Here is a 54272-nt window from a genome sequence, read left to right as displayed (position 1 = left end):
CACGCTGGCGCCGGGCATCGTCGCCTTCGACCTCGCGCGCGCCGTGCAGGGGCTGGGCTCGGCGGCCGCTTTCGCGGCGGGCACGGCGGCGCTGGCGCAGCTGTTCGACGGGCCGGCGCGCCTGCGGGCGTTCAGCCTCATCGGCACGTCATTCGGCGTGGGGCTGTCGTGCGGATCGATCCTGTCGGGCTGGCTGGCCGACACCGTCGGCTGGCACGCCGTGATGCTGAGCCCCGGCGCCGTGAGCCTCGTCGCGCTGTGCCTGGCGGCGCCGCGCATGCGCGAGTCGCGCAACCCGCAGGCGATGGGGCTCGATGTGCCCGGCACGCTCAGCTTCACGACCGCGCTGAGCCTGCTCACGCTGGGCGTGCTGCAGGCCCCCGACAGCGGTTGGCGCAGCCCGTGGGTGCTCGCGGCGCTGGCTGGTGCACTGGCCATGGGTGCGGCCTTCATCGCCATCGAGCGGCGCGTGGCGCATCCGATGCTCGACCTGTCGCTCTTCCGCTTCCCACGCTTCGTCGGCGTGCAACTACTGGCCGCGGCACCGGCCTACGGTTTTGTCGTGCTGCTGGTGCTGCTGCCGATCCGCTTCATCGGGCTCGAAGGGCGCAACGCGCTGGAGGCGGGCGGTTTCATGTTCGCGCTGTCGGGGCCGATCCTCGTCGTGCCGACGCTCGCGGCATGGCTCGCGCACCGGTTTTCGGCGGGCGTGATCTCGGCCGTGGGGCTGCTGGTGTGCGCGGCGGGGCTCGTGTGGCTGAGCCGCTGCGCGCCGGGCACGCCCTTGCACGGCCTCGTGGGTCCGCTGCTGCTGATCGGCGCGGGCATCGGCCTGCCCTGGGGACTGATGGACGGCCTGGCCGTGAGCGTGGTGCCGCGCGAACGGGCGGGCATGGCGTCGGGCATCTTCAACACCGTGCGGGTCGCGGGGGAGGGCATTGCGCTGGCACTGGTGGGGGCGGGGCTCACGGCGCTGGTGGCGCTGCAGCTGGGGGTGTCGTCGTCTTCGTCCGTGGCGGTGTCGCAGGCGGCGCAGCGCGTGGCGACGGGCGATCTGGCGCAGGCGCTGGCTTTGTTGCCGGGCATGGACCGCGCAGCGCTGCTGCTGGCGTATGGCGCGGCGTTCGGGACGCTGCTGTGCGTGCTGGCTGGGGTGACGGTGTTGACGGCGGTGGTGGTGTTTGTGTTCTTGCGCGGAGAGACGCATGCCGACGCTGGCGCCGCGGCGTTGGAGTCATCGGCCTGTTGAGGGGACTGTCTTGCTCCTTCCCCTCCCGGGGGGAAGGCCGGGATGGGGGCTCGCGGCCTTCGCAAGGCTGCCGGTATTCGATACGCCGCTGGCCCCCACCCCGCCCTCCCCCGGAAAGGGAGGGCGAAAGTCATCAGGGTCAGGAAGCCGCCGCTTCAGCTTCAAAGAGACCGCGCAGCCACTGCGTGAACACCCGCACCCGCGACGACAGCTGCCGGTTCTGCGGATACAGCACCGAGACCGGCATCGGCGGCGGCGCGAAGTCGGGCAGCACCGCCTGCAGGCGCCCGTCCGCCAGCTCGGCCGCCACGCGGTAGCGCGGCACCTGCACCAGCCCGAGGCCGGCGACGGCGGCGCCCGTGTACAGGTCGGCGCCGGTCACCGACACGGTGGCGGCCAGCTGCACGGGCCGGAGTTGGCCGTCAACCGTGAACTCGAGGGGCAGCGCCTTGCCCGTGCTGCTCGACACGTAGTGCACCGCGCGGTGCGAGGCCAGCGTCGCGAGGTCGGTCGGGTGGCCGTGCGCCGCCAGGTAGGCGGGGCTCGCGACCGTTACCTGCGGCAGCAGCGCCACGCGCTGCGCGACCATCGATGAGTCCTGCAGCGGGCCGGCGCGCAGCACGCAGTCGACGCCTTCGCGCACCAGATCGACCAGCCGGTCGTCCTCGGCGATGTGCAGTTGCAGCTGCGGGTGGCGAGCCAGAAAACCGGGCAGCGCCGGCACCACGAAGTGCCGCGCCAGCGTTCCCTGCAGGTTCACGCGCAGCAGGCCCTTGGGCGCCGCGTGGGTGAACGCGCCCTCGGCCTCTTCCACGTCCGCCAGCAGCCGCACGCAGCGCTGGTAGTGGGCCTCGCCGTCCTGCGTGAGGCGCACGGTGCGCGTGGTGCGTTCGAGCAGCCGCGCGCCCAGGCGCGATTCGAGCCGCTGGATCAGCGTGGTGAGGGTGGCGCGCGGAATCTGCAGGTCGTCCGAGGCCTGCGTGAAGCTCTGGCGCTCGGCGATGCGCACGAAGGCCTGCATTTCCTGGAAGCGGTCCATGGCGTCAGCCTTCGTGCCTATTGTTTAAGTAAATGGAATTTTATTGACGATTTGGCGCTGATTATCTTTTGAGTGGAATGGCCGACCATTCGCTACATCCACTCACCACCCCAAGGAATCGCGCCATGAACACCGCCACTTCTTTTTCGCTTCCCGCCCGCGTAGCTATCGTCACCGGCGCATCGCGCGGCATCGGCGCCGCCGTTGCACGTCGGCTCGCCGCCGACGGTTTTGCCATCGCCGTCAACTACGCCTCGGGCGCCGCGCCGGCCGAAGCGCTGGTGGCCGAACTGAAGGCCACCGGCGCCCGCGCCCTCGCGGTGCAGGCCGACGTGGCGAACGCCGACGCGGTGCGTGCCATGTTCGACACCGTCGAGGCGCAGCTCGGCCCGGTCGATGTGCTGGTCAACAACGCCGGCGTGCTCCAGACCGCACCGCTGGCCGCGCACAGCGACGCGCTCTACGACCAGACCTTCGACATCAACGTGCGCGGCACCTTCAACACCTTGCGCGAGGCCGCCACCCGCCTCGCCGAGGGCGGGCGCATCGTCAACTTCTCGAGCACCACGCTCGCGCTGCACATGCCCGGCTACGCGATCTACAACGCCACCAAGGCGGCGGTCGAGGCCTTCACGCACGTCTTCGCCAAGGAGCTGCGCGGCCGACGCATCACGGTGAACGCCGTGGCGCCGGGCCCGGTCGCCACCTCGCTGTTCCTGGACGGCAAGACCGACGAACAGATCCAGGCCTTCGCCCAGATGCCGCCACTGCAGCGCCTGGGGCAGCCGGAAGACATCGCCTCGGTGGTGTCGTTCCTGGCGGGGCCGGATGCGGGGTGGGTCAACGGGCAGGTGCTGCGGGCCAACGGCGGCGTGGCCTGAGCGGCGGCCTCCCACGACATCCACGGAGCACGCACCATGCACCCGCCTTCATCCCCCGCGGAAACCCCGCGCTTCTTCAGCCTCGCCTACACGGCGTTCACGGCCGCCGCGGCCGTGGTGGCTGCCGCCGCCTCGGCGATGGCGCTCGTGCTCGAACTGCCCGTGTGGGCGATGTTCGTCGGCTGGGTGGCGTTCTACACCCGCGGCGCCACCGCACGCGACGGCGTGTTCAACCTCGTCTGCGTGAGCCTGGGCCTGCTGATCGGCAAGGGGGCGGCCCTGGCCATCGCCGCGCTGGCCCCGATCGCGGGCGCCGCGGCGCTGCCGGTGGTGGTGCTGTTCGTCGCGCTTCTGGTCGTGTCGATGCGCAGCGTGCCGCGACTGAACAACCTGCTGTGCTACTTCCTCGGGCTGATCGCGTTCTTCGCGGTCCACCAGCCGCCTTCGCTGTCGCTGTTCGCCACGCTGGCCGGCGCGGCGGCACTCGGATCGACGGCGGCTTGGCTGGCTCACCTGCTGCAGCGCCGCGTGCACTGACCACCGGACGCTCCGATCTTTCCTTCCTTCCCTCTCACCTTCATTCAAGGCGTTCCATCATGCAATCCGTCATCCTCGTCACTGGCGCCGGCTCAGGCATTGGCAAGCTCAGCGCGCAGGCGCTCGCCGAAGCGGGCCACATCGTCTATGCCTCCATGCGCGACATCGCAGGCCGCAACAAGGAGCGCGCGGCCGAGCTGCGTGCCCTGGCCGCGGCCCGAGGGCTTCAGCTGCATCCGCTCGAACTCGATGTGCTGTCGCAGGCCTCCGCCGATGCCGCCGCGGCGACCATCGTCCAGGCACACGGCCGCCTCGATGTGGTGATGCAGAACGCGGGCCATCTCGTGGTCGGGCCGACCGAGGCCTTCACGCCGGAAGACATCGCCAAAGTGTTCGACACCAACGTGCTTGGTGCCCAGCGCGTGAACCGCGCGGTGCTGCCGTACCTGCGCCAACAAGAGTCGGGGCTGATGCTGTGGATCAGCAGCACGACGACCAAGGGCGGCTTTCCGCCGTTCATGGGCCCGTACGGCGCGGCCAAGGCGGCCATGGATTCGCTGGCGGTGACGCTGGGCTACGAGATCGCGCGCTTCGGCATCGAGACCTCGATCGTCGTGCCGGGCGCGTTCACCCGGGGCACCGCTCACTTCCCAAGCGCGGGCAAGCCCTCCGATGCGACTGTCGCCGCCGCCTACAGCCGCTACGACGGCGTGATGGACCGCATCGGCGAGCGCCTGTCCGCCCTCACGCCCGAGCACGCCGATCCGCAGGCAGTGGCCGACGACATCGTGCGCATCGTGGGCCTGCCCAGCGGCACGCGGCCGATGCGTTCGCTGATCGACTTCGTGGGCGACGGTGCGGCCGAGGTCTTCGAGGTGTCGGAGCGCGTGCGCATCGACTTCGCCCGGCGCATCGGCATGGGCGACCTGCTCGAGGCGAAGGTCTGTCGCTGAGCGGGGCGCTGTCAAGAAAAGCGGTGGATCTTCCTGTCCAATAGCGGCATGGAACATTCACCGAACGACGTGACAGAGCGTCTGAACGACCTCGAGATCAAGTCGAGCTATGCCGAAGACCTGCTCGAGCAGCTGAACATGACGATCTACCGGCAGCAGCAGCAGATCGACAGCCTGATCCTGCAGGTCGCGCAGCTCCGGCTGCAAAGTCAGAACGCAGGGCAGGACGGGGGCGCGCGCAACCTGCGCGACGAACTCCCGCCTCACTACTGAGGAAGATCGTTCAGCCGTGCGCGTGCCAGAGCACGGCAAAGAAATGGCAGGTGCTGCCGGCCAGCACAAACAGGTGCCACACCGAATGCGCGTAGCGCACCTTGTTGTCGAACAGGAACACCACGGCCCCGGCCGTGTAGAACAGCCCGCCGGCCACGAGCCAGGCCAGCCCGGCCGATGACATGCGCTCGTACAGCGGCACCGCCGCCATCAGCGCCATCCAGCCCATCGCCACGTACAGGCCGGTGGACCACAGCGGGTGCTGCAGGCGGTTGAACAGCTTGGCGCTCACGCCCAGCACGGCGGCGGCGGTGATGGCGCCGAACAGCGTCCAGCCCCAGGGCCCGCGCAGCACGCCGAACAGAAAGGGCATGTAGCTGCCCGCAATGAACAGGTAGATGGCGGCGTGGTCGAGCCGGTTGAACCAGGCCTTGGCGCGGCCGATGGGCAGCGCGTGGTACAGCGTGGAGATCAGGTACAGCACGATGGCCGTGCCCGCGAACAGCGACGCACCCACCACCGCCGCTGCCTGGCCCTTCTGGGCGGCGCTGTAGACCAGGATCGGCAGCGAGGCGATGGCGAGCAACAGGCCCAGGCCGTGGCTCAGGGCGTTGAAGAGCTCTTCCATCGCGGTCTGGTCGCGCGCGGCGGACGCCGGCGTTTTCTTCAGCTCGGTGGAAAAGGCGGGCTGCAATTGCAGCGGCGGGCTATTCGTCATCAGGAACAGAGCCTCCAGGATCGGGTTTGGTTCCGCAAAATGCGCGAAACCGGCAGATCATGTTACTTGACCTGCTGTTTGTCGAGTTTGCGCGCCAATGTGCGCCGATGCATGCCAAGCCGGCGCGCGGTTTCCGAGATATTGAAGCCGGTTTCGGCCAGCATTTCGTGGATGCGCTCCCACTCCAGCGTCTTGATCGATGTCGAGCGGTTGGTCAGTTCGACCTCGGTGGTGCCGGCGGCGCGGCCGAAGGCGGCCTCGATGTCGTCGGTGTTCGAGGGCTTGGCCAGGTAGTGGCAGGCGCCGAGCTTGATGGCCTCGACGGCGGTGGCAATGCTCGCGAAGCCGGTGAGCACCACGATCAGCATCTCGGCGTCGTGCCGGTGCAGGATCTGCACGCAGGCCAGGCCCGAGGCCTCGCCGTTGAGCTTCAGGTCGACCACCGCGTAGCCGGGCGAGGGGCCGTCGCCTTCCTCGAGCACCGCTTCGACCTCCTCGAGGTTGCGCGCATGCAGCACGACGTAGCCGCGCCGCTCGAAGGACCGCGCGAGCGTGCGCGCGAAGGCCTCGTCGTCCTCGACGATGAGCAGCTGGCGGACCTCGGCGGTGGGGTCGGGTGTGGGGGTCATGGGCTGCTCGGGGCTGGGGGGGCGGCGTTGTCCGCGGTGGTTGGGGCTTCCTCGTCTTCTTCGAGCACGATGGCTGCCAGCGGCAGCGTGATGGTCACGATGGCGCCGCCCTCGGGGCGGTTGCGCACGGAGACGCGCCCGCCCAGGGTGCGCGCCACGTTCACGACCAGGAACAGGCCCAGCCCGCCGCCGGGTCGGCCCTTGCTCGACTGGTAGGGCTTGCCGAACTCCGCGAGGATGGCCGGCATGAAGCCGGGGCCCGCGTCGGTGACGGTGATGGTGAGCGCGTCGGCGTCGTGCGTGGCTTCCAGGCGCAGCCAGTGCGGCGAGGCCTCGAGCGCGTTGTCGAGCACGTTGCACACCATCTGCTTGATCGCCGAGTCGGAGACCATGGGCAGGTCTTGCCCGAACAGGTTCTCGTAGTCGAACTCCTCGACCGGGCGCGTGGTGCGCCATTCTTCGACGAGGTCGTCCAGGAAGGTGCGCACGGTGGTCTCTTCGGAGGACTCGCCGCGCGTCTCGCCGGCCGACAGCAGGATGCCGCTCACGATGCTCTTGCAGCGCTGGATCTGCACTTCCATCTCGGCCACTTCCTGCAGCAGCTCTGGGTCGGAGCTGAAGTGCGGCAGTCGGCGCCAGTCGCCCAGGATCACGGCCAGCGTGGCCAGCGGCGTGCCCAGCTCGTGCGCCGCGCCCGAGGCCAGCAGGCCCATGCGCACGATGTGTTCTTCTTCCGACGCGCGCTGGCGCAGGTCGGCCAGCCGCGCGTCGCGCACGCGCAGGTTGCGGCTGATGCGGGTGATGAAGACCACCAGCAGCGCCGCATTGAGCGCAAAGCACACCAGCATGCCCTGCACGTAGGGGCTCCACAGGCCGCGGTCGTGGTCCAGCGGCAGCGGCAGCGGGCGCGAGAACAGCGCCAGGCCCGCGAAGCACAGGCCGGTGATGACCACGATGGTCCAGGTCGACCAGGCCTTGAGCAGCACCGCGCCCAGGATCACCTGCAGCAGGTACAAAAAGACGAAGGGGTTGGTCGCGCCGCCGCTGAGGTACAGCTGGGCCGTGAGCGTGGCCACGTCGACCAGCAGCGCCACGAACAGCTCTTCGTTGGTCACGCGGCCATGGATGCGCAGGCGCAGCAGGCTCACCATGTTGAACAGCGCCAGGCAGGTGAGCACCTGCAGCATGTGGTTCAGCGGCAGGCGGATGCCGAAGCCGTAGTGCACCACGAGGATGGTGGCCACCTGCCCGACCACGGCGAACCAGCGCAGCTGGATCAGCTGCTGCATGTTCTGGTGGCCGATGGCGTTGTCCAGGCTCGCGACGCCCGCGCGCGGGGCGTGCAGCTCGCCGGCGACCGCGACGAGCTTGTCAGTCGCGGCGGGCATCGGCGGGGTCGGGGCGTGCGGCGTCGGCATGCGGTGCATTTTCGCCGCTACCGTCTTGCGATGCCCGTCGGCGCCGGTCGTCGCGCCACACAAACCAATAGGCGCCGAGCACCATCAGCGCCAGCCCGTACCAGGTGAGGGCGTAGACGAGATGGCTGTTGGGAAAGGCGATGACCGTCAGGCCGCCCGCCGGCCACGTGGGCGCGGCCTGTGCGGGCGCGGGCCCGGCCTCGGCATCGACGAAGTAGGGCGCCACGTCGGCCAGGCCGCGCGCGGCGGCAATCGCCTGCACGTCGCGCGAGAACCAGCGGTCGGCCGCGGGGTCGTTCGTGCGCAGGAAGCCGCCCTTGGGTTCGGTCAGGCGCAGCAGGCCGGCCACGGTGGTGTCGCCCTGGGGCTCGGGGGCGGTGCGCGCCGCGCGCTCGCGCGCCTCGGGCGGCACGAAGCCGCGGTTGACTAGCACGACGCTGCCGTCGGCGGTGCGCAGCGGGGTCAGCACCCAGAAGCCGGCACCGAGCCGGGTGCTGGCCTGCACCAGCGCTTCCTTGTCATGGAGGAACGTGCCGCGAAGGCGCACGTGCCGGTATTCGTCGTTGGCCGCGTTGACCGTGGGCCATTCGGGTCGCGCCGGCGCGTCGGCGGCCGGGGCGTGCACGCGCTGGTCGACGCGGGCGATGAGATCGAGCTTCCAGGCCCTGCGCTCGACCTGCCAGGTGCCGAGCGCAAGAAAGCCGGCAAAGGCGAGGACGGCGCAGACCGCCAGCGCCGCACGCGTGACAACCGAGCGCGGGCGGGCGGTCGATGCCATCAGGGCATGTTCTTCATGTCGTGGACCATGGCCGGCATCATGTTGGTGTTCATGTGATACATGACCCACAGCGAGCCGGCCAGCGTGATGACCACGAGCACCAGCGTGAAGATCAGCGCCAGCATGTTCCAGCCGCCTTCCGACTTCGCGTCCATGTGCAGGAAGTACACCATGTGGACCACGATCTGCACCACGGCGAAGCCGAGGATGACGAGGGCGGTGGTGCTCGGGTTGGCGATCACCTTGCCCATCACGAGCCAGAACGGGATCGCGGTCAGGATCACGGCCAGCACGAAGCCGGTCATGTAGCCCTTGAAGGTGCTGTGGCTGACCGGGCCGTCGTCGTGGTGGTCGCCGTGGCCGTGGCTGTCGTGCGCGCCGTGGCCGTGCGCGTCGGTGTGTGCGGGGGCGCTCATGCCATCGATCCCATGAGGTAGACGAAAGTGAAGACGCCGATCCACACGACGTCCAGGAAGTGCCAGAACATCGACAGGCACATCAGGCGGCGGCGGTTGGCGGGGGTGAAGCCGTGCTTGGGCAGCTGGAACATCAGCACGACGAGCCAGATGATGCCGAAGCTCACGTGCAGGCCGTGCGTGCCGACCAGTGCGAAGAACGACGACAGGAAGGCGCTGCGCTGCGGGCCGGCGCCTTCGTGCAGCAGGTGCGCGAACTCGTACAGCTCCAGGCCGATGAAGCCCAGGCCCAGCAGGCCGGTGATGCCCAGCCACAGCAGCACGCCGCCCATGCGCTTGCGCTGCATCTCGAGCATCGCGAAGCCGTAGGTGATCGACGACAGCAGCAGCAGCGACGTGTTCATCGCCACCAGCGGCAGGTCGAACAGGTCGGCGCCCGAGGGGCCGGCCGCGTAGCTGCGGCCCAGCACGCCGTACACCGCGAACAGGCAGGCAAAGATGAGGCAGTCGCTCATCAGGTAGAGCCAGAAGCCCAGCAGCGTGCCGTTCTCGGGGTGGTGGTCCTCGTTGCGCACGTGGAACAACTCGAACACCGGCGGCTTGCCCGTCAGGTCGCTGTGGGCGTGCACGTGCACGCCCGGGGGAGTGGAGAGAGCGGTGGTATCAGACATGGGCGGTGGCCAGCAGGCGCGTGCGCGCTTCTTCGGTGCGAACGACGTCTTCCGCAGGGATGTAGTAGTCGCGCTTGTAGTTGAAGGTGTGGACGATGATCGCGACCAGCATGGCCACGAAGCTGATGCCGGCCAGGAGCCACATCTGCCAGATCAGCGCAAAGCCGCACACCGCGCTCAGCGCCGCGATGATGAAGCCGGCGGCCGTGTTCTTGGGCATGTGCACGGGGCTGAAGCCGTCCAGCGGACGCTGGTAGCCGCGGGCCTTCATGTCGGTCCAGGCGTCGTTGTCGTGCACGCGCGGCGTGAACGCGAAGTTGTAGGCCGGCGGCGGCGACGAGGTCGACCACTCGAGCGTGCGGCCGTTCCACGGGTCGCCCGTGGTGTCGCGCAGCGACTCGCGGCGGATGAAGCTCACCACCAGCTGGATCAGGAACGAGGCGATGCCCAGTGCGATGAGCACGGCACCGACGGCGGCAACCTGGAACCAGATCTGCAGCGACATGTCCTGGAAGTGGCTCATGCGGCGCGTGACGCCCATCAGGCCCAGGATGTACAACGGCATGAAGGCCATCCAGAAGCCGACGATCCAGAACCAGAACGAGCACTTGCCCCAGAACGGGTCCAGCTTGTAGCCGAAGGCCTTCGGGAACCAGTAGGTGATGCCCGCCAGCATGCCGAACAGCACGCCGCCGATGATCACGTTGTGGAAGTGGGCAATGAGGAACAGGCTGTTGTGCAGCACGAAGTCGGCCGGGGGCACGGCCAGCAGCACGCCGGTCATGCCGCCGATCACGAAGGTGATCATGAAGCCGATGGTCCACATCATGGGCAGCTCGAAACGGATGCGGCCGCGGTACATGGTGAAGAGCCAGTTGAAGATCTTCGCGCCCGTGGGGATCGAGATGATCATCGTCGTGATGCCGAAGAACGAGTTCACGCTGGCGCCGGAGCCCATGGTGAAGAAGTGGTGCAGCCACACGAGGTACGACAGGATGGTGATCACGACCGTGGCGTACACCATCGAGGCGTAGCCGAACAGGCGCTTGCCCGAGAAGGTGGAGACCACTTCCGAGAAGATGCCGAAGGCCGGCAGGATCAGGATGTACACCTCGGGGTGGCCCCAGATCCAGATCAGATTCACGTACATCATGGCGTTGCCGCCGAGGTCGTTCGTGAAGAAGTTGGTGCCGACGTAACGGTCGAGCGACAGCAGGGCCAGCACGGCCGTGAGCACCGGGAAGGCGGCCACGATCAGCACGTTGGTGCACAGGGCGGTCCACGTGAAGACGGGCATCTTCATCATGGTCATGCCGGGCGCGCGCATCTTCACGATGGTGGCCAGCAGGTTCACGCCCGAGAGCAATGTGCCCACCCCCGCAATCTGCAAGGACCAGATGTAGTAATCGACCCCCACGTCAGGACTGAACAGGATGCCCGACAGCGGCGGGTACGCCAGCCAGCCGGTCTTGGCGAACTCGCCCACGAACAGCGAGGCCATCACGAGGCCGGCGCCGAAGGTGGTCATCCAGAAGCTGAAGTTGTTCAGGAACGGAAAGGCCACGTCGCGCGCGCCGATCTGCAGCGGCACCACGAAGTTCATGAGGCCCGTGACCAGCGGCATCGCCACGAAGAAGATCATGATCACGCCGTGGGCGGTGAAGATCTGGTCGTAGTGGTGCGGCGGCAGAAAACCCGCGTTGTCGCCGAAGGCGACGGCCTGCTGGGCCCGCATCATCAGTGCGTCGGCGAAGCCGCGCAGCAGCATCACCAGGCCCAGGATGATGTACATGATGCCGATCTTCTTGTGGTCGATGCTGGTGATCCAGTCATTCCACAAGGTGCCCCACAGCTTGAAGTAGGTCACGGCGCCCAGCAGCGCCAGGCCGCCCAGGATCACGGCCGCGAAGGTCACGAGCAAAATCGGCTCGTGAAGGGGAATCGCCTCCCAGGAGAGGCGGCCGAAGACGAGCTTCGTCAGGTCTAGGTTCTGCAGCATCTTCTTAGTCTTCGGTGGTGCACATCGCGGTGACGTACTTGCGCTTGGGCGTGTCGAGGGAGTCGGCCTGCCAGGCCTGCTTGGTGGCGATGTTGAATGCGCCCGGCTTGCCCATGCCGCCGTCGGCGTCGATGGCCATCATTTCCTTCATGCACATCTTGTTGCGGTCGACGCACAGGTTCAGGATGGCGTCGTACAGGGCGGGATCGACCGTGGCGTAGTGCCGCACGGGCTCGCGCTCGCTCGGCACTTCGAGCTTCTTGTATTGCTCGCGGGTCAGTTCGCCCTCTTTGCCGGTCTTGACCTTGGCCACCCACTGGTCGAAGCCGTCATGGCTCAGGCCGTGGAACTTGAAGCGCATGCCCGAGAAGCCCGCGCCGCTGTAGTTGGCGGAGAAGCCTTCGAACTCACCCGGCTTGTTGATCACCGCATGCAGCTTGGTCTCCATGCCCGGCATGGCATAGATCTGGCCGGCCAGCGCGGGGATGAAGAAGGAGTTCATGACCGACGAGGCCGTGATCTTGAAGCTGATCGGGCGGTCCACCGGGGCGGCCAGCTCGTTCACCGTGGCAATGCCCTGCTCGGGGTAGATGAAGAGCCACTTCCAGTCCAGCGCCACCACCTCGACCACCAGGGGCTTGGTTTCGGCGGGAATCGGGCGTTGCGCGTCCAGGCGGCTCAGCGGGCGGTACGGGTCCAGCGTGTGGGTGCTGATCCAGGTGATCGCGCCCAGCGCGATGATGATCAGGAGCGGCGCGGCCCAGATCGCCAGCTCGAGCTGCGTGGAGTGGTCCCAGTCGGGGCTGTAGGTGGCCTCCTTGTTCGACTGGCGATAGCGCCAGGCAAAGAAGATGGTCAGCGCGATCACCGGGATGATGATGATCAGCATCAGCACCGTCGAGACGATGATGAGACGCCCCTGCTGGTTGGCGATGTCGCCGGAGGGGTTCAACAGCACTGTGTTGCAGCCCGCCAGGAAAATGGCGGAGAGCAGCAGGAGCGCTCGGCGAAGGGTCTTGAGGATGTGCATGCCGGGAGAGGAGAGTGCGAAGGCCGCGCAAAAATGACCCTGCAATCTACGCCGCCCAAGGGATTTCGCCTATTGGACGTTTTGTCCTATGGCGGTAAACGCAAATCGATGAGACGCTACAGGGTGTCCAGAATTCCCCCCTGTGTCGCGCCCTGGCGTGACACCCGAATTACAGCCAGCCAGCCAGCAAGATGACGACGTCCAGCATCAGTCCACAAGGCGCCCAGCCCGTGCCGCACCCGACCGAAGGCGGCGCCCGCGCCGCAGACGCCGACCATTCGCGCATCGCCCCGGGCGAGATCGCGGTCGGCGTGGTCATCGGCCGCGCCTCCGAGTATTTCGACTTCTTCGTCTACGGCATCGCCTCGGTGCTGGTGTTCCCGGCGGTGTTCTTTCCGTTCGAGCAGCGCCTGGAAGGCGTGCTCTGGGCCTTCGTGATCTTCTCGTTCGCCTTCATCGCGCGCCCCTTCGGCACCGTGATCTCGATGGCGATCCAGCGGCGCTTCGGGCGCGAGACCAAGCTGACGATTGCGCTGTTCCTGCTGGGCACCTCGACCGCCGGCATCGCGTTCCTGCCGGGCTACGCGAGCATCGGCTTCACGGCCATCGTGCTGCTGTCGATCTTCCGTTTTGCCCAGGGCCTGGCACTGGGCGGCTCGTGGGACGGCCTGCCGTCGCTGCTGGCGCTGAACGCACCGCCCAACAAGCGCGGTTGGTACGCCATGCTGGGCCAGCTGGGCGCACCGCTGGGCTTCTTCGTGGCCAGCGCGCTGTTCGCGTACCTGTATTCGAGCCTGCCGCTGGCCGACTTCCTTGATTGGGGCTGGCGCTACACCTTCTACGTGGCCTTCGCCATCAACGTGGTCGCGCTGTTCGCGCGCCTGCGCCTCGTGGCCACCGACGAGTACGCGCGCCTGCTCGAAGAGCGCGAGCTGCAGCCCACCAGCGTGGTCGAGCTGACGCGTTCGCAGGGCGCCAACCTGCTGATCGGCGCGTTCGCCGCACTGGCCAGCTACGCGCTGTTCCACCTGATCACGGTGTTCCCGCTGTCGTGGATTTCGCTGTATTCCGACCAGTCGATCACCGAGTTCCTCATCGTGCAGATGGTCGGCGCGGTGTTCGGCGCCATCGGCATCGTGGCCTCGGGCCTGATCGCCGACCGCATCGGCCGTCGCTTCACGCTCGGCGGCCTGGCCGCCATGATCGCCGTGTTCAGCGGTTTTGCGCCCACGCTGCTCGACGGCGGACGCATCGGCCAGGACATCTTCATCGTGCTGGGCTTTGCGCTGCTGGGCCTGTCGTACGGCCAGGCGGCCGGCGCCGTGACCTCCAACTTCGCGCCCAAGTACCGCTACGTGGGCGCGGCCCTCACGGCCGACCTGGCCTGGCTCATCGGCGCGGCCTTTGCCCCGCTGGTCGCCCTGGGCCTGTCGGCGCACTTCGGCCTGGCCTTCGTGAGCATCTACCTGCTGTCGGGTGCGCTGGGCACGCTGGCGGCGCTGGGGCTGAACCGGGCGCTGGCGCGGGACTGAGCGGCAGCGTTGCCGTTTCTCGAACCAAGGGGCCGATCAGTCTGTGTAAATAGTCAGCGCTGAGTCCGCGAGAAGTGCCCTTCAGGCGTTTGTCTGAGGGGCATTTTTCATTGGAGGCTGACCAATGGGACATAGACACGGACAGGCGCGGGGACAGGCGACGTTGTTCCCACTGATGCTCGATGAGCTGGTGGGCCAGGACGCACTGGTTCGGGTGGTGGACGCCTGGGTGCAGGCGCTGGATCTGAAGGCGCTGGGCTTTGCCAAGGCGCAGGCGCAGCGACTGGGAACACCGCCCTACGACCCGGGCGATCTGCTGCGGCTGTACATCTGGGGCTACCTGAGCGCGATCCGTTCCTCGCGGGCCCTGGAGCGCGAGTGCCACCGCAACGTGGAGTGCATGTGGCTGCTGGGGCGCCTAGCCCCGGATCACAAGACCATCGCCGAGTTCAGGCGCCAGAACACGGCGGCCCTGGTGGCCAGTTGTGCGGCCTTCGTGCAGTTCGCGCGGGCCAGCCGGGTGATCCGTGGATCGACAGTGGCCATTGATGGCTCCAAGGTGCAGGCAGTGGCCTCGCGCAAGGCGGTGGTGGGCCAGCGTGAGCTGGCCGCACAGGCACAGCGCAACGCGCAGGAGATCGCGGCTTATCTGCGGTTGCTGGACAGCCGGGACGGCGAGGATGACCAGGGCGGTGATGGGCCCGGCGATGGTCCTGGTACGCCCGATGAAGTGCGCGCGGCCTTGGAACGACTGAAGGCCCAGGGCGAGCCATCGCCAACCAAGCCCAGCAACTCCTGCGCAGCGACGCGAGCACCGTCGTGTGCGGTGAGCCCGAAGCACGCCCGATGCGTAGCCTGAACAGCCAGCCGGGCTACAACCTGCAAACGGCGGTGGAGACGCAAAGCCACCTGATCGTGGCGCATGAGGTGGTCTGCGAGGTGAACGATCAGCGCCAGTTGCAGCCCATGGCCGAGGCGGCCAGCCGGTGCTGCAGCAGCCCTGCTCGGTGGTGGCCGATGCGGGCTATGCCAATGGGGAGCACATTGCAGCCTTGGACGCCCAGGGCATCACCAGCTACGTGGCGGGCGAGCGTTCGGTGAACCACCAGGGCGGCGGCAGCCTGTACCAGCGCAGCGCCTTCGTCTATGACCCGGCCAGCGACAGCTTCACCTGCCCGGCGGGCAGTGCCCTAAAGCGCAAGCAGCTCTCGCGCAAGGACAAGATGGTGGTCTATGCAGCACAGCCGAGCGATTGCGCGGGCTGTGCCCAGAAACTCAAATGCACCACGGCGCGCCAGCGCTTCGTCTCGCGCCACCTGTACGAAGAGGCGCTCGAAGCCAATGCAAGCAGGCTGGCCGCTCAGCCCTGGATGATGGGGCTCAGGCGCCAGACGGTGGAACACCCCTTTGCCAGTATCAAACACCTCATTCTGGGCAATGCCCGGTTGCTGATGAGGCATACCAGTGGAGCGCGCGCGGAGTTCAGCTTGGCGGTGATGGCCTACAACCTCAAGCGGGTGTTCAACATGAAGGGAGCGCCCTGGATGCACCAGGCGCTCAGGGGCTGAGGCCCTTGGGCGTTTGCTCGCCCCAATGAAAAATGCCCCGCTCTCGCGGGGCATCTCGATCAAGCGGCCTGCTGACTATTTACACAGCCTGCGATGGCCCCTTTTTTCATGGCCGCTGCGCGGCTCGCTTAGGATTCGCCTCGATGTTCACCGCCGCCATTTTTGACATGGATGGGCTGCTGATCGATTCCGAGCGCCCCATCATGGCCGCCTGGATCGCCGCGGCCCGCACGCTCGATGTCGAGCTTTCGCACGCCCAGTACCTGCAATGCGTGGGGCTGGCCATGGGCGAGTCCAAGCAGATCCTTGCGGCGCTGCTCGGCGGCGTCGCCGCCTACCAGCACGCGGCGGCGCAAGTGACCGCCGCGCTGCAGCTGGAACGCCTGGCAGGTGACGTCCGGCCGCTCTTTCCCATCAAGCCCGGCGCGGCCGAGTTGCTCACCGCCTTGCGCGGACGCGGCACGCGCTGCGCGGTCGCTTCGTCGTCCACGCGCGGCCAGATCGCTGCCTGCCTCGGGAGCCTCGATGTGCTCCATCACTTCGAGGCCTTCGCGGGCGGCGACGAGGTCGCGCGCGCCAAGCCCGACCCGGCGCTGTACCGCCTCGCGGCCGAGCGCCTGGGTGTGGACCCTGCGGATTGCGTCGCCTTCGAAGACAGCGAGAACGGCGCCAAGGCCGCACTGGCCGCCGGGATGCGCGTGGTGGTGGTGCCCGACCTCAAGCACCCGCCCGAGGCGATCGTCGCGCAGGCGTTCCAGGTGCTCGATTCGCTGCACGATGCGGTGCCGCATGTGGCGCGCTGGTTTCCGTCGTAACCCGTTCTTCTTCGCCCACCGTCCGGGCGGTTCTGCGTGAACAGGCCGCACCCGGGGTTCGTCACCGGGCCATCGCGCGCTCGAAACGGCCCTCGAGGTCGCTCCCCTTCTGACCCCAGAACGCTGCACTGAAGGCCGTGAGAGCGCTTGATGGGGGACGCCAGCGATCGGCTGGCGTGTTCAGTTCAGGCGCGTGCGTGCGTGTGCTCAGGCCAGCCGGTCGAGCAGGCTGTACCAGGCCACACCGCCGCCGATGTAGAAGCGCTGCAGCCCGTGCAGTGGAATCGGCTGCAGCGGCGTCACCGGGTACGGAAACGGCGCGCGCGCATCGGCCATGCGCGCGGCCACGTGCTTGCCCACGCTCGTGGCCAGTGCGATGCCGCGTCCGTTGTAGCCCAGCGCGATCGTCAGGCCCGGCGCGGGCGTGTGCACGTGCGGCATGAAGTCGCGCGTGACCGCGATGCGGCCGGCCCATCGGTACTGGTAGCGCAATGGGCCCAGCTGCGGAAACAGCAGTTCGAGCGAGCGCTCCAGGTGTGCGAAATCGGCGGGGCCCGTCGGATCGGCGAAGTGGCCGCGCCCGCCCATGAGCAACCGGCCCTGCGCGTCCTTGCGGAAGTACAGCAGCAGGCGCTGCGAGGTCGAGGCCGTCTCGCCGCCTCGCAGGATGGCGTCGGCTTCGCGGCCCGACAGCGGCTCGGTCGCGACGATGAAGCTGTTGGCGGCCAGCACGGTGCGCGACAGCGTCGGCCACAGCGCGCCGGTGTAGCCGTTGGTGGCCAGCAGCACCTGGTCGGCTGTCACGGTGGCGCCGCTGGCCGTGGTGGCGTGCCAGTGCGCGCCCTGGCGCGCCAGCGCCGTGACCGCACTGCCACCGTGCACCGCCACGCCCGCTTGCTGGGCGGCTCGCACCAGCCCGCGCGTGTAGGCCAGCGGCTGGATGCCGCCCGCGCGCCCGTCGAGCCAGCCGCCCGCGAAGGCCTGCGTGCCCAGGCGTGCGGCGACCTCGGCGCGATCGAGCATGCGCGTGGGCACGCCGCGACGCTCCCATTGCCGTGCGCGTGCGTGCAGCCCGCCGACGTGCTTCGGTGAATAGGCCACCTGCAGCCAGCCGTTGCGCACGGGCTGGCAGTCGATGCCATGGCGCGCGATGAGGTCGAACACCAGGTCGGCGGAGTGCGACACGGCCTCGATGAGCGGCTCGGCGCGCGCCGAGCCGTAAAGCCGCACGAGGTCGTCGGGGTCGTGCTTGAGCGAGGGGTTCACCTGCCCGCCGTTGCGCCCCGAGGCGCCCCAGCCGGGCTCGCCGGCTTCGAGCACGCACACGCGCGCGCCCGCTTCGGCCAGGTGCAGCGCGGCGCTCAGGCCGGTGAAGCCGGCGCCCACGACCAGCACGTCGGCATGGCGCGATTCGGTCAGCGGCGGCGTGGGCGACGCGGCCGGCGCGGTGGCGGCCCACAGCGAAGGCGGCATGGCGATGGCATTCATGCCGCCGCGCCCGCCGACGGATGCAGCACGCGGCGCAAAAAGTCTTGCGTGCGCGCATGACTCGGCGCGCCGAGCACCTGCGCGGCCGGGCCTTCCTCGACGATGCTGCCGCTGTGCAGGAAGCACACGCGGTCGGCCACCTCGCGCGCAAAACCCATCTCGTGCGTGACGACGATCATCGTCATGCCTTCGTCGGCCAGCGCGCGCATCACGCCCAGCACATCGCCGACCAGCTCGGGGTCGAGCGCCGAGGTGGGCTCGTCGAACAGCATCGCCTCGGGCTTCATGGCCAGGGCGCGCGCAATGGCCACGCGCTGCTGCTGTCCGCCCGACAGTTGCGCGGGCCAGGCCTGCGCCTTCTCGGCCAGGCCGACCTTGGCCAGCAGCGCGAGCGCTTCTTCGCGGGCTTGCGCGGGCGGGCGCTTCTGCACGAAGACGGGGCCTTCCATCACGTTCTCCAGCACCGTGCGGTGCGGGAACAGGTTGAAGCGCTGGAACACCATGCCCATGCGGCTGCGCAGCCGATGGATGGTGGGCGCGGCGCGGTCGACGCGCTCGCCGAAGGCGCGCACCTCGCCGCCTTCGTAAGACTCCAGCCCGTTGATGCAGCGAAGCACCGTCGACTTGCCCGAGCCCGACGGGCCGATCAGGCACACCACCTCGCCCGCGTCCACGTGCAGGCTCACGCCCTGCAGCACGCGGTGCGCGCCGAAGTTCTTTTCGAGTCCGCGGACGTCGATCATGGTTTTTTTCTCCCGGCGGCAAAGCGCTTCTCGAGCCGGCGCAGGCCCCACACCAGCGGCAGGCTCATGAGCAGGTAGAGCAGGGCGACGAGCGTGTAGACGGTCATGTTCTGGAAGGTGGACGAGGCGATGAGCTGGCCCGCGCGCGTCATCTCGGCCACGGTGATGGTGGACACCAGCGACGAGTCCTTCAGCATCATCACGAGCGTGTTGCCGTAGGGCGGCAGCGCGATGCGAAAGGCCTGCGGCAGGATCACGCGGCGCATGATCAGCATCGAGCGCATGCCCATGGCCTGCGCCGCTTCGCGCTGGCCCGGGTCGACCGCCTCGATGCCGGCGCGGAAGTTCTCCGCCTGGTAGGCCGAGTAGGCAATGCCCAGCCCGATCACGCCGGCCTGGAACGCCGTGAGCTCGACGCCGAACTCGGGCAGCACGAAGTAGATGTAGAACAGCTGCACGATGATCGGCAGCCCGCGGATCACGTTGATGACCACGTCGGCCGTGATCGACAGCGCCCGCACCGGCGACAGCTTCATCAGCGCAAACGCCAGCCCGAGGGCACTGCTCAGCAGGAACGACAGCACGGTGACCTGCACCGTGACCACCGCGCCCTGCAGCAGGATGGGCAGGAACTCCTGCGCGTTCTGCAGGAAGCTGCTCATCTCAGATGCCCCACTTGCCCACGATGGCGGCCAGCGTGCCGTCGGCCTTGACCTTGGCGATGGCCTTGTTCAGGCGCTCGAGCGTCTGCGTGTCGCCCTTGCGCACCACCAAGCACACGTCGCCCACGTTCACGGACTTGTAGCTCTGCACCAGCTTGACGCCGTTGAAAGCGGCCTGGCGCAGCTGGTAGGCGATGACGGGCTGGTCGCCCAGGCCGGCCTTGATGCGGCCCAGCGACAGGTCGCGCGTCATGTCGGCCACCGAGTCGTAGCTGCGCACCTCCTTGAAGATGCTCTTCTTGTTGAGCATGTCCAGGAACACGGTGCCCACCTGCGCGCCGACCACCTCGCCTTTGAGTTCGTCGAGCGACACATAGGGGCGCGTGTCGCTGTCCTTCACGATCAGGCCTTCGCCGTAGGAATACACGGGGTCGCTGAAGTCGACCACCTCCTGGCGCGCGGGCGTCTTCAGCATGGCGGCCGAAATGATGTCGACCTTGCGCGCCGTGAGCGAGGGAATCAGCGCCGAGAACACCGTCTGCTGCACGTTCACGCTGAAGCCGCCCGCCTTGCCGACGGCCGTGACGGTGTCGACCATCATTCCCTGGATCGAGTTCGTCTTCACGTCCAGGAAGGTGAACGGCACGCCCGTGGCTGTGGCGCCCACGTTGTAGCTCGCCGGTGCGGGAGTGGCGGCGGGTGCCGCGCCCTGGGCACAGGCCAGCCCGACGCTGGCGGCCAGTGTCAGGCCCGTGGCCAGGCGATGAAGGTGACGAACGACTCGTTTCATGAGAGCACTCCTGAGGAAGAGGAAGGTGAAAGGATGGAAAAGAGAGACCGGAACCGATGCAGCATTCGTGCCAATAATCGATTGTTTTAAATCTCTGATCAATTAATGAAAACCACTAGTCGCGTTTTAAGAATCGATATGCGATTCGATTGAGTCTTCCCGCTATACTCGAATCCATGGACGCCTCCCTCGAATCCGCCGTTCCGCAGGACGACAGCCCCAGCCTTCTGTTCAACCAGTCGCTGGAAAAAGGCCTGGCCGTGCTGTGCGCCTTCAGCGCCAGCCGCCGCACGATGACGCTGGCCGACGTGGCCGCCGCCACCGACATCACCAAGAGCTCGGCGCAGCGCATGGTGTTCACGCTCGAAAAGCTCGGCTACCTGCGCAAGCACCCGAAGACGCGGCGCTACCAGCTCACGCCCCGCGTGATGGAGATCGGCTTCAACTACCTCTCGGCCCATGCGCTGATCGACGTGGCCACGCCCTTCCTGTCGGAGCTCACCAAGGTCACGACCGAGACCACCTGCCTCACCGAGGCCGACGGGCTCGACATGGTCTACGTGGCGCGCTTCGTGAGCGCGCAGTTCGTGCCGGTGCACATGCCCATCGGCAGTCGCGTGCCCATGTACTGCACCGCGTCGGGCCGTGCCTACCTGAGTGCGCTGCCCGAAGACGAAGCGCGTGCGCGCATCGAGGCCTCGGATCGCGTGGCCCACACCACGCGCACGCGCACCGACGTCGACGAGATCATGGACGCCCTGCGCGTGGCGCGTGCACGCGGCTACGCCACGAACGAAGAAGAACTGTTCCTCGGCGACATGACCATTGCCGCGCCGGTGCTGGGCAGCCAGGGCCGGCCCGTGGCCTCGGTGCACGTGGTGGCGCCGACCAGCCGCTGGACCATGGAGGAGGCCGAGCGCAAGCTAGCGCCTGCGCTTCTGTTGTGCGCGCGCTCCCTCACCAGCTCAGCGCGCAGCGTCGACTGAGGGTCGGCGCCCTCAGTCGATTCTTCGTCTACTTCCTGGACTGCTGGATGTCGCCGAGGCACAGGAACTTCAGCTCGAGGTAGTCGTCGATGCCGTGGTGCGAACCCTCGCGGCCGAGCCCTGACTGCTTCACGCCGCCGAACGGGACGTGCTCGGTGGCGATGACGCCGGCGTTGATGCCGACCATGCCGTATTCCAGCGCTTCCGCCACCCGGAAGATGCGGCCGACGTCGCGGGTATAGAAGTAGCTCGCCAGGCCGAACTCCGTGTGGTTCGCGGCATCGATCGCTTCCTGTTCCTCGCAGAACCGGAAGATGGGCGCAAAGGGACCGAAGGTTTCTTCGCGCGCGCACTGCATCTCTGGCGTGGCATCGGCGACGACGGTCGGTTCAAAGAACTGCCCGCCCAGGGCCTTGCCGCCTGCCACGATGCGCGCGCCCTTGGACACCGCGTCATCCAGGTGGCTCTGGACTTTCGCGACAGCGGCCGGCTCGATGAGCGGGCCCTGCACCACGCCCTCCTCGAAGCCATTGCCGACCTTCAGCGCACTGACCTTCGCCGCGAACTTCTCGACGAAGGCGTCGTAGACCGCGTCCTGCACATAGAGGCGGTTGGCGCACACACAGGTCTGGCCGGCATTGCGGAACTTGCTGGCCAGGGCGCCTTCCACCGCGGAATCGAGGTCGGCGTCGTCGAACACGATGAAGGGCGCGTTGCCGCCCAGCTCCAACGACATCTTCTTTACCGTGGGCGCGCTTTGCGCCATCAGGATGCGGCCGACTTCCGTGGAGCCCGTGAAGCTGATGTGGCGCACCACATCCGAAGCGCACAGCGTCTTGCCGACCGCGATGCTGTTGCCGCTGTCGGCCGTCAGGACATTGATGACCCCGGACGGCACACCGGCGCGCACCGCCAGTTCAACGGCAGCCAGCGCCGTCAGCGGGGTCAATTCCGAAGGCTTGACGATGACCGGACACCCGGCGGCCAGGGCCGGCGCGACCTTGCGCGTGATCATGGCCAGCGGGAAATTCCAGGGCGTGATGGCGGCACAGACGCCCACGGCCTGCTTCAGGACCATCAAGCGGCGGTTGTTGTCGAACTGCGGCAAGGTTTCGCCGTTGACCCGCTTCGCCTCTTCGGCGAACCATTCGACGAAGCTGGCGGCATACGCCACTTCACCCTTGGCCTCGGCGAAGGGCTTGCCTTGCTCGGCGGTCAGGATGCGGGCCAGATCGTCCTGGTGGGCCATCAGCAGTTCGAACCACTTCAGCAGGATGGCGTGGCGCTGCTTGCCGGTGGTGGCACGCCAGGCGGGCCAGGCCCTGTCGGCGGCCGCGATCGCCAGTTCGGCATCGGCAGCGCCGAGATTGGGCACGTCGGCGAGCTTGAGGCCCGTGGCCGGATCGGCGACGTCGAAGCGGCTGTGGCCAACGACCCACTGGCCATCGATGAGCGCGTCGCGCTGGAGCAGGCTCGGGTCGTTCAGGCCAAGAAGCGGAGAGGTGTGAGAGGTCATGGCGATTCGAGTCCTCATGCCATCACATAGACCTTGCGCAGCTTCTCGGACACCACCCAGACGCCCTGCGTGTTCGGCGGAACCACCAGGAGATCGCCCGCACCGAAGCTCAGCGTGGGTCCATCGGTTTCGGTGAACGTGGCCGCGCCGGACAGGATGAACATCAGCTCGCCCTTGGGCGTGGCGCGCGCGAAGGTGCCGACGTCGCTCTCCCAGACGCCGAACTCCAGCGGCTCCCGTTCAGGCATCGAGAATTTCTGGCTCCCGCGGCTCGGGTCGTGCGCACCGACGGTGAGAGCGAAATCCTGCAAGCTTTGCTGGGTGAATTTTTGAATCGTCATGAGATGGATGGGTTGGAATCGTTGGCCGCAGGCCGGATGGACGGCGACGCGGCGGATTCTTCATGGCCGATTCAGTGTTGAAAATGGCTCGATATCGCCACTTGCTTGCCATTTCATGAAAGTGAATGGCAGCGCCAAGCCCGGCCGCGCGGGGCCGATCTCGATGCGGATGCGGATGTCTGCAGTGGGGAGGGCGCGTTCAGCGACCCTCGCCGGTTCGCCTCAGAGCACTTCGTTGCGCAGTTGCGGGAACACCTTCGACACCTTGGCCAGCAGGTAGTCGCCATAGCGGCCGCTGAAGGCGTGCACGTTCGCGCGGTCCCAGCGTTCGGCGCTGTCGTCGAGTGCGTCGGCACCGGCCAGGCCTTCGATGCGCTGCACGCGGGCGTCGAAGTTCGGGTCGAAGAACAGCGGGAACGACAACCGGTCGCGGCCCGAGGTGTTGCGCTTCACGCGGTGCGGCGTCGACTTGTAGAGCCCGCCGGTCATGCGGTCGAGCATGTCGCCGATGTTGCAGACGAAGGCGCCGGGCACCGGTGGCGCGTCGATCCAGCCGCCCGGCGTGTGCACTGCGAGGCCGCCCACGGTGTCCTGGTGCAGGATCGTGAGCAGGCCGTAGTCGGTGTGTTCGCCCACGCCCCATTGCACGTCCAGCCCTTCGGGCACGGCCTGCGTCGGGTAGTTGAAGAGGCGGAACAGGATCAGCGGGTCCCCCGTGTAGCGTTCGGCGAAGTAGTTCGCGGGCAGGCCGAGGCTCAGCGCGATGCCTTCCATCAGCCGGTGGCCCAGCTGCGTGACGGCGTCCATGTACGCGAGGATGGTCTCGCGAAAGTCCGGCACATCGGGAAAGAGATTCGGGCCGTGCACCGGCGTCTTCGCCTGCACCAGCGGGTGGTCGGCGGGCAGCTCGGTGCCCAGGTAGAGGCCTTCCTTCCAGTCGGGGCGGCCCGAGGTCAGCTCGCCGCCGCGCGGGAAGAAGCCGCGCCAGGCGCGGCCGCCCAGGGCCATGCGCCATTGCATCTTGGTTTCCTCGGGCAGGTCGAAGAACTGGTGGCTCAGGTCTTCGAGCCGTTGGATCAGCGCGGGGTCGACGCCGTGGCCCGTGACGTAGAAGAAACCGTGCGCGCGGCAGGCGTCGCCGATCTGCGCCGCCACGCGTGCGCGTTCGGGCGTGCCGGCCACGAGCGGGGCGACGTCGATGAGGGGAAGGGAGGAGTCGGTCATGCGTCTCTCGAAAAAGGCGAACGGATGTCGGACAGGAACTGCTGCGCGCGCGGGTGCTGCGGGCGGTTGAAGAAATCATCGGGCGTGGCGCGTTCCAGCACCTGGCCCTGGTCCATGAAGAGCACGCGGTCGGCCACCTCGCGCGCGAAGCCCATCTCGTGCGTCACGCAGACCATGGTCATGCCGTCGCGTGTGAGGTCGCGCATCACCAGCAGCACCTCGCCGACCATCTCGGGGTCGAGCGCGCTGGTGGGCTCGTCGAACAGCATCAGCGGCGGCTTCATGGCGAGTGCGCGCGCAATGGCCACGCGCTGCTGCTGACCACCCGACAGCTCGCCGGGCCACGCATTGGCCTTGTTCGCGAGGCCCACGCGCTCCAGCAGTGCCATCGCGCGCGCGTCGGCATCCTTGCGCGAGAGGCCGTGCAGCTGCATCGGCGCCATGGTGCAGTTCTGCAGCACGCTGAGGTGCGGGAACAGGTTGAACTGCTGAAAGACGAAGCCGATGCGCGAGCGAAACGCGTTCACGTCCAGGCCGGGCGCGTGGATGTCCTGCCCGTCGAGCGTGATGCGGCCCGACTGGATCGGCTCCAGCCGGTTGAAGGTGCGGATCAGCGTCGACTTGCCCGAGCCCGAGGGCCCGCACACCACGACCACCTCGCCCTTGTGGATGGTTTCGGTCACGTCGACCAGTGCGTGGTAGCTGCCGTACCACTTGTTGACTTGTTGGAGTTCGATCATGCGGGCACCTTGAGGGTCGCGGCGGGAAGGCCGCGGCGCGCGAGCCGGCGCTCCAGCCAGTAGGCGAAGCGCGAGAGGCCGAAGCACAGGATGAAGTAGGTCAGGCCCAGGATCAGGTAGATCTGCGCCGGCTTGGTGAACACCTGCGTGTTGATCTGCGTGGCAATGAACGACACCTCGGCCAGCCCGATGATGTAGCCCAGCGAGGTCTCCTTGATGGTCGAGACGAACTGGTTCACCAGCGAGGGCAGCATGCTGCGCAGCGCCTGCGGCAGCACCACGAGGCGCATCGCGCCGATGTAGCTCAGGCCGAGCGCGCGCGCGGTTTCCATCTGCCCGCGCGGCAGGCCCTGGATGCCGGCGCGCACGATCTCGGCGAGGTAGGCGGCATCGAAGATGACGAGCGCGATCAGCATGGTGGTGAACTGGTCGGTCTTCACGCCCGTGACGCTGGGCAGGAAGAAGTAGGCCCAGAAGATCACCATCAACAGCGGCAGGCCGCGCACCACGAACACCAGCGCCGTGACGGGCCAGCGCACGCAGCGCCACGGGCTCACGCGCGCCAGGCCCAGCACGATGCCCAGCGGCAGCGCGAGCACCAGCCCGCACGAGGCCAGCAGCAGCGTGAGCACCAGCCCGCCGAGCGGGCCGTTCGGATACTGCCCGATAAGGAAGTAGACCCAGTAGTCGTTGATGATTTCGAACATCAGCGCACCGCCTTCAGATGGTCCGCACCGGGAAGCGGTGGTGGTACCAGGTGGCCAATCCGGTGATGGCCAGCGACACCGTCAGGTACGCCGCACTCGCGAACGCGAACGACTCGAAGCTGCGGAAGGTCGCGCTTTCCACCTGCCCGGCCTGGTACATCAGCTCGGCCACGCCGATCACGGTGGCGATCGAGGTGTTCTTCCACAGGCTCAGCGTCTGCGAGATGAGCGGCGGCACGGTCACGCGCAGCGCCTGCGGCAGCACCACGCGGCGCATGGTGGCCAGGAAGCTGAAGCCCAGCGCGCGGCCGGCCTCGAACTGCACGGCCGGGATCGAGCGGATGCCGCTGCGGATGTCCTCGGCCATGAAGGCCGCCGTGTACAGCGACAGCGCGACGATCGCGCTGTAGGCCTCGATGTGGCCTTCGTAGAGCCAGGTCTTGATGCCTTCGGGCAGCAGCTCGGGCGCGCCGAAATACCAGAAGAGCATGTGGGCCAGCAGCGGGATGTTGCGGATCGATTCGACGTACGCAAAGCCGAGCCAGCGCAGCGGTGCGAGCGGCGAGAGCCGCAGCAGCGCCACCACCAGCGCCAGCGGCAGCGCAAAGACGAGCGAGACCGCAAGCAGCTGCAGCGACAGCCACAGGCCCGCGACCAGCATGTCGTGGTACTGGCCGGTGAGCAGCAGCGAATAGTCGAACAGGGGCATGGGGGGCGACAGTATCACCGTCGCGAGGGGAATCTTCTCCCTCCCCCGCTGGGGGAGGGTAGGGGTGGGGGCACGGCGGCGATCGAGGCGCCGCGGTGGCTCAAGGGCCGCTGGCCCCCATCCCGGCCTTCCCCCGGAAGGGGAAGGAGAAAGTCAAAAGACCGGTCAGTCGATCTTGTCGGTCTCGAGCTTGAAGTCGCGCGTCTGGAAGCCCGACGCCGTGTTCGGGCCGTACCACTTGATGAAGATCTTCTGCGCTTCGCCCGACTTCTCGAGTTCGCGCAGCGTGTCGTCCACCACGGCCTTCAGGCCGCTCTCGCCCTTCTTGATGCCGATGGCCAGCGACTCGGTGCTCAGGTTCTGCTTGAGCACCACGTACTGCGCCTTCTGCGGGCCCAGCTTGGCGTAGCTGCGCAGCAGCGCGGCCTCGTCGTCCACGTAGCCCACGCCCTTGCCCTGTTGCAGCGCCTGGAAGGCCTGCTGGCTGGTGTCGAAGGTCACGACCTCGGCGGTGGGCACGGCCTTGCGGATGTTGGGTTCCTGCGTGCCGCCGCGGATGGTCAGCACCTTCTTGCCGCCGAGCTGCGGCACGTCGGTGATGCCGCTGGTCTTCTTCACGACGGCCTTCTGGCCGGTGACGAAGGTGGTGAGCGAGAAGTCGATCTGCGCCTCGCGCTCCTTGTTGTGCGTGAGGCCGGCGGCCACCAGGTCGACGTGGCCCTGCTGCAGCTCGGGAATGCGCGCGGCCACGGCGATCTGCTTGAGCACCGGCTTCACGCCGATCTTTTTCGCAATGGCGTTCACCAGGTCGACCTCGTAGCCGACGATCTGGCGCGTCTTCGGATCGATGAAGGTGGCGGGCTCGTCGGTGCCTAGCACGCCGACCACGAGTTCGCCCTTTTTCTTGATGTCGGCGAGCTGGTCCGCATGGGCGGCAACGCCGGTCAGCAGGGCGGAAGCGGCAAGGGCCGCGGCAAGCAGGGTGTGGCGCATGGTGGGATCGTCCTCTCTCCAGAGTGAAATTCAGGCCGGAACCATATCAATAAAACCCAAGATTATTAAATCGTCAATCGACATATGCATATGGGGCTGATGAATCGGCCTGTTGCCGGCTGGGTTAAATTCGCGGCGCCGCGACGTGCCCTGCCGCCGTCCCCCCGAATGTCTTACCGAGCGAGCTTTTCATGATCATCCAACCCCGCGTGCGCGGCTTCATCTGCGTCACCACCCATCCCGTGGGCTGCGAAGCCAATGTCCGGCAACAGATCGACTACGTCAAAGCCAAGCCCCCCATCGCGGGCGGCCCGAAGCGCGTGCTGGTGATCGGCGCCTCCACCGGCTACGGCCTGGCCGCGCGCATCACCGCGGCCTTCGGCTGCGGCGCCGACACGCTGGGCGTGTTCTTCGAACGCGCGGGCAGCGCGACCAAGCCCGGCTCGCCCGGTTGGTACAACACCGCCGCGTTCCATCGCGCCGCCACGGCCGAAGGGCGCTACGCCAAGAGCATCAACGGCGACGGCTTTTCCGACGCGGTGAAGCAGCAGACCATCGAGACGATCCGCGCCGACCTCGGCCAGGTCGACCTCGTGGTCTACAGCCTGGCCGCGCCGCGCCGCACGCACCCGAAGACGGGCCAGGTCTTCAACTCCGTGCTCAAACCCATCGGCAAGGCCGTGACGCTGCGCGGCCTGGACACCGACAGCGGGGCCGTGAAGGAGTCGGTGCTCGAGCCCGCCACGCAGGAAGAAATCGACAACACCGTCGCCGTCATGGGCGGCGAAGACTGGCAGATGTGGATCGACGCGCTGCAACAAGCCGGCGTGCTGGCCGACGGCGCCAAGACCACGGCCTTCACGTACCTGGGCGAGCAGATCACCCACGACATCTACTGGAACGGCTCCATCGGCGCCGCCAAGAAGGATCTGGACGAGAAGGTGCTGGACATCCGCGCACAGCTGGCGGCCAAGGGCGGCGACGCGCGCGTGTCGGTGCTGAAGGCGGTGGTCACGCAGGCCAGCTCGGCCATTCCGATGATGCCGCTGTACCTGTCGCTGCTGTTCAAGGTGATGAAGGCCGAAGGCACGCACGAGGGCTGCATCGAGCAGGTGCACGGCCTGTACGCCGACAGCCTGTACGGCGCCACGCCGCACCTGGACGGCGAAGGCCGCCTGCGCGCCGACTACAAGGAACTGGCACCGCAGGTGCAGGCGCGCGTGCAGGAACTGTGGCCGCAGGTGACTGGCGAGAACCTCAACGAGCTGACCGATTTCGCGGGCTACAAGACCGAGTTCCTGCGCCTGTTCGGCTTCGCCGTCGACGGCGTGGACTACACGGCCGACGTGAGCACCGATGTGGGCATTCCCGATCTGATCCAACTCTAGAGCGTCCCGAGGGGATACTCCCGCCCATGCAGATTCAAGACAAACCGCCCGCCGGCACGCCCTTCGAGTGGATCGGCGGCGAGCCGAAGGTGGAGGCGCTGGTCGAGCGCTTCTACGACCTGATGGACCTCGAGCCGGCCTACGCGCAACTGCGCGCCGTGCACGGCACCGACCTGGACAACGCGCGCCAGCGCCTCTTCTGGTTCCTGTGCGGCTGGCTCGGCGGCCCCGCCCACTACACCGACCGCTTCGGCCACCCGATGCTGCGCGCGCGGCACCTGCCGCAGGCCATCGGCGGCCACAGCATCGGCATCAAGGAGCGCGACCAGTGGCTGGCCTGCATGGACCAGGCGATGGGCGAGACCGGTGTGCCTGAAGACCTGCGCGCAAGGTTGCGCGACTCCTTCTTCAAAACCGCGGACTGGATGCGCAACCGCGGTGAGTGACCAGACAACGATTCCCGAAAGACTGTTCTCCATGAATTCCATCGTCATCATCGGCGGCGGCCACGCCGCGGCCCAGCTCTGCGCGGGCCTGGCGGAAGCCGGGCAGGGCGCGCGCGTGCACCTGGTCTGCGAAGAGGCCTGCGAGCCTTACCACCGCCCGCCGCTGTCGAAGGCTTTTCTCAAGAGCGCCGAAGAAACCACGCAGCCGCACAAGGCCGCCGACTGGTACCGCGAAGCGGGCATCACGCTGCACCTGGGCGACGCCGCCGTGGCCATCGACCGTGAGGCGCACACCGTCACGCTGCGCTCGGGCGCGGTGCTGCCGTGGGAGCGCCTGGTGCTGGCCACCGGCACGCGCGCGCGCCAGATGCCTGGCCTGCAGCCGGGCCTGGAAAACGTCGCGAGCCTGCGTGCCGCCGACGAGGCGCATCGCCTGCGCACGCGGCTGGCGGAGGCGCAGCAGGTCACCGTGCTGGGCGGTGGTTTCATCGGCCTCGAAGTGGCGGCCACCGCGCAGGCGCTGGGCAAGCGCGTGCAGGTGATCGAATGCGCGCCGCGCCTCCTGGGCCGCGCGGTGTCGCCCGAGCTGTCGGCGCACGTGCTGGCCACGCACCGCGCGGCCGGCATCGACATCGTGCTGGGCGCGCAGACCGGCGCCTTCGAAGTCGTGGGCGACCGGCTCGTGTCGGTTGAAGTCAACGGCACGAAGCAGCCGATCGACCTGCTGCTGCTGGGCATCGGCGCCGTGCCAGAGACCGCGCTCGCACAAGCCGCGGGCATCGAGTGCGCCGACGGCATCGTGGTCGACGGCCACATGCAGACCAGCGCGGCCGACGTGCTCGCGGTGGGCGACTGCACGCGCTTCCCCGACCGCCGCGCGGGCCGCGCGCTGCGGCTCGAATCGGTGCAGAACGCGAACGACCAGGCGCGCACCGCCGTGGCCACGCTGACCGGCGCCGCACGCGATCACGACGCGGTCGCGTGGTTCTGGTCCGACCAGGGCGGCCTGCGGCTGCAGATGGCGGGCCTCATGCCGGCCGAAGGCACGCCGGGCCTGGTGAGCGTGCGCCGCGCGGGGCCGAAACCCGAGGCGTTCTCGCTGTTCCACTACGTCGACAGCCAGCTCGTGTGCGTCGAATCGGTGAACGCGCCGGTCGATCACATGATGAGCCGCAAGCTGCTCGAAGCGGGTCGCAGCCCGGCGCCCGAAGCGGTGGCGGATGCGGCGGTACCACTAAAGAATCACCTGGCATAACTGCTGTCGCAACGGCGCTGCACGGCGGGCCCGGATTCACCGGTCTGTCACCCTGCTTTCGGAGACTGGTCTTCCTCATATCCGTAGGGAGACCTCTCGATGAACAACGCAGTGGCTGCGTCGCTTGCGCGCCTCGCCCCCATGTCCACCTGTGCCGCCGTCTTGGCCGCCGCGCTCACCGCCTGTGGCGGCGGCAACGGGGGCGGCACCGCCTTCCCGCCGATCGTTCCGCCACCTGCGCCGGCGCCCGTGGCTGCCGGCACGCGCACCACGGTCGCGCTGCTCGAAACGACCGACCTGCACTTCAACGTTCGCAGCTACGACTACTTCAAGCTCGCCGAAGACAAGTCGTACGGCTACGAGCGCACGGCGACGCTCATCAACGCCGCGCGCAAGGAGTTCGCGAACACGATGCTGTTCGACAACGGCGACACCATCCAGGGCACCGCGCTGGCCGACTACGAGGCGCTGATCAGCCGCATCCCGTGCACGCAGCCGCTGTCGATGTACAAGGTGATGAACGCCACCGGTTACGACGCCGGCACGCTGGGCAACCACGAGTTCAACTACGGCCTGGACTTCCTCAACCAGGTGCTCGGTGGCGGCCTCGATGTCGAAGGCGTGGACGGCAGCAAGAAGTGCGCGGGACCGAGCTTCCCGATGGTCGTGGCCAACGTGCACAGCCTCAAGAGCGGCAAGCCGCTGGTGGCGCCGTACACCATCGTCACCAAGCAGTTCACCGCGACGGCGCCTGACGGCAAGAGCGTGACGGTGCCGGTGAAGGTCGGTGTGATCGGCTTCACCACGCCCGGCATCATGAACTGGGACAAGCGCTTTCTCGAAGGCAAGCTGCGCACCGAAGGCGCGGTCGAAGCCGCGAAGCGCTACGTGCCCGAGTTGCGCGAGAAGGGCGCGGACATCGTCGTCGCGCTGCAGCACGGCGGGCTCGACGGCTCGCCGTACTCGCCGACCATGGAAAGCCCGGGCCTGTACCTGTCGAAGGTGCCCGGCATCGACGTGCTGATGATGGGCCACCAGCACGGCCTGTTCCCCGACCGCGGCGCCAAGCCCGGCTACACGCAGGCCGGCGTCGACAACGCCGCCGGCACCGTCAACGGCGTGCCGGCCGTGATGTCCAGCTCGTGGGGCAAGGCGCTGGGCCTCGTGAAGCTCGAACTCGTGTGGGACGGCAAGGCCTGGGGCGTGGACAAGAGCAAGACGCTGGTCGAGGCGCGCTCCACGCAAACCGGCAAGGACAGCCAGGGCAAGGCCGTGTATGTCGACGCCGACCCGAGCGTGGCGCCGCTGGTCGACACGCAGCATCAGGCCGCGATCGACTACGTGAAGACGCCGGTCGGCACCACCGATTTCCGCATGAACACCTTCTTCGCCGACGTGGGCGACCCGGGCGCGATCCAGATCGTGAACCAGGCGCAGGCCGACTACGTGAAGACCTATGTCCAGGCCAACCTGCCGCAGTACGCGAGCCTGCCGGTGCTGTCGGTGAGCGCGCCCTTCAAGTCGGGCTTCGAAGGCGGGCGCGACTACACCGACGTGGCCGTGGGCAACCTCGCGATCTTCAGCGCCGCCGACCTGTACCTGTACCCGAACACGGTGTATGCGGTGAAGGTGACGGGCGCCGAGATCAAGGGCTGGCTCGAAGCCGCGGCCAAGCGCTTCAACACCATCGACCCGGCCCTCGCGACCGACCAGGCGCTGATCAGCACGTTCCCGGGCTACAACTTCGACATGTTCACCACGCCCGACATGCAGTACGAAATCGACGTCACGCAGGCCGTGGGCAGCCGCATCAAGAACCTCATGTACCTGGGCGCGCCCATCGACGCGGCGAAGGAGTTCGTCATCGCCACGAACAACTACCGTGCGACCAGCGGTGCGAGCTTCATTCCGGCGCTGGACGGCCGCGCGACGATCTACGCCTCGCCCGATGCCAACCGCGACGTGCTGATCGCGTACATCAAGGCGAAGAAGACCATCACCCGCGCGGCCAACGGCGCGGCGCGCAGCTGGCGCTTCACGAAGGTGACGACAGCGGGGAACGTGACGATCACGTCGGGGCAGGGGCAACTGAGCGCCGCGACGGATGCGGGGCTCATGAACATCTCGCTGCTGACGGCGGATGACGGAAGCGGCAAGGGCCGCTCGGTCTACAAGGTCGACTTGAGCAAGTGACCTGAATGTCTCCCTCCCCCGCTGGGGGAGGGCAGGGGTGGGGGCTCGCGGCCTCCAACGCCGCGCAGCCTTGAAGGCCGCGTGCCCCCATCCCAACCTTCCCCCAGCGGGGGAAGGGGCAAGACAAGAAATTCAGCGCCGCACGGGCGCCAGCAGCACCACCAGCGCCCCGGCCCCACCCTCCGCAGGCTTCGCCTGCACGAACGCAATCACCTCGTTCTTCTGGATCAGCCAGCGCTGCGTCTTGGTCTTGAGCACCGGCTGCTTGCCGGGCGAGCCCAGGCCCTTGCCGTGCACCACGCGCACGCAGCGCAGCCCCTGCTTGTGGGCGTTGCGGATGAAACCACCCAGCGCCTCGCGCGCCTCGTCGCTGCGCAGGCCGTGCAGGTCGACCTGCGCCTGGATCGACCAGTCGCCCTTGCGCAGCCGCGCCGTGATGTCGGTGCCGATGCCGGGGCGGCGAAAGCTCATGGCGTCGTCGACGTCGAGCAGCGTGGTCACGTCGAACTCGTCGGACAGCGACTCGCGCAGCACGCGCTGCTCGTCGAGCTGGTGCTGGAACGGAATGGGCGCGGGCGGCTTGGGCGCGAGCGGCACCGAGGCCTTGCGGCGCAGCGGCTCGGTGGCGCCGATGGCGCGCGTGAACAGGTCTTTCTCGGCGGCGCGCTTGCGCTCGGCCGCGGCGCGCGCGGCGGCCTCGGCGGCTTCGCGCTCGCGGGTTTCGGCGAGCACGCGCTGCACCTGCTTGAGGTCGGCGAGGGTTTTCAGCGCGGGGGGACGGGAAGATGACGAAGCCATCAGATCAGCCCCCGTTCCGCCATCGAGAAGCTCTGGCCCGGGCTCACGATGACGTGGTCGAGCACGCGCACGTCGACCAGTGCCAGCGCGGCGCGCAAGGTTTGCGTGAGCGATTCGTCGGCGCGCGAGGGCTCGATGCTGCCGCTCGGGTGGTTGTGGGCCAGCACCACGGCCGCGGCCTTGTGGTGCAGGGCGCGGGTGACGACCTCGCGCGGGTAGACGCTGGTCTGCGTGAGCGTGCCGCGAAACAGTTCTTCGAGCGTGAGCAGGCGGTGCTGCACGTCGAGGAATAGCACCGCGAACACCTCGTGCGGGCGCGAGCCGATGTGCAGCTGCAGGTACTGCTTGACCGCCTCGGGCGAGTCGAACACCGTGCGCTCCTTCAGGCGCTCGCCCATGGCGCGGCGCGCCAGCTCGAGCACCGCCATGAGTTCCGAGCGCTTGGCGCTGCCGCCCATGCCCTTGACCTCTTTGAGGTCGTCGGGCGCGGTGTGCAGCAGCCCCGACAGGCCGCCGAAGCGTTCGAGCAGTTGCTGGGCCAGCTGGAGCACGTTCTTGCCGGCCACGCCGGTGCGCAGCAGCAGCGCCAGCAGCTCGGCGTCGGCCAGCGCGGCGGCGCCCCGCGCCATGAGCTTTTCGCGCGGCCGGGCGTCGAGAGGGAGATCCTTGAATGCCATGAAACCCTGCTGAAACCTTGGCCGGGGCGAGATGTTGCCCCGATCCTTAAAATGAGGGTCAGTTTATCGGGACACCTCCCTCCTCTTTGCCCACCTTTGCTGCACCCATGTCCCAAGTTGTGACTTCCGGCTCCTTCCTGACCCTGCACTACCGGCTGGCCGGTCCGGCGGGCGACATCATCAACACCTTCGCCGACAAGCCCGCCACGCTGTCGCTCGGCACCGGCGAGCTTTCGCCGGCCATGGAGCAGCGCCTGATGGGCCTGGAAGAGGGCGCGCACGCCACTTTCGAGCTGCCCGCTGGCGAGGCCTTCGGTGAGCGCAACCCCGACATGCAGCAATGGGTGGCGCGCAAGCTGCTGGCCCAGATGGGCGACCCCGACGAGCAGTACGCCGTCGGCGACGTGGTGCAGTTCCCCACGCCCGACGGCGCGGGCAGCTACGCGGGCGCGGTCGTCGAGTCGAACGAGACCGGCGTGCGCTTCGACTTCAACCACCCGCTTGCCGGCCAACCCGTCACCTTCGAAGTGAAGCTGATCGGCGTGCTATGAACCCGAACATCGAGGAAGTCCTTCTCGCCGAGCCGCGCGGTTTCTGCGCCGGCGTGGACCGCGCCATCGAGATCGTCGAGCGCGCCCTCGCCAAGTTCGGTGCGCCGATCTACGTGCGCCACGAGATCGTGCACAACACCTACGTGGTGAACGAACTCAAGGCCAAGGGCGCGATCTTCATCGAAGAGCTGTCCGACGTGCCGCCCGGCTCCACGCTGGTGTTCAGCGCGCACGGCGTGAGCAAGGCCGTGGAGCAGGAGGCGCGCGACCGCGGCTTCTCGATCTTCGACGCCACCTGCCCGCTCGTGACCAAGGTGCACGTCGAAGTGGCCAAGCTCGCGAAAGAGGGCTACGAATTCATCATGATCGGCCACAAGGGCCACCCCGAAGTCGAAGGCACGATGGGTCAGCTGTCGAGCGGCATCCACCTCGTGGAAGACGTGGCTGACGTGGCCAACGCCTCGCCGCTGCAGACCGAGAAGCTCGCCGTCGTCACCCAGACCACGCTCAGCGTGGACGACGCCGCCGAGATCGCCGCCGCCGTGCGCGCGCGCTTCCCGAACGTGCGCGAGCCCAAGCAGCAGGACATCTGCTACGCCACCCAGAACCGCCAGGACGCGGTGAAGATCATGAGCCCGCAGGTCGACCTCGTGATCGTGGTCGGCAGCCCCACCAGCTCCAACAGCAACCGCCTGCGCGAGCTGGCGCAGCGCCTGGGCACCGAAAGCTACATGGTCGACTCGGCCGACGAGCTCAAGCCCGAGTGGTTCGAAGGCAAGTCGCGCGTGGGCCTCACCGCCGGCGCCTCGGCGCCCGAGGTGCTGGTGCACGAGGTGATCGAGCGCGTGCGCGCGTTCGGCGCCGTGTCAGTGCGCAAGATGGACGGCATCGAAGAAACCATCAAGTTCCCGCTTCCCAAGGGCCTCAAGCTCGACGACATTCCGCCCCCCGGGCACATCTCCTGAATCTCATGAAAAACACCAACTGGCGCTCCGAAATCGAGAGCGCCTCCCGCAGGCTGGGCGAGCGCGCCGGCCACTTTCTGCGTGAAACGCCACTGTGGAAGCTGCCGGCCGCCGCTGTCGGCGTGACCGCGCCGGGCGCTGAAGTCTGGCTCAAGCTCGAGCACATGCAGGTCAGCGGCAGCTTCAAGGCCCGCGGCATGATGAACCGCCTGCTGGCCAACGACATCCCCGCCGCGGGCGTGATCGTCGCCTCGGGCGGCAACGCCGGCATTGCCACCGCCGCGGCCGCCAAGGCGCTGGGCGTGCCCTGCCAGGTGTTCCTGCCGGGTGTCTCGCCCGAAGCCAAGCGCGCGCGTCTGCGGGCACTGGGCGCCGAAGTCGTCGTGGTCGGCGAGCTGTACCCCGATGCGCTGGCCGCCTGCCTGACGCGCCAGAAAGAAACCGGTGCCTTGCTCACCCACGCCTACGACCAGCCCGAAGTGGTGGCCGGTGCCGGCACGCTCGGTCGCGAGATCGAGGCGCAGGGCGGACTGCCCGACGCCGTGCTCGTGAGCGTGGGCGGCGGCGGCCTGATCGGCGGCCTCGCCGGCTGGTTCGAGCAGCGCGCCCGCGTGGTCGCACTCGAACCCGAGAAGGCCCCGACGCTGTTCCGCGCCCGCGAGGCCGGCGAGCCCGTCGACGTGGACGTCGGCGGCGTGGCAGCCGATTCGCTCGGCGCGCGCCGCATCGGCGCCATCGCCTGGGAGATCACGCAGCAGCAGGTGCGCGACGCGCTGCTGCTGTCCGACGAATCCATCCGCGCCGCCCAGCAGTGGCTGTGGAAAGAGCTGAAGCTCGCCGTGGAACCGGCCGCCGCACTGCCGCTGGCGGCGCTGCAGACCGGCGCCTACGTGCCGCGCGAGGGCGAGAAGGTGTGCCTGATCATCTGCGGGGCGAACGTCGATCCGGCCACGGTCGCCTGAGTCGTCGCAGGCGTGCGAGCGGGGAGGGCGGGCGCGGGCCGGGCGCCCACCTAAAATCTCCCCATGCTTGACATCACCCTGCTCCGCAAAGACCTGGCCTCCGCTGTGGCCGGCCTCGAAAAACGCAAGAAGAACCAGCCCTACCTCGACGTCTCTGCGTTCACCGCGCTCGAGGCCGAGCGCAAGACGCTGCAGACCCGCACCGAGGAAATCCAGGCGCGCCGCAACTCGCTGAACAAGCAGATCGGCCCGCTGAAGGCCAAGGGCGAGTCGGTCGACGCGCTCATGGCCGAGGTCAACGCGCTCAAGGCCGAGCAGGAATCGCAATCTAAGCGCCTCGAAGAAATCCAGCCCGAGCTGCACGCGCTGCTGCTTGCCGTGCCCAATCTGCCGCACGCCAGCGTGCCGCTCGGCGAAGACGAATCCGGCAACGTCGAGATGCGCCGCTGGGCCCCGAAGGGCGGCGCCGGCGCCAACGCCACGCCGCTGGCCTTTGCGCCCAAGGACCACGTCGACCTCGGCGCGCCGCTGGGGCTCGATTTCGAGATGGGCGCCAAGCTCTCGGGCTCGCGCTTCTCCGTCATGAAGGGCCCGATCGCCCGCCTGCACCGCGCGCTGGCCCAGTTCATGGTCGACTTGCAGACCGAACAGCACGGCTACACCGAGTGCTACGTGCCCTACATCGTCAACGCGGCCACGCTCAGCGGCACCGGCCAGCTGCCCAAGTTCGAAGGCGACCTGTTCGCCGCGAAGAAGGGCGGCCAGGACGGCGAGGCTGCGCCCGACCATTCGGCGCTGTACCTCATCCCGACCAGCGAAGTGCCGCTGACCAACTTCGTGCGCGACGAGGTCGTGGCCGAGGCGCAACTGCCGATCAAGCTCACGGCCCACACGCCGTGCTTCCGTTCGGAAGCCGGCAGCGCCGGTCGGGACACGCGCGGCATGATCCGCCAGCACCAGTTCGACAAGGTCGAGATGGTGCAGATCGTGCATCCCGAAAAGAGCTACGACGCGCTCGAGCAGATGGCCGGCCACGCCGAAGCCGTGCTGCAGGCGCTGGAGCTGCCGTACCGCGTGGTGCTGCTCTGCACCGGCGACATGGGCTTCACCGCCGCCAAGACCTTCGACCTCGAGGTGTGGCTGCCCGCGCAAAACACGTACCGCGAGATCAGCTCGGTGTCGAACTGCGAAGCCTTCCAGGCGCGCCGTTTGCAGGCCCGTTTCAAGAACGCCAACGGCAAGAACGAGCTGGTGCACACTCTCAACGGCTCCGGCCTGGCCGTGGGCCGCGCGCTGGTCGCCGTGCTGGAGAACCACCAGAACGAAGACGGCTCGATCAACGTGCCGGCAGCGTTGCGTCCGTACCTCGGCGGCCTTGAAGTTTTGCGCGGTTGAAGTGCCGGGCGTCAAAAGTCAGATTTTTCTGGCTATAATCTGAGGCTCGACAGCACCGGAGAGGTGGCAGAGTGGTCGAATGTACCTGACTCGAAATCAGGCGTACTAGCGATAGTACCGAGGGTTCGAATCCCTCCCTCTCCTCCAAGAATGGCCCCGCAAGGGGCTATTTTTTTGCCTGTTCGTTCCTGAACAGCGCCTCGCAGGATCAAGGCCTCGGCCGTTCCGCCGCTGCAGTCCTGGGCGGATTCACCCCAAGACCTGCAGTTTTCGAGCGATGTCGAAGACGAGGCATGGTCACGACGGAACGCCGTGACCGATCCCCCCGCCCGTTCAGAACGGATAAACGGGCGTCTGCCCCTGCACCGACAACCACTGCCCCGTCGACAGCTGGTTGGCCTTGCTGGCGCCCAAGGCATAGAACCGCTGCGGTGCCATCGGAAGCGCCAGCGCCGCCACCGAATCCAGCGCGGGCTGCGTGAGCGGAACGCCGTACATGGCGAAGACGTTGCGCAGGTCCTGGCCGATGATCTTCGAGCTCAGCACGTACAGCAGTTCGTGGTTGGGAATCTCGTTGCTGGGGTAGCCGCTCATGCCGTAGTTGCCCGCCGTGTTGGTGCTCCACTTCTTGGCGACCAGGCGCCCGCCCTTCGACAGCAACGTGAGGAACTCGATCGTGCTCGCGGCCGTGGGCTGGGCTTCGCCGTGGCGGGCCTGGGTGTAGAGAAAAGCCAGCTGGAAGTACATGGCGAGCATGGGGCTCTGCTCCGGGCCACCCCACAGCCGCGCCTGCATGTCCGCGCGCTGCGGCTCACCGCTGAGCGCGCGCGCCCGGTTGTCCTCGATCATCTTGTACAGCGCCGCGTGGGCGGTGCGGGTGCCGCTGTCGTCCTCGCCGAGGACGGCATAGCGGCGCAGCATGTGCGCGCTGGACAGCGTGTTGTTGTCGCACTCGGTGCTGCAGCCCTTGCCGTCGATCACGATCTGCATCCAGGGCTGCACGGTGTTGTGGCCCAGCTCGTGCGGCCAGCCCCAGCCGATGTCCATGGGCCAGTTGTCGGAGTCGATCGGGTGGCCCGAGCAACCACTGCCGCACCTCGGCAGCCAGCTCACGAAATGCTGCACGCCCGGCGCGTTGTGCACGGCGTCGTCGCAGGCCCACGCGAAGCTGGTGCAGAGGGTCGACACGGTGCTCGGCATCTTCATGTCGTTGTAGCCGTTCGACATGTGGTTGGTGTCCATGAGGATGCCCTCGATGCGCCGCGTGACGAGGTCCTGCGGCGTGCGCAGCGTGCCCGCCGGCATGCCCGACTTGAAGCTCTTGAGCGCGACGGCAATCGTCTGCTGCAGCTCGCCGCCGCGGAACTTGAAGGTGGACCAACCGTAGTCCTGGCGCTGCAGCGCGGCCATGGCGGCGTCCAGCTCGGCTTGCGCGGGCGTGCCCTGGCTGAAGTCGAAGTGGGCGTACTTGATCGTGCCCTTGACGCGCAGCTTGACCTTCTGCCCGGCCGTGGCACCGCTGTAGCTCAGGAACAGCGGGCCTCCGAACGGCGTGATGAAGTCGGTGACGGCATCGCGCTGCAGCGGCACGGTCCATGACGGCGCCTGGCGCGGGCGGATGTAGTTGCTGGCGTCCGTCAGCGGGTTGCCGTAGGTGCGGACATGGCTGGTCTGCACGCCGAGGATCACGCCGGCGGGTGCTTCGGCAATCTCGAGTGCCACGGCCTTGGCCGGAATGGCGCCGCGGCCGATCGCCGTCTTGCCGCTGCCTTGCGGCAGCGTGAGCTCGATGGTTTCGTAGTCCGTGCTCGTGGCGAGCTTCTGCGCGCCGGCGGGCATGTAGTCGCCCTGGCCGCGCGGTTGCGTCGTGGTCGCGGTGCGGCCATAGGCTTGCCACGAATCGGACGCATAGGCGCGCAGGAAGTTGGCCGCATCGCTGGTGCGGTTGATCTTGCCGTAGGCGATGTCACGGCGCCATTCATCGGCCCACAGCACCAGCAGGCGCTGCAGTTCGGTGTTCTCCGTCTTGAAGAGCGGGCGGCCTGCCAGCTCGGTGCTCGACAGGTCCTTGCGCGCCGCGTCGATCCCGACGATGGGGGCGTTGTCGACGGCGAAGTCCTGCGTGTACTTGTCCCTGGCGAGCAGCTCGAGCGTGTGCACGAGGCTGCCGAGCTGGTCGGCGCGCGCCAGGGCGTCGGCAGCGGTGCGGCCCGCGCTCACTGAATAACCCGCCGCTGCCGCAAAGAAGTTGCCGGGGTCGGCGGCGAGGTTCATGCCCAGGCTGGACAGCAAGCGCGTGCCGCCCGGGGCGGTCCACCAGCTGCTGTGCATGTAGATCACGGCCTTGCCGGCCTTCACATAGCTTCGCACCAGCTCGCCCAGGGCCGGGTTGTCGGCCACGTTGGCGCCGAAGACGAGCAGGTCGGCGTCGCGCCAGCAGGTGTTGGTGGGCGAGGCGATGTCGCACGCGATCTCCTGCGTCTTCTTCTGCAGGCGGGTCGCGAAGTTCTTGATGGCGCCCGCGTTGTAGCCCGCCTGGCTGAACTTGAGCGTGGCCGGCAGTGTGCCTTCGGCTTGCCCCGTCATCACCCAGGTGAAGGCGCGCGTGAACAGTGGCAAATGCTGCTGCTCTTTGGCCGTGCCGGCCATCCAGCCCAGCACGTCGGCACCGTAGGCCAGCGCGCGGCCGTCGCCCAGTTCGGCGATGGCCGCGATGCCTGAACCGTCGTCGGCGACGATGAACGGAATCGCCTGCGTGAGGCTGGCCGGCGTCAGCTCGGCGCTGTTCTTTTCGATGCTGAGCGCAAGGTTCGGCACCTGGCCCTTCGTGTTGTAGATGTCGGCCAATACCTGCTGCGGTCGCGCACGCAGTTCGATGGCCTTGCGCGTCGCGCGCTCCAGCAGCGTGGCGCGGTCCTCGGGCTGCAGGCCGCTCGGGTCTCCGCTGTCGAGTGCCGCATCGATGCGACTCATCGGTGGCGTGGCGCCATCGTCCGGCGCACCGGTGGAGGTGCCCGGCGTGCCGGGCATGCCGATGCCGGCAAAGCCGGCGCCGCCGGAGTCTCCGCCACCGCCGCCACAGGCGGACAGGGCGAGGCAGGCGATCAGGGTCACGAGCTTGCGCGCGTGCGTCATGGTTCTTCTCCTTGTAGTTCTGACTTTTTGGACATGAGGCCGGAGGTGCGAGCGTGGTCGCACATCCCTGTCGCGATGAGACGCGACGCGCTGCTGCGGCGTGTGTGTACTGCCGGCGGCGGGCGACGGATTGTCGCCAGCGCTGACAGGTTTTCGACAGGTCTTTCAGCGACTGTCGGCTGGAAGAAACAGACGGCTGTGTGCGCGCTCGACCGTCAGGCGCATGAAGCGCATCGCGTGCAACGCGACAGGCTTCGTCGCTGTAAGCACATCGCCTTACGAGGCGGGTGAGGGGCTCGCAATCACCAACAGAACTTCCGCCGCTTTCTTGCTCGTGCAGATCAGTCGGTGCGGCACGGAGGCGTTGAAATGCACGCAGTCTCCGGCGACCAGGTCTTCGGTCTTGTCGTCGAGTTCGAGGCTGACCTCGCCGCTCAGCACATAGATGAGCTCTTCGCCTTCGTGGTCGCTCTTCAGGTGCTTCGCGCCTTTTTCCCGACCGGGCTGCAGCACGAACGCGACCACGCGTTGACCGGGTGCCGTGCCTGCGACCAGCCGCGGGGCGCCTTCGTCTTTTTGCTTCGCCTTGGCGTCAGCGGCGCGCGTGATCGTGACCGAGCTGCTCGTCGATGCCTGGCCGAACAACTCGTCCACCGGCAGCTTCAACGCCTTGGCGAGTTTCAGCGCCACACCGACCGAAGGGTTCGCCAAACCACGCTCCACCTTGGAGACATAACTGCGCGTGAGCTCCGCTGCTTGCGCAAGCTCTTCCAGCGTCATTCCCGCCTGGGTGCGCAGGAGTTTCAACTTGATCGTCATGGTTTCTTGCAGGACACATGAGTCCTATCGTACATTTGAGTCCTGAACGGCGACACCGATTTGTCGCCGCACCGTTGGGTTCTTTTGGAGTATGTCATGTCGAATTTCCTGTCTTTTCGCTGGAAAAATCCATTTCTCACTGCCGCGGCCCTGCTCGGTGCGGTGCTGTGCGCGGCCACGGTCGTGGCCCTTCCCCGGCCTGCTTTTGCGCAGGTGGCCTACCCCGCCAAACCCATCAAGCTGATCGTGCCGTTCGGTGCCGGCGGCATCACCGATGTCGTGGCGCGCCTGGTAGGACAGAAGCTGGGCGAAGAACTCAAGCAGTCGGTGATCATCGAGAACCGCGCCGGCGCGGGCGGCAACATCGCGGCGCAGGCACTCGCCCAGGCCGCGCCCGACGGCTACACGCTGCTGCTGGGCACGGTCGGCACGCAGGTCGTCAACAAGATGATCTACAGCAAGCTCGCCTATGACGCGAGCGCCTTCGCGCCCGTCTCGCTGGTGAGCAACTCGCCGTACGTGCTGGCCGTGAACGACGCGCTGCGCGTCGACGATGTGAAGGGCCTGGTGGCCTATGCCAAAGCCAACCCCGGCAAGCTCAACGCCGGCTCTGCGGGCAACGCCAGCTCGCCGCACCTGGGGCTGGAGCTTTTCAAGATCGCCACCAACACCGAGATCGTCCATGTGCCGTTCAAGAGCGGTGCCGAAGCCATCAACGCTGCGTTGGGCGGGCAGGTGCAGATCGTGATCGACGCCATTCCCGTCATCCGGAGCCAGGTCCAGGCCGGGCGCCTGAAGGCGCTCGTCATCGCCGACGACGCGCGCAGTGCCGCCATGCCGAAGGTGCCGACCAGCGCCGAAGCCGGTGTGCCCACCTTCCTGATCGGGTCGTGGAACGCATTGCTCGCGCCGCCGGGCACGCCCAAGCAGCAGACCACGCTGTTGTCCGAAGCCCTGGCGCGCGCCCTGGCCCGCCCCGAGCTGCAGGCCAAGCTGGCGGAGATCGGTGTCGAGCCGCTGCACACGGGTGAAGCGGCCTACCTGAAGCATGTGCGCAGCGAGACCGACAAGTGGACGCGCATCACCAAGGCCGCCGGCACCAAGGTGGATTGATCGCCATGCGCATCATCGACACACAGCGCTCCGGCAACTGCTGGAAGGTCCGGCTCCTGGCGAGTTTCGTGGGCATCGATCTGCAGCGACGCACGCTGTCGATCGACCGCGGCGACCTGCAGTCCGCAAGCTTTCTTGCCCACGCGCCGATGAAGCGGGTGCCCGTGCTCGAACTGGACGACGGCCGCATGCTGAGCGAATCGGGCGCCATCCTTTTCTATCTGGCGCAGGGCACGCCGTGGTGGCCCCAGGCGCTCCACGACCAGGCGCAGACGCTCGCATGGATGCACTTCGAGCAAGAGCAGCACATGCGACCGCTGGCCCAGCTGCGGCTGCACCTGGCCCTGCGCAAAGACCTCACGCCCGCCGACGCCCCGGCGCGCGCCTGGCGTCAGGAAGGCCACGACGCGCTGGCGATTCTCGAAGCGCGTCTGGCGACGGGTCGGCAGTGGGTCTCCACGGAAACGGCACCGAGCATTTCGGACATCGCCTTGTATCCGTACACCCGCATGGCGCCGATGGGCGGCGTCGATCTCGCGCGCTACCCGCAGGTGCAGCGCTGGATCGACCGCATCGAAGACCTGCCGGGCTACGCGCCGCTGTTCCCGGGACAACCGGACTTCACCCTTTCGACGCTCGAAACCTCGGGCTGACTTTTTCTCAACGCTGATACGGGAGCGATCGCTATGTCAGAAGACACTTTTTCCCTCAACAAAGAAGCCTTGATCGACAAGGCGAATGCGGAGATGGAAACGACCCTGTTGCCATCGGAGTACACGCTGCGCCAGAAGCTGGCGCTGACGTGCCGCATCCTCTTCGAGAACGGCCACGACTCCGGCCTGGCGGGCCAGATCACCACGCGCACCGAGATTCACGGCACCTACCTGACACAGCGCCTGGGCCTGGGCTTCGACGAGATTTCGGAAGACAATCTGCTGGTCGTCGATGAAGACCTGAACGTCAAGTCGGGCTCAGGCATGGCCAACCCGGCCAACCGCTTTCACTCGTGGGTCTACCGCGCGCGGCCGGACGTCAACTGCATCATCCACACGCACGCCCTGCACGCGGCGGCCCTGAGCATGCTCGAGGTGCCGCTGGAGGTTTCCCACATGGACAACTGCGTGCTGTACGACGACGTGGCCTTCGTTCCGAAGTGGCCCGGTGTGCCGGTCGGCAACGAGGAGGGCGAGCTCATCTCGACTGCACTGGGCAGCAAGCGCACCCTGATGCTCTCGCACCATGGCCTGCTGGTGGCCGCTGAAAGCGTCGAAGCCGCCTGCGTGCTGGCGATCGCGTTCGAACGCGCGGCCAAGATGCAGCTGCTGGCCGCCGCTGCAGGGGCGATCCAGCCGATCGATCCGGCCCTGGGCCGTGAAGCGCACGACTGGATCCTGCGTCCCAAGCGCAACGAGGCGGCCTTCGCGTACTACGCGCGCCGCACCTTGCGCACCGGCCGCCACGCGGACTGCATCCGTTCGCGCTGAACGGCGTGCATTCGATCCCTTCACCGAAAGCTTCCCAAGCCATCATGAGCACTTCCTTCAAAGGCATCATTTCCTACCCCGTCACGCCGTTCGACAAGGCCTCGGGTCGTGTCGACTTGGCGGCCGTGCGCGACCTCATCGATCGTCTGGTCGAACGCGGTTCGCACGGCATCGCCCCGCTGGGCAGCACCGGCGAAAGCGCCTACCTGGACGACGCCGAGTGGGACGCCGTCGCCGAAGCGTCGATCCAGCAGGTCAACAAGCGCCTGCCGGTCATCGTAGGAATCTCCGACCTGACGACGCGCAACGCGGTGCGCAAGGCGAAGTTCGCGGAAGCGGCCGGCGCCGATGCGGTGATGGTGCTTCCGGTGTCGTACTGGAAGCTCTCGGACGACGAGATCTTTCGCCACTACGCCACGATCTCGGAGGCTGTGGGCGTGCCGATCATGGTCTACAACAACCCGGCCACCAGCGGCGTCGACATGAAGCCCGAGCTGATCGTCCGCATCGTCAAGGACATCGCGAACGCCACGATGGTCAAGGAAAGTTCCGGCGACATCCAGCGCATGCACACGCTGATGCAGCTGTCCGATGGCCGCATTCCGTTCTTCAACGGCAGCAACCCGCTGGCGCTCGAAGCCTTTGCGGCCGGCGCCATCGGCTGGTGCACCGCCGCGCCTAACCTGATTCCCGAGTGGCCCCAGGCGCTCTACGACATCTGCGCCGCAGGCGACCTGGACCGAGCGCGCCGCGTGTTCTACGCCCAGCTGCCGATCCTGCGCTTCATCCTGCAGGGCGGCCTGCCCACGACCATCAAGGCCGGCCTGGGCCTGCGCGGCTTCGAAGCGGGTGTGCCGCGCGCACCGCTGCTCGGACTCGACACCCAGGGCACCCAGACACTCCAGGCCCTGCTGAAGGCCATCGACGCGAAGCCGCTGGCTGCCCAGTAGCCCCGCGCGGTCACGACGCAAGATCTCACGACGGCTTACTCGGGGTCGTCGGGGTTTTGCGGCCCGGCCAGCAGCCCGAGCGCCAACCCGCCGAGGACGATGGCCAGGGCAAGAATCAGCGATGCCTCTGCGAGTAGTCTCATGGTGTCCTGCAATGAATCTCCCCCTCACGGTGTGTCCTGCCATTGAACGCAAGTTCGCTGACCGGCGGCTGAGTGCGGAAGCAAGAAGGGTTTTATGCGGGGCTTCAGCCAGGCTTCAGGTTGGCCGCCGATACTGGCGTCGACGGTCTTCTGGCGTTGGTAGAGGTCGCTTCGGCACCCGCCCTTCGGGGTGGTTCCTCGAGGCCGGAGGTCGTCACAGTTTTCTCAACAACGCACGGCTTCATGCCCGCGCACTTTCACCGAGCCACACCGGCTCGTTCGAGGTGTCGGGGAAGTCGGCGGTGTCGACCAACGCGGCGTCATCGGCTTCCGATACGCCCCGCGCGGCCGGCCCCATGTGCCGCAGCTCGTAGCCCCGCCCATACACCGAGACCAGCACGAACTCGCCGCCCTTGTGCAGCGACAGCTTGCGGCGGATGCTGGCCACGCAGCAGTCGAGCGTGCGGCTCGTGCGTTCGATGCGCGCGTCCACCCACAGCGAAGCCAGCAGCCAGTCGCGCTCCAGCAGGCGGCCGGCGTTGCGGAACAGCAGCAGCGCCAGTTCGAACTCGCGTGGCTTCAGGCGCACCTCGGTGCCGCCGTAGGCCACCATGCGGCGCTCACCGAGAAACTGGTAATCGCCGAAGCACGCGGCCGTGGCCTGCGGTTGCAGCAAGGTGCGGTTGCGCCGCAGCGATTCGCGCACGCGCAGCTCCAGCTCGAACTCGTCGACGGGCAGCACCGCGAAGTCGATGCTCGCGCCCTGCGTCTCGCCGCCCGCGGCCGACAGCACGTCGACCAGCAGATCGCGCTGCGAGGCGCGCGCCACCAGGAAGATCGGAATGCGCAGCGCGCGGCACATCGCCGTGAGGATTGGCCACGCGCCTTCGTCCTTCAGCACGACCAGCAACAGGCCGAACTGCTGGCCCTGCGTGATGGCCAGCAAAAAATCGGTGCTGTCGCCGAAGCACACGGGGTCGCAACCCATCAGTCGCAGGCGGTTGCCCCAGCCGGCCTCTTGCGCTTCGTCGCAACCGACCATCGCGATGCGGCGCGCGCCTTGCTGCGCGGCCATCATGCGCGGGCTCCTCGTTGTGCGACCTTCTCGTGGCGGGGCATTGGCGTGGAAAGAGGCGTCTTCATGTCGGTGGCATCCATGCGAAGGTGGTGAAGGGCGTCCCGGGGCGATGGCATGCGGGTCAGGGGCGGGCGGCGGCGGTGCTGCGCGGCAGCTTCCAGCCGATGCCCGCGTTGAAGCCCCACGCCCGGCCTGTGCTGGACACCGCCATGCCCCAGGCCGTGTCGCCGTCGCCCGACGTGCGCTTGAAGCCCAGCGACGCGGCCGTGTAGCCCCGGTAGTTGCCGAAGGCCAGGCCGACGGCTTGTTCGCCGGGCCGGTACGACGGCACATAGGCGGCCGACATGGCGATGGCCATGGCCGCGCCCGAGTACGCGATGCGCGCCGTTTCGCCGACGGCCGTGCGCACCGGGTGCAGCTGGCCGAGGTTGATGGCGTCGTCCGACCGCACGGCGGGTGCGAGCTCGAAGGCATGGGCGCCGGCGCACGCGAGCCACAACAGCACCAGAGAGATCGCGGTGCGTGCGGGGGCGAAGCGTGCGGATGCGTTCACGAGACTGCTCAGCCGGCGGCCAGCCGGGTGCCCGCGCCGGCCTGCGTCTTGCGCACGCCATCGGGGCCGTAGAAGGGTTGGGCGCGCGCCTGCAGGAAGTGCAGCGCCTGCTGCGTGAAGTCGAGGTGCGCGTACACCAGCGTGCCGTTGTGCAGGTTGCGGTTGCGCGCGTCTTCGGCGAGCGCGAGCAGCTCGCGCCAGGCCTGGCGCGTGGGTTCACCGCCCGCAGCAGCGGCGGCATCCGCACCGGCGCGACCGGGCCCGAAGCCCAGCGCCGCCTGCAGCGATTCGCGTTGCTGGTCGAGCTCGGCCATGCGGTCCAGCAGCGTGGTCTTACGGCCGGCGATGGCGTTCAGCGCGTCGAAGGCGCTGTCCGACATGGCCTGCGCCTCCTCGTCCAGCGCCACGAGAAATTCCTCGATGCAGCCCGCTTCCGCACGCAGCTGTGCCAGCAAGGTCGTCATGCCTCGCCCTTCGGTGCGAGCAGCTCGCGCACGCTGGCCAGCAGGCCGTCGGCGATGCGCTCGGGGCGGATCTCGTAGCGGCCGGCGCGAATGTCCTCGCGGATGGCGGCCACGCGGGCCGCGTCGAAATCGCTGCCCCTCACGGCGGCGGGCATTGCATGGACGAGCGCAGAAACGGGGGCCGCTTCCTTCGGGCGCTGCACGGCCTCGGCGGGCGTCGACGGAGCCGGCGCACCCGGTGCAGGGGTGCGGTGCAGGGGCGTGGCCGAAGGGGCGGTGGGATCGATTTTCAAGGTGATTCCTCAGGGGCTGACCCGTATATCGGCAGCCGGTGCAAGAACTTTAGGAAGGGCGTGCATGAAGTGAAGCCTGCGCAAACGCGGCGGCCGCTACTGCACCAGCCGGACCTGTCCTTCCTCGTCGGCCACGCCGCGGATCACCCGGCCGTCCAGGGTCTTGGCCTGCACCACCGCGCCCACCGCGGCGCCGCTCAGGGCCTTGCCCTCGGTGCTGACCACAAAGCCCGGCCCCTGCGCCACCACCTTCACGGCCTGGCCCTGCTGGATCACGGCGACGCCGCGCAGCAGCTCCTTGCGGATCGGGGCGCCGGGTGCGACGCGGTTGGCGCTCACCATCCCGGCCAGCTCGGCCGCGCTGGTGACCACCGAGCGCGGCAGCCGCGTGAGGTCGCCGGTGCGCTCGACCACATCGCCGGCGCCCAGCGGGCGGCCCGCATCGATGGCGCGTGCGGCCACCAGGTAGCGGCCTGTCACCGCGACGCGCGCCTGCACGAAGCGCGTCCACGGCCGCTCGGCGTGGCAACGCACGCCCACCGAGATGCGACCCCAGGGCGTGACGCCCGGCGGCAGGAACACCTCGGGCGCGTCGCAGGGCGGCAGCGCCGACGTGCCACGCCCTTCGAGACTGACCGTCACCTGGCCCGGCAGGCCGGCGCTCTGCACCTGGAGGTAGGTTTCGACGGCCGTCGCTGCCGCGTCGCCCGCGATCGCACCGGTCGACATCGCGCACGACAGCCCCATCGCACAGGCGGTGCGCAGCAGGTGTCGGCGAAGCGGCGAGAGGGTCATCGAAGGCGGAAGAAGTGAGCGAAAAATGAAAGGCGCCGGTGCAAGGAAGCCACGACCGGCGCCCCTGGATTTTTATGAATTTGCCCCTCAAGCGAAGGTGCGAGCAGCAGGCGAAACCCCCCTTTGTTCGGGCGATTGCCAACGCGCGTCATGCATAGACTTGCTTTCCATCGGTCGCTGCGCCCCGTGCACTGGCGACGCCTCAACAGATGGAACAAAGATGATCGACAAGCTGGATGCGGCGTTTCGCTTCCACCGCGAAGCGCTCCATCTCCGGGCAGAACGCCAGGAGGTGCTCGCGGCCAACATCGCCCATGCCGACACGCCGAACTACAAGGCGCGCGACTTCGACTTCGGCGCGCGCCTGAGCGAAGCCGTCGAGCGCGGCCGTGGCGCCTCGTCGGTGTCGATGGCCACCACCTCGTCGCGCCACCTCGCGGGCCAGGCGCAGGCCACGGCCGGCCACGACCTGCAGTACCGCGTGCCGCACCAGTCCAGCCTCGACGGCAACACGGTCGAGATGGACGTCGAGCGCGTGGCCTTCGCCGACAACGCGCTGCGCTACGAGTCGAACCTCACCCTCATCAACGCCAAGATCAAATCGCTCCTGTCGGCGGTACAGCCATGAACATCTTCGACGTGGCGGGCTCCGCCATGACCGCGCAATCGCAGCGCATGAACGTGACCGCGAGCAACCTCGCCAATGCCGAGAGCGTGGCCGGCCCCGACGGCCAGCCCTACCGCGCCAAGCAGGTGGTGTTCGAGGTGGCGGCTTCGGGCCGGCGCGACATCGGCGGCGTCAGGGTGTCCGGCGTCATCGAAGACCCGTCGCCGGCCAAGCTGGTGTTCGACCCCAAGAGCCCGCACGCCAACGCCGAAGGCTACGTGGCGATGCCCAACGTCAACGTGGTCGAAGAGATGACCAACATGATCTCGGCCTCGCGCAGCTACCAGGCCAACGTCGAGGTGCTCAACACGGCCAAGACGCTGATGGTCAAGACGCTGACCATCGGCCAGTAACCCACGCACGCACGCACACCTCCCCGCAGGAAGAACCCCGACCCCATGGCCCTTTCCGACACCTCGTCCATCAGCGGGCTGAACGCGCCCACGGCGGCGAACAGCAACAACAACGTGTCCAGCGCCGACAGCGAGCAGCGCTTTCTCAAGCTGCTCGTCACGCAGCTGAACAACCAGGACCCGCTCAACCCGATGCAGAACGCCGAGCTCACCTCGCAGCTCGCGCAGATGAGCACCGTGAGCGGCATCGAGAAGCTCAACGCCACGCTCTCCGGCCTGGTCAACCAGACCGGCGCCAACCAGCTGCTGCAGGCCACCTCGCTCATTGGCTACAACGTGCTGTCGCCCGGCGACGTGCTCACCACCAAGAAGCCCGAAGACGGCAAGGACCCCGCCACGCAGGCCTTCGCCGTGCAGCTGCCGGGCACCGCCGCCGATGTCGAGATCAAGATCGTCGACAGCACCGGCAAGGTGATCCGCACGCTCGACGCGGGCGCCATGAAGGAAGGCGTCAACGCCGTCACCTGGGACGGCAAGGACGACCTGGGCGTCGCGGTGCCGCCGGGCGCCTACCGCTTCACGGTCGATGCCAGCAACAACGGCACGACGGTGAAGGCCACCGCGCTCACCTTCTCGCAGGTGGCCGCCGTGAAGCAGGGCGTCGACGGCGTCACGCTCGAACTGGCCTCGGGCGCCAGCATCGGCCTGGGCGACGTGCGCCTGTTCCTCTGAGCTTTCGTCTTCGGCGTGGCCCGCGCGGGCCGCGCCTTTCGCGCCCTTTGCACTCTTCTTCCTCGCATCGAACAAGGACCCTCTCATGAGTTTTTCCCAAGGCATCAGCGGACTCGGCGTGGCCGCGGCAAACCTCGACGTCATCGGCAACAACATCGCCAACTCGGGCACGGTGGGCTACAAGTCGGCCGCCGCCGCCTTCCAGGACGTGTACGCCGGCTCGCGCGTGGGCCTGGGCGCCTCGGTGTCGGGCGTGACGCAGAACTTCACGCAGGGCGTGACGCAGTCGAGCACGCGCCCGCTCGACGTGGCCATCCTCAACGGCGACGGCTTCTTTCGCCTGGCCAGCCCCAGCGGCGAGGTCTTCTACTCGCGCAACGGCCAGTTCACGCGCGACAAGGACGGCTACATCGTCAACGCGCAGGGCCTGCAGCTCACCGGCTACGGCGCCAATGCCAGCGGCGGCATCAGCGGCGGCACGCCGGGGCCGATCCAGGTGCAGGGCGGCATGATGCCGCCCAAGCCCACGGCCAACGTCGACGCGCAGTTCAACCTCGACGCGCGCAGCACGGTGCCCACCAAGACGCCGTTCAGCCCCACCGACGCGGCCACCTACAACTACCCGAACGCCATCGGGCCCATCTACGACTCGCTGGGCAACCCGCATGACGTGGCCGTGTACTTCGTGAAGACGGCGGCCAACACCTGGAACGTGTACGGCACCTCCGACGGCGCACCGCTGAACGGCGGCGCCGCGCTGTCCAACGTGACCTTCGATGCCAAGGGCGTCATGACCGCACCGGCCTCGGGCGCGTTCAACATCGGGCCGCTCACCTTCACCAACGGCGCCTCGCCGCTCACCACCTCGGTCGACCTCACGGGCACCACGCAGTTCGGCAGCGCCAACGGCATGAGCAAGCTGGGCCAGGACGGCTACAAGTCGGGCGAGCTCACCGCGTTCTCGATCAACCCCGACGGCACCATCACCGGCAAGTTCTCCAACGAGCAGACGCGGTTGCTGGGCCAGGTCGTGCTGTCGTCGTTCGCCAACCCGAACGGCCTGGAGCCCAAGGGCAACAACGTGTGGGCCGAGACGCAGGCCTCGGGCAATGCGCTCACCGGCACGCCGGGCGAAGGCACCAAGGCCGGCTCGCTGGCCTCGGGCGCGCTGGAGTCGTCCAACGTCGACCTGACCTCCGAGCTGGTGAACCTCATCGTCGCGCAGCGCAACTACCAGGCCAACGCGCAGACCGTGAAGACGCAGGACCAGGTCATGCAGACGCTCATGAACATCCGCTGACCGGGAGCATCGCGTGGATCGAATGCTGTATGTCGCCATGAGCGGCGCCAAGCAGGCCATGGAGCAGCAGGCCGTGGTCGCCAACAACATGGCGAACGTCTCGACGCCGGGCTTCCGCTCGCAGATCGCGACCTTCCGCGCCGTGCCCGTGGTCGGCGACGAAGCGCCCACGCGCGCCTTCGTGGCCGCCACCACGCCCGGCGCCGACTTCACCTACGGCCCGCTCACGCAGACCGGCCGCGCGCTCGACGTGGCCGTGGGCGGCGAGGGCTGGCTGGTGGTGCAGGCGGCCGACGGCGGCGAGGCCTACACGCGCGTCGGCAATCTGCAGATCGGCGCCGACGGCCAGCTCACGACGATGGGCGGGCGCCCCGTGGTGGGCGACAACGGCGCACTCACCGTGCCGCCGGGTTCGGCCGTGAGCATTGCGTCCAACGGCCTCGTGGGCTCGCGCGACGCGGCCTCGACCGTGCTCACCGGCATCGCCGAAGTGGGCCGGCTCAAGCTGGTCAACCCGCCGACGGCCGACCTCGTGCGCGGCGACGACGGCCTGTTCCGCATGCGCGCCGACCTGCCGCCGGCCGAGGCCGACGAGGCCGTCACGCTGATCTCCGGCGCCATCGAGGGCAGCAACGTGCAGCCGGTCGATGCGATGGTCGCAATGATCGCCAACGCGCGCAGCTTCGAGATGCAGATGAAGTCGCTGCAGACCGCCGACATCAACGCGCAGACCGCCAACAAGCTGCTGGCCTACGGCTAACCCCTTCGCAGGAATTCTTTCGAAATGATCCGCTCCCTCTACATCGCCAAGACCGGCCTGGACGCGCAGCAGACGCAGCTGGACGTCGTGTCGAACAACCTGGCCAACGTCGGCACCACCGGCTTCAAGCGCAGCCGCGCCGTGTTCGAAGACCTGGTCTACCAGAACCTGCGCCAGGTCGGCGGCCAGAGCTCCGACCAGACGCGCCTGCCCTCGGGCCTGCAGGTCGGCACCGGCGTGCACGTGGTCGCCACCGAGCGCATCCACTCGCAGGGCAACCTCACCAAGACCGACAAGCCGACCGACGTGGCCATCAGCGGCAGCGGCTTCTTCCAGGTGCTGATGCCCGACGGCACCACCTCGTACACGCGCGACGGTTCGTTCCAGACCGACCGCGACGGCCAGCTGGTCACGGCCAGCGGCTTCCCGGTGCAGCCGGCCATCACCATCCCGGCCAACGCCACCAGCATCACCGTGGGCCGCGACGGCATCGTGTCGGTGGTGCAGGCGGGCGCCACCAACACCGTGCAGGTCGGCCAGCTGCAGCTTGCGACCTTCGTCAACCCGACCGGCCTGCAGAGCCAGGGCGAGAACCTGTATGCCGAGACCGACGCCTCGGGCGCACCCAACCAGGTGAACCCCGGCGTGGACGGCGCGGGCACGCTGAGCCAGGGCTATGTCGAGGCCTCCAACGTCAACGTGGTGGAAGAGCTGGTCAACATGATCGCCACCCAGCGCTCGTACGAGATCAACAGCAAGGCGGTCCAGACCTCGGACCAGATGCTGCAGCGCCTGGCCCAGTTGTGATGCGTGCGGGGGAGCGTCTTCTTCGCCGGGCGGCGGCGCTGCTGCTCGTGGCCACGCTGGCCGCCGGCTGCGCGCAGGTGCCGCGCGAGCCGCTGGTGCACCAGCCGATGACGGCACGCGCCGACCAGTACGCGGCCGTGCAGGCGCGGCGCGCGCCCGGCGCGATCTTCCAGGACGGCCCCGGTGCCAACGCGCTGTTCGAAGACCGCCGCCCGCGCAATGTCGGCGACATCCTCACGATCCTCATCAGCGAGAAGGTCAACGCGACCAAGAACTCGGGCGCCAATGCCAGCCGCACGGGCAACACGACCGGCGTGTTCGCGGCCATTCCCAAGCTCATCGGCGGCCTGCTCGACGGGCAGGAGACCAAGCTGTCGGGCACCAACACGCTCAACGCCAAGGGCGGCGCCAACGCCAACAACACCTTCAACGGCGTGATCACCGTCACCGTGACCGACGTGATGAGCAACGGCAACCTGCTGGTGAGCGGCGAAAAACAGATGGGCATCAACCAGGGCACGGAGTACATCCGCTTCTCGGGCGTGGTGAACCCGCGCACCGTGTCGGGCAACAACACCGTGCCCTCGACGCTGGTGGCCGATGCGCGCATCGAGTACTCGGCCAAGGGCTACATCGATGAAGCCCAGCACATGGGCTGGATGCAACGCATCTTCTTGAACGTGATGCCGTTCTAATGACTAACCCCCAGTCTTCGCGCACTTCGTGTCGCTACGCCAACCCCCTTGCAGGGGGCGATGCCTGCGGCCCGGCAAAGCCGGTTCCGCGGCATC

The 54272-nt window shown here is 67.8% G+C and carries 58 protein-coding genes and 1 tRNA gene (1 of these 59 running past the window's edge); 30 read left to right on the top strand and 29 right to left on the bottom strand.

Annotation, left to right across the window (positions count from 1 at the left end; translation table 11 throughout):
• Window positions 1–1249 carry the 3' portion of an MFS transporter gene (locus IG196_RS23570; protein WP_192193247.1) on the top strand. Its footprint begins 275 nt before the window's first position, so only the last 1249 of its 1524 coding nucleotides appear in the window; its start codon lies off the left edge, out of view; it ends in the stop codon at window positions 1247–1249.
• Window positions 1250–1388: 139 nt separating this feature from the next.
• On the opposite strand, the gene IG196_RS23565 is transcribed toward IG196_RS23570, so the two are convergent.
• Entirely contained in the window at window positions 1389–2288 is a 900-nt protein-coding gene (locus IG196_RS23565; RefSeq protein ID WP_192193246.1) for a LysR family transcriptional regulator, read from the bottom strand.
• A 125-nt stretch (window positions 2289–2413) separates the two neighbouring features.
• Here IG196_RS23565 and IG196_RS23560 point away from each other — a divergent pair, with 125 nt between their 5' ends.
• The 4 genes from IG196_RS23560 to IG196_RS23545 are packed head-to-tail and all read left to right on the top strand — an operon-like array spanning window position 2414 to window position 4932.
• On the top strand, window positions 2414–3169 hold the full coding sequence (locus IG196_RS23560) for an SDR family oxidoreductase (protein ID WP_192193245.1): 756 nt from the start codon (window positions 2414–2416) through the stop codon (window positions 3167–3169).
• Between the two features lie 36 nt (window positions 3170–3205).
• Entirely contained in the window at window positions 3206–3706 is a 501-nt protein-coding gene (locus IG196_RS23555; protein WP_192193244.1) for a DUF1097 domain-containing protein, read from the top strand.
• Between the two features lie 59 nt (window positions 3707–3765).
• The gene (locus IG196_RS23550) at window positions 3766–4659 is read left to right on the top strand and encodes an SDR family NAD(P)-dependent oxidoreductase (protein ID WP_192193243.1); all 894 of its coding nucleotides are present in this window, start codon (window positions 3766–3768) and stop codon (window positions 4657–4659) included.
• Between the two features lie 48 nt (window positions 4660–4707).
• On the top strand, window positions 4708–4932 hold the full coding sequence (locus IG196_RS23545) for a SlyX family protein (RefSeq protein WP_062469081.1): 225 nt from the start codon (window positions 4708–4710) through the stop codon (window positions 4930–4932).
• 10 nt (window positions 4933–4942) lie between these two features.
• Here the strand turns inward: IG196_RS23545 and trhA are convergent, their stop codons facing one another.
• The 8 genes from trhA to cyoA form a co-directional block, all read right to left on the bottom strand.
• Complete coding sequence (trhA, locus tag IG196_RS23540) at window positions 4943–5650, bottom strand: PAQR family membrane homeostasis protein TrhA (protein ID WP_192193242.1); 708 nt, start codon at window positions 5648–5650, stop codon at window positions 4943–4945.
• Window positions 5651–5712: 62 nt separating this feature from the next.
• The gene (locus tag IG196_RS23535; protein WP_192193241.1) at window positions 5713–6279 is read right to left on the bottom strand and encodes a response regulator transcription factor; all 567 of its coding nucleotides are present in this window, start codon (window positions 6277–6279) and stop codon (window positions 5713–5715) included.
• Entirely contained in the window at window positions 6276–7667 is a 1392-nt protein-coding gene (locus IG196_RS23530) for an ATP-binding protein (RefSeq protein ID WP_192193240.1), read from the bottom strand. The genes IG196_RS23535 and IG196_RS23530 overlap by 4 nt, the downstream gene beginning before the upstream one ends.
• Entirely contained in the window at window positions 7651–8475 is an 825-nt protein-coding gene (locus tag IG196_RS23525) for an SURF1 family protein (RefSeq protein WP_192193239.1), read from the bottom strand. The genes IG196_RS23530 and IG196_RS23525 overlap by 17 nt, the downstream gene beginning before the upstream one ends.
• Complete coding sequence (gene cyoD, locus IG196_RS23520) at window positions 8475–8891, bottom strand: cytochrome o ubiquinol oxidase subunit IV (protein WP_192193238.1); 417 nt, start codon at window positions 8889–8891, stop codon at window positions 8475–8477. The genes IG196_RS23525 and cyoD overlap by 1 nt, the downstream gene beginning before the upstream one ends.
• A complete protein-coding gene (cyoC, locus tag IG196_RS23515) occupies window positions 8888–9562 on the bottom strand; it encodes a cytochrome o ubiquinol oxidase subunit III (RefSeq protein WP_101489072.1) in 675 nt (224 codons plus the stop codon). The genes cyoD and cyoC overlap by 4 nt, the downstream gene beginning before the upstream one ends.
• Complete coding sequence (cyoB, locus tag IG196_RS23510) at window positions 9555–11561, bottom strand: cytochrome o ubiquinol oxidase subunit I (protein ID WP_192193237.1); 2007 nt, start codon at window positions 11559–11561, stop codon at window positions 9555–9557. The genes cyoC and cyoB overlap by 8 nt, the downstream gene beginning before the upstream one ends.
• A 4-nt stretch (window positions 11562–11565) precedes the next feature.
• The gene (cyoA, locus tag IG196_RS23505; RefSeq protein ID WP_192193236.1) at window positions 11566–12591 is read right to left on the bottom strand and encodes a ubiquinol oxidase subunit II; all 1026 of its coding nucleotides are present in this window, start codon (window positions 12589–12591) and stop codon (window positions 11566–11568) included.
• Between the two features lie 191 nt (window positions 12592–12782).
• Between cyoA and IG196_RS23500 the strand changes: the two genes are divergently transcribed.
• The 4 genes from IG196_RS23500 to IG196_RS23485 all read left to right on the top strand — a co-directional run bounded on the left by IG196_RS23500 (window position 12783) and on the right by IG196_RS23485 (window position 16506).
• Window positions 12783–14123 (top strand): MFS transporter, encoded by a 1341-nt coding sequence (locus IG196_RS23500; protein WP_192193235.1) that lies wholly within the window; start codon window positions 12783–12785, stop codon window positions 14121–14123.
• Window positions 14124–14298: 175 nt separating this feature from the next.
• Window positions 14299–14982, top strand: a complete 684-nt coding sequence (locus IG196_RS23495; protein WP_192193234.1) for a transposase — start codon at window positions 14299–14301, stop codon at window positions 14980–14982.
• A gap of 127 nt (window positions 14983–15109) precedes the next feature.
• Window positions 15110–15691, top strand: coding sequence for a transposase (locus tag IG196_RS23490; RefSeq protein ID WP_192193233.1), 582 nt, complete (start codon window positions 15110–15112; stop codon window positions 15689–15691).
• A 143-nt stretch (window positions 15692–15834) separates the two neighbouring features.
• Window positions 15835–16506 (top strand): HAD family hydrolase, encoded by a 672-nt coding sequence (locus tag IG196_RS23485; protein WP_192193232.1) that lies wholly within the window; start codon window positions 15835–15837, stop codon window positions 16504–16506.
• A gap of 207 nt (window positions 16507–16713) precedes the next feature.
• Here the strand turns inward: IG196_RS23485 and IG196_RS23480 are convergent, their stop codons facing one another.
• From IG196_RS23480 to IG196_RS23465, 4 genes are read right to left on the bottom strand one after another with little or no spacing between them, the layout of a single operon-like run.
• The gene (locus IG196_RS23480; RefSeq protein ID WP_192193231.1) at window positions 16714–17994 is read right to left on the bottom strand and encodes an NAD(P)/FAD-dependent oxidoreductase; all 1281 of its coding nucleotides are present in this window, start codon (window positions 17992–17994) and stop codon (window positions 16714–16716) included.
• On the bottom strand, window positions 17991–18737 hold the full coding sequence (locus tag IG196_RS23475; RefSeq protein WP_192193230.1) for an amino acid ABC transporter ATP-binding protein: 747 nt from the start codon (window positions 18735–18737) through the stop codon (window positions 17991–17993). The genes IG196_RS23480 and IG196_RS23475 overlap by 4 nt, the downstream gene beginning before the upstream one ends.
• Window positions 18734–19399: an amino acid ABC transporter permease gene (locus tag IG196_RS23470; RefSeq protein ID WP_192193229.1), complete on the bottom strand. Its 666-nt coding sequence runs from the start codon at window positions 19397–19399 to the stop codon at window positions 18734–18736. The genes IG196_RS23475 and IG196_RS23470 overlap by 4 nt, the downstream gene beginning before the upstream one ends.
• Window position 19400: 1 nt before the next feature.
• Window positions 19401–20189 (bottom strand): ABC transporter substrate-binding protein, encoded by a 789-nt coding sequence (locus IG196_RS23465; RefSeq protein WP_192193228.1) that lies wholly within the window; start codon window positions 20187–20189, stop codon window positions 19401–19403.
• A 176-nt stretch (window positions 20190–20365) separates the two neighbouring features.
• On the opposite strand from IG196_RS23465, the gene IG196_RS23460 reads away from it, so the two are divergent.
• A complete protein-coding gene (locus tag IG196_RS23460) occupies window positions 20366–21175 on the top strand; it encodes an IclR family transcriptional regulator (protein ID WP_192193227.1) in 810 nt (269 codons plus the stop codon).
• 28 nt (window positions 21176–21203) lie between these two features.
• Here IG196_RS23460 and IG196_RS23455 read toward each other — a convergent pair whose 3' ends face one another.
• The 7 genes from IG196_RS23455 to IG196_RS23425 all read right to left on the bottom strand — a co-directional run bounded on the left by IG196_RS23455 (window position 21204) and on the right by IG196_RS23425 (window position 27405).
• Complete coding sequence (locus tag IG196_RS23455; protein ID WP_192193226.1) at window positions 21204–22691, bottom strand: NAD-dependent succinate-semialdehyde dehydrogenase; 1488 nt, start codon at window positions 22689–22691, stop codon at window positions 21204–21206.
• Window positions 22692–22705: 14 nt separating this feature from the next.
• Window positions 22706–22939 (bottom strand): cupin domain-containing protein, encoded by a 234-nt coding sequence (locus tag IG196_RS23450; RefSeq protein WP_192193225.1) that lies wholly within the window; start codon window positions 22937–22939, stop codon window positions 22706–22708.
• Between the two features lie 315 nt (window positions 22940–23254).
• Window positions 23255–24256, bottom strand: coding sequence for an isopenicillin N synthase family dioxygenase (locus tag IG196_RS23445; protein ID WP_192193224.1), 1002 nt, complete (start codon window positions 24254–24256; stop codon window positions 23255–23257).
• A complete protein-coding gene (locus tag IG196_RS23440; protein WP_192193223.1) occupies window positions 24253–24996 on the bottom strand; it encodes an amino acid ABC transporter ATP-binding protein in 744 nt (247 codons plus the stop codon). The genes IG196_RS23445 and IG196_RS23440 overlap by 4 nt, the downstream gene beginning before the upstream one ends.
• Window positions 24993–25703 (bottom strand): amino acid ABC transporter permease, encoded by a 711-nt coding sequence (locus IG196_RS23435; protein ID WP_192193222.1) that lies wholly within the window; start codon window positions 25701–25703, stop codon window positions 24993–24995. Before IG196_RS23435 ends, IG196_RS23440 begins: the two co-directional genes overlap by 4 nt.
• 13 nt (window positions 25704–25716) lie before the next feature.
• The gene (locus IG196_RS23430) at window positions 25717–26412 is read right to left on the bottom strand and encodes an amino acid ABC transporter permease (protein ID WP_099792089.1); all 696 of its coding nucleotides are present in this window, start codon (window positions 26410–26412) and stop codon (window positions 25717–25719) included.
• A 165-nt stretch (window positions 26413–26577) separates the two neighbouring features.
• Complete coding sequence (locus IG196_RS23425) at window positions 26578–27405, bottom strand: ABC transporter substrate-binding protein (protein ID WP_099792087.1); 828 nt, start codon at window positions 27403–27405, stop codon at window positions 26578–26580.
• Between the two features lie 191 nt (window positions 27406–27596).
• On the opposite strand from IG196_RS23425, the gene fabV reads away from it, so the two are divergent.
• From fabV to IG196_RS23405, 4 genes are all read left to right on the top strand, one after another.
• Window positions 27597–28793, top strand: coding sequence for an enoyl-ACP reductase FabV (gene fabV / locus IG196_RS23420; protein ID WP_192193221.1), 1197 nt, complete (start codon window positions 27597–27599; stop codon window positions 28791–28793).
• A gap of 26 nt (window positions 28794–28819) precedes the next feature.
• A complete protein-coding gene (locus IG196_RS23415; RefSeq protein ID WP_159274896.1) occupies window positions 28820–29239 on the top strand; it encodes a group II truncated hemoglobin in 420 nt (139 codons plus the stop codon).
• 31 nt (window positions 29240–29270) lie between these two features.
• Window positions 29271–30494, top strand: coding sequence for an NAD(P)/FAD-dependent oxidoreductase (locus tag IG196_RS23410; RefSeq protein WP_192193220.1), 1224 nt, complete (start codon window positions 29271–29273; stop codon window positions 30492–30494).
• Window positions 30495–30635: 141 nt separating this feature from the next.
• Window positions 30636–32687: a bifunctional 2',3'-cyclic-nucleotide 2'-phosphodiesterase/3'-nucleotidase gene (locus IG196_RS23405; protein WP_412556394.1), complete on the top strand. Its 2052-nt coding sequence runs from the start codon at window positions 30636–30638 to the stop codon at window positions 32685–32687.
• A 132-nt stretch (window positions 32688–32819) separates the two neighbouring features.
• Here IG196_RS23405 and IG196_RS23400 read toward each other — a convergent pair whose 3' ends face one another.
• A complete protein-coding gene (locus tag IG196_RS23400; protein WP_192193218.1) occupies window positions 32820–33485 on the bottom strand; it encodes a Smr/MutS family protein in 666 nt (221 codons plus the stop codon).
• Window positions 33485–34162 (bottom strand): RadC family protein, encoded by a 678-nt coding sequence (radC, locus tag IG196_RS23395; protein ID WP_099792078.1) that lies wholly within the window; start codon window positions 34160–34162, stop codon window positions 33485–33487. The genes IG196_RS23400 and radC overlap by 1 nt, the downstream gene beginning before the upstream one ends.
• A gap of 107 nt (window positions 34163–34269) precedes the next feature.
• Here radC and IG196_RS23390 point away from each other — a divergent pair, with 107 nt between their 5' ends.
• The 5 genes from IG196_RS23390 (at window position 34270) to IG196_RS23370 (ending at window position 38182) form a co-directional block, all read left to right on the top strand.
• Complete coding sequence (locus tag IG196_RS23390; protein ID WP_099797172.1) at window positions 34270–34713, top strand: FKBP-type peptidyl-prolyl cis-trans isomerase; 444 nt, start codon at window positions 34270–34272, stop codon at window positions 34711–34713.
• Entirely contained in the window at window positions 34710–35678 is a 969-nt protein-coding gene (ispH, locus tag IG196_RS23385; protein WP_192193217.1) for a 4-hydroxy-3-methylbut-2-enyl diphosphate reductase, read from the top strand. Before IG196_RS23390 ends, ispH begins: the two co-directional genes overlap by 4 nt.
• Window positions 35679–35683: 5 nt before the next feature.
• The gene (locus IG196_RS23380; RefSeq protein WP_412556352.1) at window positions 35684–36640 is read left to right on the top strand and encodes a threonine/serine dehydratase; all 957 of its coding nucleotides are present in this window, start codon (window positions 35684–35686) and stop codon (window positions 36638–36640) included.
• A gap of 63 nt (window positions 36641–36703) precedes the next feature.
• Complete coding sequence (gene serS / locus IG196_RS23375; protein WP_192193216.1) at window positions 36704–38035, top strand: serine--tRNA ligase; 1332 nt, start codon at window positions 36704–36706, stop codon at window positions 38033–38035.
• Between the two features lie 57 nt (window positions 38036–38092).
• Window positions 38093–38182 (top strand) — tRNA-Ser (locus IG196_RS23370).
• 186 nt (window positions 38183–38368) lie between these two features.
• Here the strand turns inward: IG196_RS23370 and IG196_RS23365 are convergent.
• Together IG196_RS23365 and IG196_RS23360 are read right to left on the bottom strand one after the other, a co-directional pair.
• Window positions 38369–41170, bottom strand: a complete 2802-nt coding sequence (locus tag IG196_RS23365; RefSeq protein WP_192193215.1) for an ImpA family metalloprotease — start codon at window positions 41168–41170, stop codon at window positions 38369–38371.
• A gap of 276 nt (window positions 41171–41446) precedes the next feature.
• The gene (locus tag IG196_RS23360) at window positions 41447–41989 is read right to left on the bottom strand and encodes a helix-turn-helix domain-containing protein (RefSeq protein WP_192193214.1); all 543 of its coding nucleotides are present in this window, start codon (window positions 41987–41989) and stop codon (window positions 41447–41449) included.
• Between the two features lie 96 nt (window positions 41990–42085).
• Here IG196_RS23360 and IG196_RS23355 point away from each other — a divergent pair, with 96 nt between their 5' ends.
• Genes IG196_RS23355 through IG196_RS23340 form a run of 4 tightly spaced genes read left to right on the top strand, consistent with a single transcriptional unit; the run spans window position 42086 to window position 45536 of the window.
• Window positions 42086–43102 (top strand): Bug family tripartite tricarboxylate transporter substrate binding protein, encoded by a 1017-nt coding sequence (locus tag IG196_RS23355; protein ID WP_192193213.1) that lies wholly within the window; start codon window positions 42086–42088, stop codon window positions 43100–43102.
• Window positions 43103–43107: 5 nt separating this feature from the next.
• Window positions 43108–43755 (top strand): glutathione S-transferase family protein, encoded by a 648-nt coding sequence (locus IG196_RS23350; RefSeq protein ID WP_192193212.1) that lies wholly within the window; start codon window positions 43108–43110, stop codon window positions 43753–43755.
• 33 nt (window positions 43756–43788) lie between these two features.
• Window positions 43789–44586 (top strand): aldolase, encoded by a 798-nt coding sequence (locus tag IG196_RS23345; RefSeq protein ID WP_192193211.1) that lies wholly within the window; start codon window positions 43789–43791, stop codon window positions 44584–44586.
• Window positions 44587–44630: 44 nt separating this feature from the next.
• On the top strand, window positions 44631–45536 hold the full coding sequence (locus IG196_RS23340) for a dihydrodipicolinate synthase family protein (RefSeq protein WP_192193210.1): 906 nt from the start codon (window positions 44631–44633) through the stop codon (window positions 45534–45536).
• 384 nt (window positions 45537–45920) lie between these two features.
• Here IG196_RS23340 and IG196_RS23335 read toward each other — a convergent pair whose 3' ends face one another.
• The 5 genes from IG196_RS23335 to flgA all read right to left on the bottom strand — a co-directional run bounded on the left by IG196_RS23335 (window position 45921) and on the right by flgA (window position 48862).
• Window positions 45921–46757: a response regulator transcription factor gene (locus tag IG196_RS23335; protein ID WP_192193209.1), complete on the bottom strand. Its 837-nt coding sequence runs from the start codon at window positions 46755–46757 to the stop codon at window positions 45921–45923.
• A 121-nt stretch (window positions 46758–46878) separates the two neighbouring features.
• Window positions 46879–47310, bottom strand: a complete 432-nt coding sequence (locus tag IG196_RS23330) for a YadA-like family protein (protein WP_192193208.1) — start codon at window positions 47308–47310, stop codon at window positions 46879–46881.
• Between the two features lie 8 nt (window positions 47311–47318).
• The gene (locus IG196_RS23325) at window positions 47319–47774 is read right to left on the bottom strand and encodes a flagella synthesis protein FlgN (protein ID WP_225616772.1); all 456 of its coding nucleotides are present in this window, start codon (window positions 47772–47774) and stop codon (window positions 47319–47321) included.
• Window positions 47771–48067: a flagellar biosynthesis anti-sigma factor FlgM gene (flgM, locus tag IG196_RS23320; RefSeq protein ID WP_192193207.1), complete on the bottom strand. Its 297-nt coding sequence runs from the start codon at window positions 48065–48067 to the stop codon at window positions 47771–47773. Before flgM ends, IG196_RS23325 begins: the two co-directional genes overlap by 4 nt.
• Before the next feature lie 96 nt (window positions 48068–48163).
• On the bottom strand, window positions 48164–48862 hold the full coding sequence (gene flgA / locus IG196_RS23315) for a flagellar basal body P-ring formation chaperone FlgA (RefSeq protein WP_192193206.1): 699 nt from the start codon (window positions 48860–48862) through the stop codon (window positions 48164–48166).
• Between the two features lie 220 nt (window positions 48863–49082).
• Here flgA and flgB point away from each other — a divergent pair, with 220 nt between their 5' ends.
• The 7 genes from flgB to IG196_RS23280 all read left to right on the top strand — a co-directional run bounded on the left by flgB (window position 49083) and on the right by IG196_RS23280 (window position 54176).
• A complete protein-coding gene (flgB, locus tag IG196_RS23310; RefSeq protein ID WP_192193205.1) occupies window positions 49083–49490 on the top strand; it encodes a flagellar basal body rod protein FlgB in 408 nt (135 codons plus the stop codon).
• Entirely contained in the window at window positions 49487–49882 is a 396-nt protein-coding gene (flgC, locus tag IG196_RS23305; protein WP_192193204.1) for a flagellar basal body rod protein FlgC, read from the top strand. Before flgB ends, flgC begins: the two co-directional genes overlap by 4 nt.
• 45 nt (window positions 49883–49927) lie before the next feature.
• On the top strand, window positions 49928–50614 hold the full coding sequence (locus IG196_RS23300) for a flagellar hook assembly protein FlgD (protein WP_192193203.1): 687 nt from the start codon (window positions 49928–49930) through the stop codon (window positions 50612–50614).
• A gap of 85 nt (window positions 50615–50699) precedes the next feature.
• Window positions 50700–51914 carry a flagellar hook protein FlgE gene (flgE, locus tag IG196_RS23295; RefSeq protein WP_192193202.1) on the top strand — a complete coding sequence of 405 codons (1215 nt, stop codon included), beginning with the start codon at window positions 50700–50702 and terminating at the stop codon, window positions 51912–51914.
• A 13-nt stretch (window positions 51915–51927) separates the two neighbouring features.
• The gene (locus IG196_RS23290; protein ID WP_192193201.1) at window positions 51928–52674 is read left to right on the top strand and encodes a flagellar basal body rod protein FlgF; all 747 of its coding nucleotides are present in this window, start codon (window positions 51928–51930) and stop codon (window positions 52672–52674) included.
• A gap of 24 nt (window positions 52675–52698) precedes the next feature.
• A complete protein-coding gene (gene flgG / locus IG196_RS23285; RefSeq protein WP_192193200.1) occupies window positions 52699–53481 on the top strand; it encodes a flagellar basal-body rod protein FlgG in 783 nt (260 codons plus the stop codon).
• Complete coding sequence (locus IG196_RS23280; protein ID WP_192193199.1) at window positions 53481–54176, top strand: flagellar basal body L-ring protein FlgH; 696 nt, start codon at window positions 53481–53483, stop codon at window positions 54174–54176. The genes flgG and IG196_RS23280 overlap by 1 nt, the downstream gene beginning before the upstream one ends.
• Window positions 54177–54272 lie beyond the last annotated feature (96 nt).

The sequence above is a fragment of the Variovorax sp. 38R genome, assembly GCF_014843395.1.
Lineage (GTDB): Bacteria > Pseudomonadota > Gammaproteobacteria > Burkholderiales > Burkholderiaceae_C > Variovorax > Variovorax paradoxus_H.
This window is presented reverse-complemented; position numbering and strand designations above follow the sequence as displayed.

Excerpts from the sequence above, each read along its gene's own strand:
- IG196_RS23565 (WP_192193246.1), bottom strand. The coding sequence starts at position 2,288 with ATGGACCGCTTCCAGGAAATGCAGGCCTTCGTGCGCATCGCCGAGCGC.
- IG196_RS23560 (WP_192193245.1), top strand. The coding sequence starts at position 2,414 with ATGAACACCGCCACTTCTTTTTCGCTTCCCGCCCGCGTAGCTATCGTC.
- IG196_RS23555 (WP_192193244.1), top strand. The coding sequence starts at position 3,206 with ATGCACCCGCCTTCATCCCCCGCGGAAACCCCGCGCTTCTTCAGCCTC.
- IG196_RS23550 (WP_192193243.1), top strand. The coding sequence starts at position 3,766 with ATGCAATCCGTCATCCTCGTCACTGGCGCCGGCTCAGGCATTGGCAAG.
- IG196_RS23545 (WP_062469081.1), top strand. The coding sequence starts at position 4,708 with ATGGAACATTCACCGAACGACGTGACAGAGCGTCTGAACGACCTCGAG.
- trhA (WP_192193242.1), bottom strand. The coding sequence starts at position 5,650 with ATGACGAATAGCCCGCCGCTGCAATTGCAGCCCGCCTTTTCCACCGAG.
- IG196_RS23535 (WP_192193241.1), bottom strand. The coding sequence starts at position 6,279 with ATGACCCCCACACCCGACCCCACCGCCGAGGTCCGCCAGCTGCTCATC.
- IG196_RS23530 (WP_192193240.1), bottom strand. The coding sequence starts at position 7,667 with ATGCCCGCCGCGACTGACAAGCTCGTCGCGGTCGCCGGCGAGCTGCAC.
- IG196_RS23525 (WP_192193239.1), bottom strand. The coding sequence starts at position 8,475 with ATGGCATCGACCGCCCGCCCGCGCTCGGTTGTCACGCGTGCGGCGCTG.
- cyoD (WP_192193238.1), bottom strand. The coding sequence starts at position 8,891 with ATGAGCGCCCCCGCACACACCGACGCGCACGGCCACGGCGCGCACGAC.
- cyoC (WP_101489072.1), bottom strand. The coding sequence starts at position 9,562 with ATGTCTGATACCACCGCTCTCTCCACTCCCCCGGGCGTGCACGTGCAC.
- cyoB (WP_192193237.1), bottom strand. The coding sequence starts at position 11,561 with ATGCTGCAGAACCTAGACCTGACGAAGCTCGTCTTCGGCCGCCTCTCC.
- cyoA (WP_192193236.1), bottom strand. The coding sequence starts at position 12,591 with ATGCACATCCTCAAGACCCTTCGCCGAGCGCTCCTGCTGCTCTCCGCC.
- IG196_RS23500 (WP_192193235.1), top strand. The coding sequence starts at position 12,783 with ATGACGACGTCCAGCATCAGTCCACAAGGCGCCCAGCCCGTGCCGCAC.
- IG196_RS23495 (WP_192193234.1), top strand. The coding sequence starts at position 14,299 with ATGCTCGATGAGCTGGTGGGCCAGGACGCACTGGTTCGGGTGGTGGAC.
- IG196_RS23485 (WP_192193232.1), top strand. The coding sequence starts at position 15,835 with ATGTTCACCGCCGCCATTTTTGACATGGATGGGCTGCTGATCGATTCC.
- IG196_RS23480 (WP_192193231.1), bottom strand. The coding sequence starts at position 17,994 with ATGAATGCCATCGCCATGCCGCCTTCGCTGTGGGCCGCCACCGCGCCG.
- IG196_RS23475 (WP_192193230.1), bottom strand. The coding sequence starts at position 18,737 with ATGATCGACGTCCGCGGACTCGAAAAGAACTTCGGCGCGCACCGCGTG.
- IG196_RS23470 (WP_192193229.1), bottom strand. The coding sequence starts at position 19,399 with ATGAGCAGCTTCCTGCAGAACGCGCAGGAGTTCCTGCCCATCCTGCTG.
- IG196_RS23465 (WP_192193228.1), bottom strand. The coding sequence starts at position 20,189 with ATGAAACGAGTCGTTCGTCACCTTCATCGCCTGGCCACGGGCCTGACA.
- IG196_RS23460 (WP_192193227.1), top strand. The coding sequence starts at position 20,366 with ATGGACGCCTCCCTCGAATCCGCCGTTCCGCAGGACGACAGCCCCAGC.
- IG196_RS23455 (WP_192193226.1), bottom strand. The coding sequence starts at position 22,691 with ATGACCTCTCACACCTCTCCGCTTCTTGGCCTGAACGACCCGAGCCTG.
- IG196_RS23450 (WP_192193225.1), bottom strand. The coding sequence starts at position 22,939 with ATGCCTGAACGGGAGCCGCTGGAGTTCGGCGTCTGGGAGAGCGACGTC.
- IG196_RS23445 (WP_192193224.1), bottom strand. The coding sequence starts at position 24,256 with ATGACCGACTCCTCCCTTCCCCTCATCGACGTCGCCCCGCTCGTGGCC.
- IG196_RS23440 (WP_192193223.1), bottom strand. The coding sequence starts at position 24,996 with ATGATCGAACTCCAACAAGTCAACAAGTGGTACGGCAGCTACCACGCA.
- IG196_RS23435 (WP_192193222.1), bottom strand. The coding sequence starts at position 25,703 with ATGTTCGAAATCATCAACGACTACTGGGTCTACTTCCTTATCGGGCAG.
- IG196_RS23430 (WP_099792089.1), bottom strand. The coding sequence starts at position 26,412 with ATGCCCCTGTTCGACTATTCGCTGCTGCTCACCGGCCAGTACCACGAC.
- IG196_RS23425 (WP_099792087.1), bottom strand. The coding sequence starts at position 27,405 with ATGCGCCACACCCTGCTTGCCGCGGCCCTTGCCGCTTCCGCCCTGCTG.
- fabV (WP_192193221.1), top strand. The coding sequence starts at position 27,597 with ATGATCATCCAACCCCGCGTGCGCGGCTTCATCTGCGTCACCACCCAT.
- IG196_RS23415 (WP_159274896.1), top strand. The coding sequence starts at position 28,820 with ATGCAGATTCAAGACAAACCGCCCGCCGGCACGCCCTTCGAGTGGATC.
- IG196_RS23410 (WP_192193220.1), top strand. The coding sequence starts at position 29,271 with ATGAATTCCATCGTCATCATCGGCGGCGGCCACGCCGCGGCCCAGCTC.
- IG196_RS23405 (WP_412556394.1), top strand. The coding sequence starts at position 30,636 with ATGTCCACCTGTGCCGCCGTCTTGGCCGCCGCGCTCACCGCCTGTGGC.
- IG196_RS23400 (WP_192193218.1), bottom strand. The coding sequence starts at position 33,485 with ATGGCTTCGTCATCTTCCCGTCCCCCCGCGCTGAAAACCCTCGCCGAC.
- radC (WP_099792078.1), bottom strand. The coding sequence starts at position 34,162 with ATGGCATTCAAGGATCTCCCTCTCGACGCCCGGCCGCGCGAAAAGCTC.
- IG196_RS23390 (WP_099797172.1), top strand. The coding sequence starts at position 34,270 with ATGTCCCAAGTTGTGACTTCCGGCTCCTTCCTGACCCTGCACTACCGG.
- ispH (WP_192193217.1), top strand. The coding sequence starts at position 34,710 with ATGAACCCGAACATCGAGGAAGTCCTTCTCGCCGAGCCGCGCGGTTTC.
- IG196_RS23380 (WP_412556352.1), top strand. The coding sequence starts at position 35,684 with ATGAAAAACACCAACTGGCGCTCCGAAATCGAGAGCGCCTCCCGCAGG.
- serS (WP_192193216.1), top strand. The coding sequence starts at position 36,704 with ATGCTTGACATCACCCTGCTCCGCAAAGACCTGGCCTCCGCTGTGGCC.
- IG196_RS23365 (WP_192193215.1), bottom strand. The coding sequence starts at position 41,170 with ATGACGCACGCGCGCAAGCTCGTGACCCTGATCGCCTGCCTCGCCCTG.
- IG196_RS23360 (WP_192193214.1), bottom strand. The coding sequence starts at position 41,989 with ATGACGATCAAGTTGAAACTCCTGCGCACCCAGGCGGGAATGACGCTG.
- IG196_RS23355 (WP_192193213.1), top strand. The coding sequence starts at position 42,086 with ATGTCGAATTTCCTGTCTTTTCGCTGGAAAAATCCATTTCTCACTGCC.
- IG196_RS23350 (WP_192193212.1), top strand. The coding sequence starts at position 43,108 with ATGCGCATCATCGACACACAGCGCTCCGGCAACTGCTGGAAGGTCCGG.
- IG196_RS23345 (WP_192193211.1), top strand. The coding sequence starts at position 43,789 with ATGTCAGAAGACACTTTTTCCCTCAACAAAGAAGCCTTGATCGACAAG.
- IG196_RS23340 (WP_192193210.1), top strand. The coding sequence starts at position 44,631 with ATGAGCACTTCCTTCAAAGGCATCATTTCCTACCCCGTCACGCCGTTC.
- IG196_RS23335 (WP_192193209.1), bottom strand. The coding sequence starts at position 46,757 with ATGATGGCCGCGCAGCAAGGCGCGCGCCGCATCGCGATGGTCGGTTGC.
- IG196_RS23325 (WP_225616772.1), bottom strand. The coding sequence starts at position 47,774 with ATGACGACCTTGCTGGCACAGCTGCGTGCGGAAGCGGGCTGCATCGAG.
- flgA (WP_192193206.1), bottom strand. The coding sequence starts at position 48,862 with ATGACCCTCTCGCCGCTTCGCCGACACCTGCTGCGCACCGCCTGTGCG.
- flgB (WP_192193205.1), top strand. The coding sequence starts at position 49,083 with ATGATCGACAAGCTGGATGCGGCGTTTCGCTTCCACCGCGAAGCGCTC.
- flgC (WP_192193204.1), top strand. The coding sequence starts at position 49,487 with ATGAACATCTTCGACGTGGCGGGCTCCGCCATGACCGCGCAATCGCAG.
- IG196_RS23300 (WP_192193203.1), top strand. The coding sequence starts at position 49,928 with ATGGCCCTTTCCGACACCTCGTCCATCAGCGGGCTGAACGCGCCCACG.
- flgE (WP_192193202.1), top strand. The coding sequence starts at position 50,700 with ATGAGTTTTTCCCAAGGCATCAGCGGACTCGGCGTGGCCGCGGCAAAC.
- flgG (WP_192193200.1), top strand. The coding sequence starts at position 52,699 with ATGATCCGCTCCCTCTACATCGCCAAGACCGGCCTGGACGCGCAGCAG.
- IG196_RS23280 (WP_192193199.1), top strand. The coding sequence starts at position 53,481 with ATGCGTGCGGGGGAGCGTCTTCTTCGCCGGGCGGCGGCGCTGCTGCTC.